The 55,162-nt window shown below is 69.0% G+C and carries 53 protein-coding genes and 1 pseudogene (2 of these 54 only partly in view); 33 read left to right on the top strand and 21 right to left on the bottom strand.

The features are described 5' to 3' along the window. From JI739_RS11035 to JI739_RS11015, 5 genes are all read left to right on the top strand, one after another. Positions 1 to 190, top strand: partial view of a GntR family transcriptional regulator gene (locus JI739_RS11035; protein ID WP_354003709.1) — the end only. The gene continues 575 nt to the left of window position 1, outside the view; only the last 190 of its 765 coding nucleotides appear in the window; its start codon lies off the left edge, out of view; its stop codon occupies positions 188 to 190. Next, a complete protein-coding gene (locus tag JI739_RS11030) occupies positions 187 to 1,155 on the top strand; it encodes a Bug family tripartite tricarboxylate transporter substrate binding protein (RefSeq protein WP_201683946.1) in 969 nt (322 codons plus the stop codon). Before JI739_RS11035 ends, JI739_RS11030 begins: the two co-directional genes overlap by 4 nt. A 117-nt stretch (positions 1,156 to 1,272) precedes the next feature. Beyond that, a complete protein-coding gene (locus JI739_RS11025) occupies positions 1,273 to 2,382 on the top strand; it encodes an enolase C-terminal domain-like protein (RefSeq protein WP_201683945.1) in 1,110 nt (369 codons plus the stop codon). Positions 2,383 to 2,392: 10 nt separating this feature from the next. Then, positions 2,393 to 3,502, top strand: coding sequence for an enolase C-terminal domain-like protein (locus JI739_RS11020; RefSeq protein ID WP_201683944.1), 1,110 nt, complete (start codon positions 2,393 to 2,395; stop codon positions 3,500 to 3,502). A gap of 34 nt (positions 3,503 to 3,536) precedes the next feature. After that, the gene (locus tag JI739_RS11015; RefSeq protein ID WP_201683943.1) at positions 3,537 to 4,520 is read left to right on the top strand and encodes a Bug family tripartite tricarboxylate transporter substrate binding protein; all 984 of its coding nucleotides are present in this window, start codon (positions 3,537 to 3,539) and stop codon (positions 4,518 to 4,520) included. A gap of 74 nt (positions 4,521 to 4,594) precedes the next feature. On the opposite strand, the gene JI739_RS11010 is transcribed toward JI739_RS11015, so the two are convergent. The 4 genes from JI739_RS11010 to JI739_RS10995 form a co-directional block, all read right to left on the bottom strand. Continuing rightward, positions 4,595 to 5,611 carry a pirin family protein gene (locus tag JI739_RS11010; RefSeq protein WP_201683942.1) on the bottom strand — a complete coding sequence of 339 codons (1,017 nt, stop codon included), beginning with the start codon at positions 5,609 to 5,611 and terminating at the stop codon, positions 4,595 to 4,597. A 118-nt stretch (positions 5,612 to 5,729) separates the two neighbouring features. Continuing rightward, the gene (locus tag JI739_RS11005) at positions 5,730 to 6,233 is read right to left on the bottom strand and encodes a MarR family winged helix-turn-helix transcriptional regulator (protein WP_201683941.1); all 504 of its coding nucleotides are present in this window, start codon (positions 6,231 to 6,233) and stop codon (positions 5,730 to 5,732) included. Continuing rightward, complete coding sequence (locus tag JI739_RS11000) at positions 6,230 to 7,420, bottom strand: Gfo/Idh/MocA family protein (protein WP_354003708.1); 1,191 nt, start codon at positions 7,418 to 7,420, stop codon at positions 6,230 to 6,232. Before JI739_RS11000 ends, JI739_RS11005 begins: the two co-directional genes overlap by 4 nt. Before the next feature lie 8 nt (positions 7,421 to 7,428). Then, on the bottom strand, positions 7,429 to 8,391 hold the full coding sequence (locus JI739_RS10995) for a PDR/VanB family oxidoreductase (RefSeq protein WP_201683940.1): 963 nt from the start codon (positions 8,389 to 8,391) through the stop codon (positions 7,429 to 7,431). Positions 8,392 to 8,561: 170 nt separating this feature from the next. Between JI739_RS10995 and JI739_RS10990 the strand changes: the two genes are divergently transcribed. From JI739_RS10990 to nadC, 3 genes are read left to right on the top strand one after another with little or no spacing between them, the layout of a single operon-like run. Beyond that, on the top strand, positions 8,562 to 9,533 hold the full coding sequence (locus JI739_RS10990; protein WP_201683939.1) for a Bug family tripartite tricarboxylate transporter substrate binding protein: 972 nt from the start codon (positions 8,562 to 8,564) through the stop codon (positions 9,531 to 9,533). Next, on the top strand, positions 9,534 to 10,289 hold the full coding sequence (locus JI739_RS10985; protein WP_201683938.1) for a sulfite exporter TauE/SafE family protein: 756 nt from the start codon (positions 9,534 to 9,536) through the stop codon (positions 10,287 to 10,289). Between the two features lie 27 nt (positions 10,290 to 10,316). Next, positions 10,317 to 11,198: a carboxylating nicotinate-nucleotide diphosphorylase gene (nadC, locus tag JI739_RS10980; protein WP_201683937.1), complete on the top strand. Its 882-nt coding sequence runs from the start codon at positions 10,317 to 10,319 to the stop codon at positions 11,196 to 11,198. A gap of 9 nt (positions 11,199 to 11,207) precedes the next feature. Here the strand turns inward: nadC and JI739_RS10975 are convergent, their stop codons facing one another. Both JI739_RS10975 and JI739_RS10970 read right to left on the bottom strand, forming a co-directional pair. Next, complete coding sequence (locus JI739_RS10975; RefSeq protein WP_201683936.1) at positions 11,208 to 11,666, bottom strand: c-type cytochrome; 459 nt, start codon at positions 11,664 to 11,666, stop codon at positions 11,208 to 11,210. Positions 11,667 to 11,669: 3 nt separating this feature from the next. Beyond that, positions 11,670 to 12,230 (bottom strand): DUF924 family protein, encoded by a 561-nt coding sequence (locus tag JI739_RS10970; RefSeq protein ID WP_201683935.1) that lies wholly within the window; start codon positions 12,228 to 12,230, stop codon positions 11,670 to 11,672. Positions 12,231 to 12,513: 283 nt separating this feature from the next. Between JI739_RS10970 and JI739_RS10965 the strand changes: the two genes are divergently transcribed. Both JI739_RS10965 and JI739_RS10960 read left to right on the top strand, forming a co-directional pair. Beyond that, positions 12,514 to 12,789 carry a GlsB/YeaQ/YmgE family stress response membrane protein gene (locus tag JI739_RS10965; protein ID WP_201683934.1) on the top strand — a complete coding sequence of 92 codons (276 nt, stop codon included), beginning with the start codon at positions 12,514 to 12,516 and terminating at the stop codon, positions 12,787 to 12,789. After that, entirely contained in the window at positions 12,786 to 13,133 is a 348-nt protein-coding gene (locus JI739_RS10960; protein WP_201683933.1) for a hypothetical protein, read from the top strand. Before JI739_RS10965 ends, JI739_RS10960 begins: the two co-directional genes overlap by 4 nt. On the opposite strand, the gene JI739_RS10955 is transcribed toward JI739_RS10960, so the two are convergent. Continuing rightward, positions 13,130 to 13,279, bottom strand: coding sequence for a hypothetical protein (locus JI739_RS10955; RefSeq protein WP_201683932.1), 150 nt, complete (start codon positions 13,277 to 13,279; stop codon positions 13,130 to 13,132). The genes JI739_RS10960 and JI739_RS10955 overlap by 4 nt on opposite strands. A gap of 207 nt (positions 13,280 to 13,486) precedes the next feature. Here JI739_RS10955 and JI739_RS10950 point away from each other — a divergent pair, with 207 nt between their 5' ends. The 4 genes and pseudogenes from JI739_RS10950 to JI739_RS10940 all read left to right on the top strand — a co-directional run bounded on the left by JI739_RS10950 (position 13,487) and on the right by JI739_RS10940 (position 18,706). Beyond that, on the top strand, positions 13,487 to 16,249 hold the full coding sequence (locus JI739_RS10950; RefSeq protein WP_201683931.1) for a DUF2339 domain-containing protein: 2,763 nt from the start codon (positions 13,487 to 13,489) through the stop codon (positions 16,247 to 16,249). Continuing rightward, the gene (locus JI739_RS10945; protein ID WP_201683930.1) at positions 16,246 to 17,598 is read left to right on the top strand and encodes a DUF3999 family protein; all 1,353 of its coding nucleotides are present in this window, start codon (positions 16,246 to 16,248) and stop codon (positions 17,596 to 17,598) included. The genes JI739_RS10950 and JI739_RS10945 overlap by 4 nt, the downstream gene beginning before the upstream one ends. A gap of 216 nt (positions 17,599 to 17,814) precedes the next feature. Further along, positions 17,815 to 17,964: pseudogene (locus tag JI739_RS24435) on the top strand (IS21 family transposase); the annotation flags it as partial. A 52-nt stretch (positions 17,965 to 18,016) separates the two neighbouring features. Continuing rightward, positions 18,017 to 18,706 (top strand): GntR family transcriptional regulator, encoded by a 690-nt coding sequence (locus JI739_RS10940; protein ID WP_201683929.1) that lies wholly within the window; start codon positions 18,017 to 18,019, stop codon positions 18,704 to 18,706. A gap of 35 nt (positions 18,707 to 18,741) precedes the next feature. Here JI739_RS10940 and JI739_RS10935 read toward each other — a convergent pair whose 3' ends face one another. From JI739_RS10935 to JI739_RS10895, 9 genes are all read right to left on the bottom strand, one after another. Further along, a complete protein-coding gene (locus tag JI739_RS10935) occupies positions 18,742 to 19,704 on the bottom strand; it encodes a Bug family tripartite tricarboxylate transporter substrate binding protein (protein ID WP_201683928.1) in 963 nt (320 codons plus the stop codon). A 22-nt stretch (positions 19,705 to 19,726) separates the two neighbouring features. Beyond that, positions 19,727 to 21,175, bottom strand: a complete 1,449-nt coding sequence (locus tag JI739_RS10930) for an NAD-dependent succinate-semialdehyde dehydrogenase (RefSeq protein WP_201683927.1) — start codon at positions 21,173 to 21,175, stop codon at positions 19,727 to 19,729. A 3-nt stretch (positions 21,176 to 21,178) separates the two neighbouring features. Continuing rightward, positions 21,179 to 22,942: a thiamine pyrophosphate-requiring protein gene (locus JI739_RS10925; protein ID WP_201683926.1), complete on the bottom strand. Its 1,764-nt coding sequence runs from the start codon at positions 22,940 to 22,942 to the stop codon at positions 21,179 to 21,181. A gap of 3 nt (positions 22,943 to 22,945) precedes the next feature. Beyond that, a complete protein-coding gene (locus JI739_RS10920) occupies positions 22,946 to 23,824 on the bottom strand; it encodes a 2-hydroxy-3-oxopropionate reductase (protein WP_201683925.1) in 879 nt (292 codons plus the stop codon). Further along, complete coding sequence (locus tag JI739_RS10915; RefSeq protein ID WP_201683924.1) at positions 23,821 to 24,957, bottom strand: M20 family metallopeptidase; 1,137 nt, start codon at positions 24,955 to 24,957, stop codon at positions 23,821 to 23,823. Before JI739_RS10915 ends, JI739_RS10920 begins: the two co-directional genes overlap by 4 nt. Positions 24,958 to 24,973: 16 nt before the next feature. Then, on the bottom strand, positions 24,974 to 25,900 hold the full coding sequence (locus JI739_RS24430) for a PDR/VanB family oxidoreductase (RefSeq protein WP_201683923.1): 927 nt from the start codon (positions 25,898 to 25,900) through the stop codon (positions 24,974 to 24,976). Between the two features lie 37 nt (positions 25,901 to 25,937). Then, a complete protein-coding gene (locus tag JI739_RS10905) occupies positions 25,938 to 26,942 on the bottom strand; it encodes a D-2-hydroxyacid dehydrogenase (protein ID WP_201683922.1) in 1,005 nt (334 codons plus the stop codon). 2 nt (positions 26,943 to 26,944) lie between these two features. Continuing rightward, a complete protein-coding gene (locus tag JI739_RS10900) occupies positions 26,945 to 28,138 on the bottom strand; it encodes an aromatic ring-hydroxylating oxygenase subunit alpha (RefSeq protein ID WP_201683921.1) in 1,194 nt (397 codons plus the stop codon). Positions 28,139 to 28,243: 105 nt separating this feature from the next. Beyond that, positions 28,244 to 29,212 (bottom strand): Bug family tripartite tricarboxylate transporter substrate binding protein, encoded by a 969-nt coding sequence (locus JI739_RS10895; RefSeq protein ID WP_236589485.1) that lies wholly within the window; start codon positions 29,210 to 29,212, stop codon positions 28,244 to 28,246. 220 nt (positions 29,213 to 29,432) lie between these two features. Between JI739_RS10895 and JI739_RS10890 the strand changes: the two genes are divergently transcribed. Then, the gene (locus JI739_RS10890; RefSeq protein WP_201683920.1) at positions 29,433 to 30,026 is read left to right on the top strand and encodes a DUF1989 domain-containing protein; all 594 of its coding nucleotides are present in this window, start codon (positions 29,433 to 29,435) and stop codon (positions 30,024 to 30,026) included. Positions 30,027 to 30,212: 186 nt separating this feature from the next. Here the strand turns inward: JI739_RS10890 and JI739_RS10885 are convergent, their stop codons facing one another. Further along, positions 30,213 to 31,136, bottom strand: a complete 924-nt coding sequence (locus JI739_RS10885; protein WP_236589484.1) for a LysR family transcriptional regulator — start codon at positions 31,134 to 31,136, stop codon at positions 30,213 to 30,215. A 54-nt stretch (positions 31,137 to 31,190) separates the two neighbouring features. Here JI739_RS10885 and JI739_RS10880 point away from each other — a divergent pair, with 54 nt between their 5' ends. From JI739_RS10880 to JI739_RS10850, 7 genes are all read left to right on the top strand, one after another. After that, entirely contained in the window at positions 31,191 to 33,347 is a 2,157-nt protein-coding gene (locus JI739_RS10880) for a thiamine pyrophosphate-dependent enzyme (RefSeq protein ID WP_201683919.1), read from the top strand. Between the two features lie 14 nt (positions 33,348 to 33,361). Continuing rightward, positions 33,362 to 34,954 (top strand): indolepyruvate oxidoreductase subunit beta family protein, encoded by a 1,593-nt coding sequence (locus tag JI739_RS10875; RefSeq protein WP_201683918.1) that lies wholly within the window; start codon positions 33,362 to 33,364, stop codon positions 34,952 to 34,954. 34 nt (positions 34,955 to 34,988) lie between these two features. Then, positions 34,989 to 35,972, top strand: a complete 984-nt coding sequence (locus JI739_RS10870; RefSeq protein WP_201683917.1) for a Bug family tripartite tricarboxylate transporter substrate binding protein — start codon at positions 34,989 to 34,991, stop codon at positions 35,970 to 35,972. A 5-nt stretch (positions 35,973 to 35,977) separates the two neighbouring features. After that, positions 35,978 to 36,400: an acyl-CoA thioesterase gene (locus tag JI739_RS10865; protein ID WP_201683916.1), complete on the top strand. Its 423-nt coding sequence runs from the start codon at positions 35,978 to 35,980 to the stop codon at positions 36,398 to 36,400. Between the two features lie 94 nt (positions 36,401 to 36,494). Next, entirely contained in the window at positions 36,495 to 37,694 is a 1,200-nt protein-coding gene (locus JI739_RS10860; RefSeq protein ID WP_201683915.1) for a hypothetical protein, read from the top strand. Continuing rightward, entirely contained in the window at positions 37,694 to 39,592 is a 1,899-nt protein-coding gene (locus JI739_RS10855) for a hypothetical protein (RefSeq protein WP_201683914.1), read from the top strand. The genes JI739_RS10860 and JI739_RS10855 overlap by 1 nt, the downstream gene beginning before the upstream one ends. A gap of 309 nt (positions 39,593 to 39,901) precedes the next feature. Beyond that, positions 39,902 to 41,707, top strand: a complete 1,806-nt coding sequence (locus tag JI739_RS10850; protein WP_201683913.1) for a hypothetical protein — start codon at positions 39,902 to 39,904, stop codon at positions 41,705 to 41,707. Between the two features lie 10 nt (positions 41,708 to 41,717). Here the strand turns inward: JI739_RS10850 and JI739_RS10845 are convergent, their stop codons facing one another. Together JI739_RS10845 and xdhC are read right to left on the bottom strand one after the other, a co-directional pair. Continuing rightward, positions 41,718 to 42,914, bottom strand: coding sequence for a urate hydroxylase PuuD (locus JI739_RS10845; protein WP_201683912.1), 1,197 nt, complete (start codon positions 42,912 to 42,914; stop codon positions 41,718 to 41,720). Positions 42,915 to 43,032: 118 nt separating this feature from the next. After that, the gene (gene xdhC, locus JI739_RS10840; protein WP_201684120.1) at positions 43,033 to 43,848 is read right to left on the bottom strand and encodes a xanthine dehydrogenase accessory protein XdhC; all 816 of its coding nucleotides are present in this window, start codon (positions 43,846 to 43,848) and stop codon (positions 43,033 to 43,035) included. A gap of 43 nt (positions 43,849 to 43,891) precedes the next feature. On the opposite strand from xdhC, the gene JI739_RS10835 reads away from it, so the two are divergent. The 3 genes from JI739_RS10835 (at position 43,892) to JI739_RS10825 (ending at position 45,909) form a co-directional block, all read left to right on the top strand. Next, positions 43,892 to 44,443 (top strand): hypothetical protein, encoded by a 552-nt coding sequence (locus JI739_RS10835; RefSeq protein WP_201683911.1) that lies wholly within the window; start codon positions 43,892 to 43,894, stop codon positions 44,441 to 44,443. A 546-nt stretch (positions 44,444 to 44,989) separates the two neighbouring features. Further along, positions 44,990 to 45,634, top strand: coding sequence for an IS110 family transposase (locus tag JI739_RS10830; RefSeq protein ID WP_201683910.1), 645 nt, complete (start codon positions 44,990 to 44,992; stop codon positions 45,632 to 45,634). Between the two features lie 20 nt (positions 45,635 to 45,654). Next, positions 45,655 to 45,909 (top strand): hypothetical protein, encoded by a 255-nt coding sequence (locus JI739_RS10825; protein ID WP_236589482.1) that lies wholly within the window; start codon positions 45,655 to 45,657, stop codon positions 45,907 to 45,909. A gap of 46 nt (positions 45,910 to 45,955) precedes the next feature. On the opposite strand, the gene uraH is transcribed toward JI739_RS10825, so the two are convergent. Further along, positions 45,956 to 46,309, bottom strand: a complete 354-nt coding sequence (gene uraH, locus JI739_RS10820; RefSeq protein ID WP_201683909.1) for a hydroxyisourate hydrolase — start codon at positions 46,307 to 46,309, stop codon at positions 45,956 to 45,958. A gap of 93 nt (positions 46,310 to 46,402) precedes the next feature. On the opposite strand from uraH, the gene puuE reads away from it, so the two are divergent. The 3 genes from puuE to JI739_RS10805 are packed head-to-tail and all read left to right on the top strand — an operon-like array spanning position 46,403 to position 50,345. After that, a complete protein-coding gene (gene puuE, locus JI739_RS10815; protein ID WP_201683908.1) occupies positions 46,403 to 47,338 on the top strand; it encodes an allantoinase PuuE in 936 nt (311 codons plus the stop codon). Positions 47,339 to 47,346: 8 nt separating this feature from the next. After that, a complete protein-coding gene (gene uraD / locus JI739_RS10810) occupies positions 47,347 to 49,113 on the top strand; it encodes a 2-oxo-4-hydroxy-4-carboxy-5-ureidoimidazoline decarboxylase (RefSeq protein ID WP_201683907.1) in 1,767 nt (588 codons plus the stop codon). A gap of 8 nt (positions 49,114 to 49,121) precedes the next feature. Further along, positions 49,122 to 50,345: a M20 family metallopeptidase gene (locus JI739_RS10805; RefSeq protein ID WP_201683906.1), complete on the top strand. Its 1,224-nt coding sequence runs from the start codon at positions 49,122 to 49,124 to the stop codon at positions 50,343 to 50,345. A 205-nt stretch (positions 50,346 to 50,550) separates the two neighbouring features. On the opposite strand, the gene JI739_RS10800 is transcribed toward JI739_RS10805, so the two are convergent. After that, the gene (locus tag JI739_RS10800) at positions 50,551 to 50,817 is read right to left on the bottom strand and encodes a GlsB/YeaQ/YmgE family stress response membrane protein (RefSeq protein WP_201683905.1); all 267 of its coding nucleotides are present in this window, start codon (positions 50,815 to 50,817) and stop codon (positions 50,551 to 50,553) included. 346 nt (positions 50,818 to 51,163) lie between these two features. On the opposite strand from JI739_RS10800, the gene JI739_RS10795 reads away from it, so the two are divergent. From JI739_RS10795 to JI739_RS10775, 5 genes are all read left to right on the top strand, one after another. Then, positions 51,164 to 52,204: an ABC transporter substrate-binding protein gene (locus tag JI739_RS10795; protein WP_201683904.1), complete on the top strand. Its 1,041-nt coding sequence runs from the start codon at positions 51,164 to 51,166 to the stop codon at positions 52,202 to 52,204. Further along, positions 52,201 to 53,058 (top strand): ABC transporter ATP-binding protein, encoded by an 858-nt coding sequence (locus JI739_RS10790; RefSeq protein WP_201683903.1) that lies wholly within the window; start codon positions 52,201 to 52,203, stop codon positions 53,056 to 53,058. Before JI739_RS10795 ends, JI739_RS10790 begins: the two co-directional genes overlap by 4 nt. Further along, the gene (locus JI739_RS10785; protein WP_201683902.1) at positions 53,055 to 53,831 is read left to right on the top strand and encodes an ABC transporter permease; all 777 of its coding nucleotides are present in this window, start codon (positions 53,055 to 53,057) and stop codon (positions 53,829 to 53,831) included. Before JI739_RS10790 ends, JI739_RS10785 begins: the two co-directional genes overlap by 4 nt. A 123-nt stretch (positions 53,832 to 53,954) precedes the next feature. Next, on the top strand, positions 53,955 to 54,785 hold the full coding sequence (locus tag JI739_RS10780; RefSeq protein ID WP_201683901.1) for an urease accessory protein UreD: 831 nt from the start codon (positions 53,955 to 53,957) through the stop codon (positions 54,783 to 54,785). Between the two features lie 135 nt (positions 54,786 to 54,920). Further along, positions 54,921 to 55,162, top strand: the 5' end (the start) of a protein-coding gene (locus JI739_RS10775; RefSeq protein ID WP_201683900.1) for a hypothetical protein. It continues 280 nt past the right edge of the window; the window shows 242 of its 522 coding nt (coding positions 1-242); it begins with the start codon at positions 54,921 to 54,923; the stop codon falls past the right edge of the window.

The raw sequence follows: 55,162 nt of genomic DNA, 5'->3' as shown, positions 1-55,162 counted from the left end.
CGAACACGCGCGCCTGCTCGACGCGCTGGTCGCCGGTGACGGCCCGGCCGCTCGCAAGGCCATGGCCAGCCACATCCGCCAGTCCCTGCAACGCGTGGCCCCCATCCTCGACACGCTCGACGAGGGCGCCACACCCAGCGGCCGGCTGCGGCTGGCCGATTCCTCCAACCCTCCACGGAGACACGCATGAGCCTGAACCGGCGCCAGATCCTTTCATCCCTCGCCGCCCTCGGCGCCGCCTCGGCCGCGCCCGGCCTGGTGGCGCAGGGCGCCTGGCCGTCCAAGCCGATCCGCATCATCCTGCCCTACACCGTGGGCGGCAGCGCCGACGCACTGGCGCGCGGCATCGCCGAGCACCTGCGCAGCGTGCTGGGCCAGCCGGTGATCGTGGAGAGCCGTCCCGGCGCGAACTCGGCACTGGGCGCCGAGCTGGTGGCCAAGTCGCCGGCAGACGGCTACACCCTGCTGTACCTGGGCTATCCCACCATTTCCACGAACCTGGTGGTCTACAAGGACGTGCGATACAAGCTGGAGGACTTCCAGCCCATCACCACCACCTTCCGCTCGCCGGTGTCGCTCACCGTCAAGCGCGACTTCCCGGCCAACAACCTCAAGGAGTTGATGGACCTGGCCCGCAAGCAGGGCAGCCTGAGCTACGGCACCTCGGGCAACGGCAGCTCGCCGCACCTGCTGATGGAAAAGATCAAGGCCGACACGGGCATCCGCTTCGAGCACATCCCCTACAAGGGCGAGAACCCGGCGGTGCTGGACGTGCTGGGCGGCCACCTGCCGCTGTTCGCCGGCAGCATCGCCACGCCCCAGCAGCATGTGCGATCGGGTGCGCTCAAGGTCATCGCCACCTCCAGCGCCGAGCGCCTGCCGTCCTTCCCCGACGTGCCCACCTTCCGCGAAGCCGGCTTCCCCGAGCACGTATTCACCTACTGGCACGGCTTCGCCGCGCCGGCCGGCACGCCGCGACCCATCATCGACCGGCTGCACGCCGCCATCGTCGCGGCCATGTCCACCCAGCCGGTGCGCAACGTGCTCGGCCCCGACCAGATCGCCACCGCGATGTCGCCCGAGGCCTTCACGGAGCAAATCCGCAAGGACATCGCGCTGTGGACCCCGGTGATCCGCGCCAGCCGGATCGAATAAGGCCCACCCCGAAGCGCCTTCGGCGGCTCCCCTCAAGGGGCGCCACCAGCGGCCCGGCGGAGCCGGTTCCGCGGTGGCCCTGGGTGGCGGGGCCTGCCCTCATGCGGAATCAATGACATGAAGATCACCGACATCAGCCTCACGCTGTTCCATTTCGAGGGCCTGCCGCCCACCGCCTACGCCGCCCATCTGGCCAACACCTCGGGCCGCAGCGAACTGGGCCTGGTGCGCATCGCCACCGACGACGGGCTGGAGGGCCACTCCTTCCTGGGCTCGGCCATGCGGCCCGCAGGGCTGGAAGCCAAGGCGCTGGTCGAAGGGCTGAAACCTCTGCTGATGGGGCAGGACCCGCTGGACCGCGAGCGCCTGCACCAGCTCATGGCGCGCTGGTCGCGCACCTTCAACCTCAAGCCGCTGGGCGCGATGGACGTGGCGCTGTGGGACCTGGCGGGCAAGGCCGCAGGACTGCCGATCCACCGCCTGCTGGGAAGCTACCGGCACGCCATCCCGGTGTACGCCAGTTCGCAGAAGCTGGCTTCGCCGCAGGCCTATGCCGAGCAGGCGCTCGAGTTCAAGGCCCAGGGCTACCAGGCCTACAAAATCCACCCGGTGGGCGACGCCGCCGCCGACGTGGCGATCTGCGAGCGCGTGCGAGAGGCCGTGGGTGATGCCTACCCGCTGATGCTGGACGCGTCTTTCGCCTACCGCTTCGACGAGGCGGTGCGCGTGGGCCGCGCCATCGAGCGCATGGGCTTCCGCTGGTACGAGGACCCGCTCACCGAGAACGACATCTACAACTGCGCCAAGTTGCGCCAGAAACTCGACGTGCCCCTGATGGCGACCGAGCTGCCTTCGGGCGGCCTGGACACCTACCCGATCTGGATCACCGAGCGCGCCACCGACTACCTGCGCGGCGACGTGCCCATGAAGGGCGGCATCACCACCATGGTGAAAACCGCGCACCTGGCCGAGGCCTTCAACCTGCAGTACGAAGTGCACCACGGCGGCAACTCGATGAACAACCTGGCCGGCCTGCACGTGGCCATGGCGATCCGCAACTGCGAGTTCTTCGAGATGATCCTGCCGATGGCCTCGCATCGCTACGCCCTGTTGAACGATCCGGTGGTCGACGCGCAGGGCTTCATGCATGCACCCACCGCGCCGGGCCTGGGCGCCGAGATCGACTTCGACCTGATCCGCCGAAACACCATCACCGAACTGCGGTGAGCGCTCCATCATGAAAATCACCGACGTCACCGTCACCGTCTTCACCTGGGACGGGCTGGTCCCGCTGCGCTACTCGGCCCATGTGCGCTCCAGCGGCGATTCGTGCCAGCTCGCCCTGCTGCAGGTCCACACCGACGAGGGCCCCGTCGGACGCTCGTTCATCGGCTCGCCGGTCGCGCCGGCCGAGTTCGACGTGCAGCGCCTGGTCGACATCCTCAAGCCCATCGTCATGGGCCAGAACCCGCTGGAGCGCGAGCGCCTGTTCCGCCGCATGTGGGGCCGCGTGCGCGCGGCATCGGTGCGCACGGTGGGCGCCATGGACGTGGCGCTGTGGGACATCGCCGGCCAGGCCGCCAACCTGCCGATCCACGCGCTGATCGGCACCTTCCGCGACGGCCTGCCGGCCTATGCCAGCTCGCCGGCGCGCGACGACATCGACTCGTACTGCGAAGAGGCCCTGCACTGGAAGTCTCGCGGCGTGGGTGCCTACAAGATCCACGCGCCGCACCCGTGGAAGCAGGACATCGCCACCTGCCAGGCGGTGCGCCGCGCCGTCGGCGACGACCACGTGCTGATGCTGGACGCGAGCTGGAGCTACGACTATCCCACCGCGGTGCGCGTCGGGCGCGCGCTGGAGGAGCTGAAGTTCCATTGGCTGGAGGATCCACTGGGCGAGTGGTCCATTCCCAACTACGTCAAGCTGCGACAGAAGCTGGACATCCCCCTCATGGCCACCGAGCTGCCCTTTGCCGGCTTCGACACCTATGCGCCGTGGCTGATGGCGCAGGCCACCGACTTCCTGCGCGGGGACGTGGCCTTCAAGGGCGGCATCACCACCATGCTCAAGACCGCGCACCTGGCCGAGGCCTTCGGCATGAACTACGAGATCCACCACGGCAGCAACTCGCTGAACAACGTGGCCAACCTGCACGTGGCCGCGGCCATCCACAACTGCGAGTATTTCGAAGTGCTGCTGCCGGACGCCAACAACAAGTACGCCGTGATCGACGACATCGAGATCGACGGCCAGGGGCTGGTGCACCCGCCCAAAGGACCCGGCCTGGGTGTGCAGGTGGACATGGACCTGGTGCGCCGCAAGCAGGTCGCCGTGCTGCGCTAGGACCTCTTTTTTTTCAACACGACAGGAGACAAGCATGAACCGCAGAGAACACCTCGCCTGGGCATTGGGCGCCGCGCTGTTGCCGGCCGCAGGCATGGCCCAGGACGCCTACCCGACCAAGCCGGTGCAGATCATCGTGCCCTTCCCGCCCGGTGGCGCGGTGGACATCGTGGGCCGCAAGATCGCCGAGAAGTGGAAGACCGAGCTGGGCCAGCCGGTGGTGGTGGTGAACCGGCCCGGCGCCAACGGCGTGGTGGCGTGGCAGTCGCTCATGGCGCTGCCGCCGGATGGCCACCACATCTTCGCCGCCGCCGGCCAGGGCCTGGGCTTCGTGCACAAGATGAACTCGAAGATCACCTCCACCTTCCTGGAGGACTTCGTGCCGGTGGGTTCGTACGGCAACTACCCGCTGGTGATCCTGGTGAACAAGGACCTGCCGGTGAACAACCTCAAGGAACTCGCCGCCTACGCCACCAAGAACCCGAAGCGCCTGAGCTACGGCACCACGGGCGTGGGCTCCGGGGGGCACTTTTTGTTCGAGCTGTACAAGTCCACCGCCAAGGTGGCCGACGCGGCGATGCCGCCCAGCCACTACGCGGGCATCGCGCCCGAGCTCACCGCGCTGGTGGGCAACCACATCCAGGTGGCGATCATGCCGCTGACCTCGCTGGCCGCGCAGCAGATCGACACCGGCGCCATCCGCGCGCTGGCGGTGACGGCCGATAACCGCTCGCCTTTCCGCAAGGAGATCCCCACGGTGGTCGAGCAGGGCTTTCCGGAGCTGGTGGCGAAGGACTACATCTCGTACTGGGTGCCGGCCAAGACGCCCGCGGCGGCCGTGCGCCGATTGGCCGACGCCACCCGCAAGGCCACGCAGGACCCGGAGATTTCCAAGCTCCTGACCGAGATGTTCTTCGAGGTCGAATTCCTCGACGGCGCCGCGACGCGCAAACAGTTCGAGGTGCGGGCGGCGCAATTCGAGCCGCTGATCAAGAAGCTGGACATCAAGCTGCAGTAGGCGGGACTTGTGCAACCGGCACCACCCGTCGAGGATCCCGGCCCCGGCGGGTCGATGCTGCCCGGTTCGCCCGACTACCCCGCCCTCTCCACCCGCCCGTCCGGATACCGCGCGAACCGCCGCGGGTCCGTTCCGTGCACCGGAGCCGCACTCTCGAAGGGCCAGCCACCGAACTGCGTGCGCCTGTAGTCCTGCATGGCCTGCATCACGCCGGCCTGGTCGTTCATCACGAAGGGGCCGTACTGGGCCACCGGTTCGTTGATCGGGCGGCCCTGCAGCAGGAGGAACTCGCACCCCGATGCACCGGCCTGCAGCGGCACGGGCGCGTCCGCGCGCAGGTGGATGCCCACGGTGGGCTGCACGCGCTGGCCCGCGACGTCGGCCTCGGCGCCGTTGAAGACATACAGCACCCGGCTCAACCCATCCGATGCGGCGGCAGGCAAGGTCCAGCGCGCGCCGGCCTCCAGCCGGAGGGTCCAGATGGCCAGGTCCGATCCCGGTTGCGCCGCCCAGGAATCGGGCGGCGGCGGCGGTGGCCGCAGCTCACCCAAGGCCCCGGCCACCAGCACCAGCTCGGTGGCCCGGCCCTGCTCGTCGTGGAACACGGCGCGTGGCAGGCGGTCGGCCCAGAGCATGGTGAAGTTGGGGTCTGCCATCTTGTGGCTGCGTGGCAGGTTGAGCCAGATCTGGAACAACTCGACCGGGTTGTCACGATCGGCATGCAGCAGCGGGAACATCTCCGAATGCACCAGGCCGCTGCCGGCCGTGACCCACTGCACGTCACCCTCGCCGAAGCGGGCGATCGCCCCCAGCGAGTCGCTGTGGTCGATCAGGCCCCGGCGCACCAGCGTCACCGTCTCGAAGCCGCGATGCGGATGCGCCGGAAAGCCCGGCACGTGATCACCGTGGTACATGCTCCAGCCATCCCTGCCGCTGAAGTCCTGCCCGACGTCGCGGCCGGCCAGCGAAGCGGCCGGACCGAAGGCGCCGTCGGATCGGGGGTAGTGGTCGTGGTGGTGGACGCAGAACAGGAACGGGTCGGCCGTTTCCCAGCGCGGGCCCTGCGGACGGATCTGGAGGATGGGGCTCATGGGCCGGACGATATCCGATCGTGGGCGGCCGGGCCGCACGGGATCGAAGCACGGCTGGAGCGCCCAACCAGCGCAAGAACATCTTCCCCGGCCACGCCGTCCCCGCGCGGACGCGGCCCTACGCCAGCTCCTGATCCGGCTCCACTTCCTCATCCGCCGCCAGGTTCTCGATGATCGCCAGCAGCGCCTTGCGCAGCGTGGCCACCGTCTTGTCCGACAGCCCGCGGATGCTGATGTGGTTCACCTCTTCGGCCAGCGGCACCAGCTTCCTCTCCAGTGCGCGCCCCGCCGGCGTGAGGAACACGTGCATGTTCTTGCGGTTGCCCGCGAGCTGCCGGCGCTCGATCAGGCCCATCTGCTCCATGGCCTTGACGGCGCTGAAGGTGGTGGGCTCCATCACGCCGGCCGCATCGCTCAATTCCTTTTGCGTGAGCCCATCGCGGATCCAGAGGATGCGCAGGAAGGTCCAGTGGCCGAAAGACACCCCGTGCTGCGCCAGCCGGTGCTGCAGCGCCCGCATCTGCGCCCGCGCCACGTCGCGGACCAGGTGGGCCAGGCGGTCGTCGGGCACCGATTCGCGCCAGTGCTGCAGCAGTTGCTGGGTGTCTTTGCCGTGGGTCATGGGAAGGGCAGCTCGGTCTGGAGGCCGAGGATGATATCGCCGCCCCCGCGGGCCGATTCGAGGATGGCCAGGCAGACTTCCAGGGTGGCGCGCGACCAGGCGCCGTCGTGCAGCGGGACACGGCCTTCGCGCGTGCAGGCCCACAGCTCGTCCACCACTTCGCTGCGCGGCACCGGCGGCACCGGTGGCGCATCGAAGCGCAGGCCCTCGCGGTCGTGGATTTCCACGCCGCGCGGGGTCAGGCGCAGGTCACCGCCGTCGCAGGACACCAGCACCGGCCCGAAATGCTGGAACGCATCGGGCGCGGCGCCATCGTCGGGCACGTAGGCCGAGCCGCCGAAGTTGCGCTCGGCCTTGAGCCGCGCCTCCTCGGCTTCATCGGTGGCGGCGGCGAGCTTGCGGCGCGTCTGCTGGTGCGTGCCGGGCGCCTTCGGCTTGCCCATCTCGCCGACGCCATCCATCTGCGCGTCGCTGTCGTAGTAGCCGTAGCCGTTGTAGGTGAGGCTGGCGAAGGCGCCCGAGCGGAAGGTGAGCAAGGCGCTGTAGGCGCCTTCGGTGGGCCGGGCCGGGTCCCAGCGGCCGGTGCGCGCGCACACCGAGTGCACCAGGCCGCCGCCGAGCAGCCGCACCACTTCCACCTGGTGCGCCGCCTGGCTGAAGACCACGCCGCCGCCCTGCGCGGTGTCGAGCTCCTCGGGCCGGCGTGGCCGGTACAGGAAGTCGGTGAAGTTCAGCGCGTGGATGGCGCGCACCGCGCCGAAGCGGCCGCTGTCGATCAGCCGGCGCGCGTGCAGCACGGGGGTGTTGAAGCTGTGGCTGTGGCCCACCACCAGGTGCGTGCCGGCGGCGCGGCAGGCGTCGATCATGTGGGTGCAGTCGGGGATCGCCAGCGCCATCGGCTTCTCCACGATCACATGCTTGCCGTGCCGCGCCGCGAGCTGCACGTGCTCCACGTGCATCTGGTGCGGCGTGGCCACGTAGACCCACTCCACCGCAGGATCGGCGCACACCGCCTCGGCGGTCTCGCAGGCGCGGCCTCCGAACTCGCGGCCGAAGGCCTGCGTGGCCGATTCGCGCGGGTCGAAGGCAGCCACCAGCCGCACGCGCGGATCGCGCCGGAAGGTGGGCAGCATCAGCGTGAAGGCGCGCCCGAGGCCGAGCACGCCCAGTCGCAGCGGATCGGACACGGCGGCGCTCACAGGTCCAGCACCAAGGTGTCGGAGCAGGCGCGCGAGACGCAGACCATGATCTGGTCGCCGCGCTCTTCCTCCATCAGCACCAGGTCGCGGTGGTCGGCCTGGCCTTCCAGCAGCCGCGTCTTGCAGGTGCCGCAGGTGCCGCTCTCGCAGGAGCTGGCCACCTTCACGCCGGCCTGGCGCACGGCATCGAGGATGGTCTGGGTCGCGCCCACCTGCACGGTGATGCCGCTGCGGCGCAACTGCACGTCGAAGGGTTTGTCGTCGGCGTGTGGCTTGGTGTCGCCGCCGAAGCTCTCGAAGTGCACCGCGGTGGTGGGCCAGTGCCCGGTCATGTCGCGCACCGCGTCCATGAGGCCGTTGGGTCCGCAGCAGTACACGTGCGCGCCGCTGGCGACCTTCTCGAAGATCTTCCACAGGTCGTACGAACGGGCCGGGTCGCCGTGGTCGTGGTGGATCACCACCTTGCCGGCGAATTCGCCGCCCTTGAGCTCGTCGAGGAAAGCCGTGCCCTCGGGGTCGCGCGTGAAGTAGTAGAGCTTGAAGGGGCGCAGGCCCTCGGCCTGCAGCGTGCGCATCATGGCCATGATGGGCGTGATGCCGATGCCGCCGGCCACCAGCACGAAGCTCTTGGCCTTGTCGTTGAGCTCGAACAGGTTGGTGGGCGTGCCCACCATCAGCTCGTCGCCGACCTGCACCCCATCCACCAGCGACATCGAGCCGCCACGGCCCTGCTCGTCGCGCTTGACGGCGATCTGGTAGCGGTCGGTCTCGGCCGGGTCATTGCACAGCGAATACTGGCGCATGGCCCCGCCCGGCACCCGCACCGCCAGGTGCGAGCCCGCGGTGAACGGCGGCAAGGGCGCGCCCTGCGCGTCGCGCAGCTCGAACAGGTGGATGTCCCGGGCGATGGTTTCCTTGCGCGTGACGCTCAAGGGACGAAGGGATTCGGCTTCGGTCATGGAACACACTCCGCATACCCGCTGAAGGGGTTAGCTCGCTTGACACACATCAAGCGGGTTGAAAGAATTGATATTATCTTAGATCGCTAAGAAAACAACCACCCGTCGCCGGGTTGATGCGCTGGCCCGGCAGGCCGGCACGCCGGCGATGCAACCCTGGAGATCATCCGATGAAACGCCGCACCCTGGCCGCACTGGGCCTTGCCCTGGTTGTCGCCGCCCCCCACGCCCTGCTGGCCCAGGAAGCCTTCCCCAGCAAGCCCATCAAGTTCATCGTGCCTTATGCCCCGGGCGGGCTGCCGGACACGGTGGCGCGCATCGTGGCGCAGAAGCTCACCGAGCGCATGGGCCAGTCGGTGGTGGTGGACAACAAGCCCGGCGGCAACGGCATCGTGTCCTACCAGGCGCTGATGAACGGCCCCAACGACAGCCACCAGTTCATCGTCAGTGATGGCTCCATGCTGTCGATCACGCCGCAGATCAACAAGGCCGCCACCTACTCGGTGGGCAAGGAGCTGGTGCCGGTGTCGCTGGTCGCGCGCTCGCCGCTGTTCCTGGTGGCGCATCCCAAGACCGGCGTGAAGAACCTCAACGAGTTCCTCGCCAAGGTGCGCGCCAATCCCGGCACCTACACCTATGGCTCCTCGGGCATCGGCAGCACGCACCACCTCACGATGGAGGCGATGAAGCACGAGCTCAAGCTCGACGTGCGCCACGTGCCCTTCCGCGGCTCGGGCCAGTCGGTGCCGGCGCTGCTGGGCGGGCAGGTGGACTTCCTGTTCGCCGCCCTGCCCTCCATGGCCGGCTTCGTGAAGAACAACCAGGTCACGCTCATCGGCACCAATGCGCCCAAGCGCTCGCCGCAGGCGCCCGACGTGGCCGCCATTGCCGAGGTGATCCCCGGGTTCGACTTTTCGGTCACCGTCGGCGTGCTCGGCCGCGCCGGCACCTCGCCCGAGGCCATCAAGCGACTGAGCGAAGAGATCGCGCAGGCGGTGAAGGCGCCCGAGGTGGTGGAGAAGCTGCAGACCGCGGGCATCGAGCCGGTGGGCGCGGGCCCGGACGCCTACCGCCGTGAGATCGAGCGGGAGAACAAGGCGATGGCGACGGCGGGCAAGGCCGCCGAGCTGAAGGCCGAGTAAGTGCCCTTCGAGCACACGGCCCTGCTGGCCGCGGCCGGCCTGCTGGCCACCTGTGCGGCCATCGTGGTCTTCGGCAGCGTGGTCAAGGGTGCGCTGGGCGTGGGGCTGCCGCTGGTGGCGGTACCCATGCTGTCGCTGCTGATGCCGGCGCCGCGCGCCATGGGCGTGCTGATGGTGCCGGTGCTGCTGTCCAACCTGTGGCAGGCCTGGCAGTGCGGCCAGCTGGCGCATGCCAGGCGCTTCGTCGGACTCATCGTCGCGCAACTGGTGGCCACGGTGCTCACCGTGCGGTTCAGCCAGGGCTTGTCGGTCCAGACCTTCAACACGCTGGTGGCGCTGGCGGTGCTCAGTGCGGTGGTGCTGATGGCGCTGCGCCCGACGGGCGAGATCCCGCCTCGGCATGAGCGCTGGGCGGGTCCGCTGGTGGGTGCGCTGGCCGGCATCATGGGCGGCATCTCCACCCTCACCGGCCCGGTGATCATTGCCTACCTGATGGCGCTGCGCCTCAAGCGTGACGAGTTCGTGGGCAGCATCAGCGTCGTCTACCTGTGCGGCTCGGTGCCCATGTACGCATCCATGCTGTGGTGGGAGCGCTTCGGCTGGTTCGAAGTGGGCTGGTCGGTGGTGGCGCTGGTGCCCATGTTCATCGGCCTGCACGCCGGCGGGCTCCTGCGGCGGCGCATCAGCGAGGAAGGCTTCCGGCGCCTGCTGTTCGCCTTCCTGAGTCTGCTGGCGGTGGCACTGCTGTTCAAATAGCGGGTTGGCTATTTCACGCGACCGACCATGACGACGACTTCCCCTGCCGCTCCTGCCGCTCCTGCCGCCGAACAGATCGAGGCCGACGTGCGCCGCGCCCTGGACGAGGACGTGGGCAGCGGCGACCTCACGGCCTCGCTCGTGCCGGCCGACAAGATGGTCACCGGCACCATCACCTGCCGCGAGGACGCGGTGCTCTGTGGCCAGCCGTGGGTGATGGAAGTGCTGCGCCAGGTGGCGCCCTCGGCCAGGGCGCGCTGGCACCTGCAGGACGGCCAGCGCTGCACGCCCGGCGGCAAGATCGTCGAGATCGACGGCGCCGCGCGCGAGCTGCTCACCGCCGAGCGGGTGTGCCTGAACTACCTGCAGACGCTCAGCGCCGTCGCCACCCGCACCGCGCGTTACGTGCAGGAGGTGCGCGGCACCCGCGCCGCCATCATCGACACCCGCAAGACCATTCCGGGCCTGCGCGTGGCGCAGAAGTACGCGGTGCGCTGCGGTGGCGGCCAGAACCACCGCATGGGCCTGTTCGACGCGGTGCTGATCAAGGAAAACCACATCGCCGCGGCCGGTGGCCTGACGGCCGCCTTCCGCGCGGCCCAGGCGTTGACGCAGCCGGTGAGCTTCATCCAGGTCGAGGTGGAGACGCTGGCGCAGCTGCAGGAGGCACTCGACGCCGGCGTGAACATGGTGCTGCTGGACAACATGTCCATCGACACCATCCGCGAGGCGGTGCGCATCGCCAACGGCCGCTGCAGCCTCGAAATCTCCGGCGGTGTCACCCTGGACACCCTGCGCGAGATGGCCGAAACCGGCGTCGACCGCATCTCGGTGGGCGCGCTGATCAAGGACATCAAGGCGGTGGACTTCTCCATGCGCTTTGCCGACAAGCCCCTCGAGCGGGCCTGACGCCAAGCCCTAGCGCCGCTCGCGCGCCGCGCGGTCCACTTCTTCCTGCTGGCGCCGGATCGGCGCCGGCCACTGCGCCTTGATCCACGACAGCACGGCCACGATCTCGGCGTCGCTCAGCACCCCCTCGTACGCCGGCATGGCGCTGTCGTAGTCCTTCAGCCGCGCCGCGCGGGCCACGCCGTACTTGGTGATGTCGAACAGCACGGCGTCGGGGTGGTGCCAGGTGTGCCCGCCGGCATCGTGCGGCGGCGCGGGCAGGCGGCCGGCGGCGTCGCGCTCGCGCCAGTTGGGCTGGCACTCGAGGCGGGCGCCGTGGCAGGCGGCGCAATGCTGGCGGTACACCCGCTCGCCCAGGGCCAGCACCTGCGCATCGTCGGTGCGCAGGCGAATGCCGCCGTCGTCGTCGGCGCGGTCGCAGGCGGCCAGCGTCAGGCCGAGCGTGAGCACCGCGAAGGCGTGGCGCATGCGTCAGCCGCCCCCGAAGCCGCCCTCGGCCAGGAAGGCCTGCTCCTGCGCCGTGCTCTCGCGGCCGAGCACGTCGTTGCGATGCGGAAAGCGCCCGAAGCGCGCCACGATGTCGCGGTGGTGCTCGGCCCACTTCAGGCTGTCGGCGTCCAGCTCGCGCGCGAGCGCCACCGCCTGGTCCTGGTCGGCCAGCGACTCCGAGTGCGTGAACGGCAGGTGGAAGAAGCGGCGCAGCGCCGGCTCGACCTGCTCCCGGTGACCGGCGGCCAGCGCCCGCCGGGCCAGCTCACGCGCGGCGGCGTCGGTGGCGAAGGTGCGCGCCGAGCCCCGGAAGGCATTGCGCGGGAACTGGTCCAGCAGGATCAGCAACGCCAGCGAGCCTTCGGCGTTGCGCTCCCAATCGGCCAGCTCGCCTCGGGCGGCCTGTTCGTGGGCGTGGAGAAAGCGATCGCGAAAGCGCGCGTCGAAGTCGTCGTCGCGGCGAAACCAGCGTTCCGGGCCGGCGTCGCGCCAGAAGGCGACCACGTCGGCGGCACGGATCGGGGATGGGTCTGGCAGGGTCATGTCGGGCCTCCGGGCTGGGGCGATGAGTGTAGGCATGACGCGCCCAGCCGACCTCGCCCGGCCACTGCCTCTTTATTGCGCAGCCTGAGCCGCAGCCCCGGTGGGACGGGGGTTTCGAGGGTTTTCCCTGAATCTATCCACAGCCTGGCCCACAGGCCCGGTGGGTAACTCGGGCCGCGCCGCCCTTGTCGGACGGTCGGACGCAGGCTCGACCTACAGCGCCCCACGGTCGCGCCAACCTAGCATGGGCTTCACCTGATCGGCATTCGGAAAAGGGGACTCCATGGATTCCATACTCACGCACATCCTGGGCTCGGCGGTGATCGGCCTGGTGGTCGGCCTGATCGCTCGGGCCATCATCTCGGGCGAGGACCGCGCGGGCATGACGCTGTCCATCGTGCTGGGAATCGCGGGTGGGGTGGCCGGGCGCCTGATCGCCACCAGCTTCGGACTGACCGGCCCTTATTCGGCTGCCGGCTGGGTGGCCGCGGTGCTCGGCGCGGTGCTGCTGCTGCTGCTGGTGGGCGTGTTGCGGGGCAGCCGGACGCGGCGCCGATGATCGTGCACAGCCGCATGCTCGTATGGGCCTGCGGCATGACCGTGACGCCGCGGTTGATCATCATCCACCCCCGGTTCCGGGGACATCCCGGCCTGCTGGCGCATGAAAAAGTGCATGCCGAGCAGATGCGCCGGGACGGGTTGCTGCGCTTCTGGTGGCGCTATGCCAGCAGCCGCCGGCACCGGCTGGCGTACGAAGTCGAGGCTTACCGCGTGTCCATGGCGCACGGCTGCACCCTGGCCAGCGCGGCGCGGACCCTGGCCACCGGCTACTGGCTGGGCATCGACGAACAGCAGGCGCGCCACGCGCTGCTGGACCTGCCGCATTCGCGGCGGAGCGCTTAGGCCCACAGGCGGTGCGCCCGCTCTTCCAGTTCCTGGCGTCGCAGCAGGAGCTTGGGCACGTCGGGATGAAGCGGATCGATCTCCCGCAGCGCCCAGCGGTAGAACGCGCAGGCGACGGTGAGGTGGAGCAGGTTGAGGATCTTCATGGATGCATCGTGCGCGCGCCTGAGCTTCGGTGCACGTGCGGCTGCCTCATGCGTGCGTCATCCATTTGAAACGCGACGTGTCAGACGGTGTCGATGGTCGACAAATTGATAGCAAGGCAGCCCCGACGCATGAGCCGGGGCCGGTTGGTGGTCGCTCGCTAGTCGGCCGCTTCCTATACTCCGCCCCCACACACGAGGGGGACTTCCATGCTCATCTGGGGCGCTGCCTGGGGCGCGTTGCTCGGCCTGGTCTGGCCGGGGCCCGACCCCTTGTTCCGCCTGCTGCTCGGAGCCGTGCTCGGCCTGGCGGCGGGCGCCACCTTGCGCAATGCCGTGCGGCGGGAGATGGGACTGGGCCCCGCGGGCAAGGCGGTGCCGGCGGCAGCCGAGCAGCCGGTCTCCCGTGACACCGCGCCGATCGCCGCGCCGCCCCCTTCGTCGCCACGCGTGCAGCCACCCGGTGCGGCGCGCCGACCGCTGCCGGTCGAGGCCTCCGCGCCCCCACGTTGGACCGTGCCATGGCCGGATGCCGCCCGCCGCCTCGGGCGCTGGGTGGTGGGCGGCAATGCCATCGTGCGCATCGGCGTGCTGGTGCTGTTCGTCGGCCTCGCGTTCCTCGCCCGCTATGCCATCGACCACGCGCTGCTGCCGCCTTCGGTCCGGCTGGGCGCGGTGGCCTTGGCGGGCCTGGGCCTGCTGGCAGCCGGCTGGCGGTTGCGGCACCGCGAGGGCCGGGGCGCCTACGCGCTGACCCTGCAGGGCGGCGGCTCGGCGGCGCTGTACCTCGCGGTGTTCGCCGCCCTGCGGCTTTACCAGCTGCTGCCGCCCGGCATCGCATTCGCGGCCCTGGCGCTGGTGTGCGCGCTGGCCGTGGGCCTGGCGCTGGCCCAGGACACCCAGGCGCTGGCCGTCACCGCCTTTGCCGGCGGCTTCGCCGCGCCACTGCTGGTGAGCACGGGCCAGGGCAGCCATGTGATGCTGTTCGCCTACTTCCTCGTCCTCGGCCTGGCGATTGCCGCCATCGCGAACTGGCGCCCCTGGCGGGTGCTGAACTGGGTGGGATTCATGGCCACCTTCGCCATCGCCACCGCATGGGGCGTGCTGCAGTACAGCCCTGCCCGGCTCGCCAGCGTGCAGCCCTTCCTGCTGGCGTTCTTCGCGGTCTACCTCGCCATCACCCTGCTGCACGCGCTTCGCCACGGCCTGGGGCCGCGCCGTGCCGTGGACGCCACCCTGGTCTTCGCGCTGCCCCTCATCGGCTTCGGCCTGCAGGCGGCGCTGGTGCGGGAGATCGAATTCGGCGCGGCGTTCTCCGCCCTGGCGCTGGCCGCCACCTACCTCGTCCTGGGCCTGTGGCTGGCGCGCAGGTACCCGCAGCCGGGGCATCCCGGCCGATGGCTGGCCGAGTGCTTCGCCGCACTGGGGCTGGGCTTCGCCACCCTGGCCGTGCCCCTGGCGCTGGACGGACGCTGGACCTCCGCCGTGTGGGCCGTGGAAGGCGCGGGCGTCTATTGGCTGGGCCGTCGGCAGGAGCGGCGGCTGGCGCGCGCGGCCGGGCTGCTGCTGCAGCTGTTCGCGGCGCTGGCCTACCTGGGCGCGAACGACGGCGCGCACCGGGCGCTGCTGCCGCTGGCCAATCCCGTCTTCATCGGTGCCCTCATGCTGGCCGGCTCGGCTTGGGGTATCGGCTGGTGGGCGCGCCAGCTGCCGGCCGCACCCGCCGCGCGCCCGCTCGCGCAGCGCTTCGACCGGCTGGAGCGACAACTGCCGGCGTGGCTGTTCTGGATCGGCTTTCTCTGGCTGCAGTACGGGCTGCATCGCGAGATCGGCCGGGCACCGCTGGACGCGATGGGGCGCGCCGACCCGGTGTTCAGCCCCGCCTTGCAACTGCACCTGAAGCTGCTGGCCTGGGTGGTCGCGGCCTTCGTCGCCGAACGCGCGGCGCGCCCCGGCCTCGCCCGGGCCTGGCCGGTGGCGGCCACGCCGGCCTGGACGGTGCTGCCCGTGCTGCTGCTGGGCGCCATCGCCGCCTTCGACCACCCGCTGTCGCTGCTGCAAGGCGGCTGGCTGCTGTGGCCGCCGCTGCTGCTCTTGCACGCCCGGCTGCTGCGGCGGCTCGACGCCGGCGAACCGGCCGGCTGGTGGCCCTGGGTGCATGCCGGCGGCGTCTGGCTGCTGGCGCTGCTGGTGGCCCGCATGCTGGTGCATGGCGTCGACCAGGCCGGCCTGTGGCGCACGGGCTGGGCATCGGTGGTGTGGCTGGTCGCCGGTATCGCGCTGCTGCTGCCCCTCTGCCGGCGGCGCGGCGACGACGCGCCTTCGGATCGCTGGCCCCTGGACCGCTTCGCCCTCGCCTACCGCTGGATCGCCGCGGCGCCCCTGGCCGCGCTGCTGCTGGCCGGTTCGCTGGCGGTAGCCGTGGGGTCCAGCGGCGACGCGCGGCCATTGCCCTACCTGCCGCTGCTGAACCCGACCGACCTGGCGCTGGCCCTGGCCCTGGCCACCGTCACGACCTGGCTGCTGGGCCTGCGGGGCTCCGCCCTGCCGGTGCCGCCGACCGCCCGCGATGCGCGCTGGCTGTGGGCGCCGGCCGCCGCCGGCTTCATCGCGCTCAACACCGCCTGGCTGCGGATCGCGCACCACTGGGGCGGCGTGCCCTGGCGGGCCGAAGCGCTGTGGTCTTCGTTCGGGGTGCAGGCCGGCTATTCGATCCTGTGGACGCTGCTGGCGCTGGGGCTGATGGTCACCGGCTTCAGGCGCGGCTGGCGAGCCTTGTGGATGGGCGGCGGCGCGCTGCTCGCGGCCACCGTGCTCAAGCTGTTCCTGGTGGACCTGGCCAATCGCGGCGGCGGCGAACGCATCGTCGTGTTCCTGGCCGTGGGCCTGCTGATGCTGGTGCTGGGGTATGTCGCGCCCATCCCGCCCCCGCCGCGGAGCGTGCCGGCCGGCGGACGGGAGGTGACGCCATGACGCGCGGCCTGCGCATGGGGGCGGCGCTGCTCCTGGCCTTGCCGGCCATCGCAGCAGCGCCGCTGGCCCCGGCCGACTTCAGCTGGAGCGCCCCACTGGAGCTGCCAGCCGATGCCCGCTGGGGCCGCGTGGCGCTGCCCGGCGAGGCGCTGGTTCGCCTGCGCAGCCCCGCCCAGGGCGACCTGCGGGTGTTCGACGCCGACGGCCGGCCGGCCGCATTCGCCCGGGTGCCGGGCAGCGCGGCATCCGGCCCGCCCGAACTCACGCCCAGCTATCCCGCCTGGCCACTGGTGCAGGCGGCGTCGGCGCCACCGGGCGGCGTTCAGGTGCGGGTGGAGGGCGGCGCCGGTCCGCAGGCGGTGTGGGTGCAGGTGGACGGCAGCCCGCCGACGCCCGGGCAGGTGCGCCTGCCGGCGGCGCTGTTCGACACCCGGGGCGAGAAGCGCCCCATCGACGCCCTGGTGCTGCAGGCCGAGTTGCCGCCGAACACCCCGGTGCGGCTGCAGGCTTCGACCAGCCCAGACCTGGCGCAGTGGACCCCGATACCGCTGCGCGGCAGCCTCTATCGCTTCGACCACGGCGGGCCGGCCAACGACACGCTGCGGCTGGAGCGGCCGGTATCGCTGGCCGATCGCTACCTGCGCCTGGAGTGGGACGCGCAGATCGCGGTGACGCTCGCCGCCTTGCAGGCGCGGCGGGCCTCGACCACCGCCGCGCCGCGGCCCGTGGCCGAACTGGGCGAGCCGCGGGTGGTGGATGGCGGCCTGGAGTGGCGGATCGACACCACCGCGCCCATCGCCGCCCTGGTGCCCGAGCCCACCCGAGCCGACGCCGTGCTGCCCCTGCGCGTGCTCGGCCGCGCCGATCCGGCCCAGCCCTGGCGCCAACTCGCGCAGGCATTGGCCTTTCGCCACGGCGAAGGCGCGCAGGCACACCGCAGCGCACCGGTGCCGGTGGCGCTGCGCGGCATGCGCTGGCTGCGCCTGGAGCCGCTGCCCGGCCATGCGTGGGATCCGACCCTGCTGCGACTGCGGGTGGAGTTGGAGCCGCTGGAGCTGGCGTTCAACGCCAGCGGGCCACGCCCACTACGAGTGGCCGCTGGCCGCCCGGACACCTCGTCGGCGCAGGTGGATGCGGGGCTGCTGTCCGCGGCCACCGAGTTGCCGATGGCGCAGTGGCCACAGGCGCAATTGGGCCCGGCCCATCTGCAGGCGCCACGAACGGCGACCTGGGATCGGCTGGTACCGGCCGGGGTGTCGCCGCAGATGATGCTGTGGACGCTGCTGGTGGCGGGTGCATTGCTGCTGGGGGTGCTGGCTTGGCGGCTGGTGCGGATGCTCAAGCCTTGAGGTGGCAGCGGCCGCCCCTTCGACAGGATCGGGCCGAACGGACCGTTGCTGTCGGGGCAGAGCCCCGACACGCGGACCGACCAGCTCCGTTCGGGCACTCGCTGCGTTGTCCGGCGAAGGCACATTGGCCGCGGGCGCAGCAAGGGCCACCGTGTGGCTGGTCACCGAGATCAAACTTGGGCGTGACGCGCGCCCAGTGCCTGCAGGAACACCGAGCAGGCCAGGCCGCGATGGATTCCGGCGACGGTGTTGCGGCGGCAAATCGCGGAGCGCGGCTGCGACGGCGGCATCGGCCGACCCAAGGGCTGGCTGGCGCCGCCGAAGCAGGGCACGTCGGATCCGCTGGTGGGCTTCGGGACGGCGCCAATCCCGTGGGGCTCCCGTGTAAACTGGCCATTCAGACACCTGCCTCACGACGATGACCTTGGACACCGCAGCCGCTGCGGCACGCGCGTACGAAGCCATAAAGACGCGCATCATCGAATGCACGTATCCACCGGGTGCAAAGATCTCAGAAGCACGGCTGGTCGATGAGCTGGGGGTGGGCCGCTCGCCTATCCGCTCGGCGCTCGCGCGCTTGCGCAGCGAAGGCTGGATCAACGTGACACCCCAAAGCGGCAGCTACGTGAAGTCGCTCACGGAGGGGGAGATACGGGAAATCTTCGATTTCCGCCTGCTGCTCGAAACCCATGTGGCCCGTCTGGCCGCGCAGAACATATCCGAGGAGCAGCTGCGGCGCTTGCGCGTCGGCCTGCGCCGTGCGCGCGCCCTGGACGACGGCACCCACGATGAAGACACCTTCGATGAGCTCGACACGTTCGACTCGATGGTTCACTCGACGGTCTATGAAGCCGCCGGCAATTCCCTGATCGGCAGCGTGTTGCGCAACCTCCTTGAAAAGGCGCAGTGGCTCAAGAAGAGCACACCTTCGACACCAGCGCGCATGAAGACCTGGTTCACCGAACTTGAGCGCATCATCGCTGCGCTGGAAGCGCACGATGCCGACTTGGCGGCGCAGCGATTACGCGAGCATATCGGCCACGCGGCAGACTTTGAGATGAAGTTCGCGGCCAGCGCCGCGTCGCGCAAGACAGCGAAGGCGGACTGAAGGCCGCCTTCTGTCGCTGCGTGCGCAGTCGCGGCTCACTCCAGCCGCACGTTCGTCTCTTTCACGGCCTTCGTCCACTTCACATTCTCCTCGCGCAGGAAGGCGGCGAACTCGGTCCCCGCGGGACCGCCGGGGATCACGCCGATCTTCGCGAGCTTTTCGCGGGCCTCGTTGTCGGCGAGCGCCTTCACGACCGTCTCACTCAGCTTGTTCAGGACGTCGGGCGGCGTGCCGGTGGGCGCGACCAAGCCGTACCACGTCGTGACCTCCAGCTCGGGCAGGCCGGCTTCCTTCAGTGTGGGGATGTCGGGCGCGACGGGGCTGCGTGCCGCGGTGGCAATGCCCAACGCCCGTAGCTTGCCCGAGCGTACGTGCGGCAGCGCCGCAAGGATTTCCGCTGGCATGAGCGCAACCCGTCCGCTCACCACGTCCAGGATGCCCGGCGCCGTACCCTTGTAGGGCACGTGCACGAGGTCCGTGCCAGTCTTCTGCTTGAACATCTCGCCCGCCACATGGTGCGGCGTGCCGGCGCCGGCCGAGGCGTACGCGAGTTTTCCCGGGCGGGCCTTGGCGTACTCGATGAACTGCTTCAGATCCTTGGGTGGCAACTCCGCGCTGCTGACGATGACGAAGGGCACGCGTCCGACGAGCGCAACGGGCGCGAAAGCCTTCATCGGGTCGTAGGGCAGCGTCTGCAGCAGCGGGTTGATCATGAAGCCGCTGGCCGAGCCCATGAGTAGCGTGTACCCATCCGGTGCTGCGCGCGCAGCTGCTTCCGTACCAACCACCGAGCCTGCGCCCACGCGGTTCTCCACCAGCACATTCTGGCCGAGCGGTCCGGAGATGCGCTCGGCGATGATGCGCGCGATGGCGTCCACCGCGCCGCCAGGTGCGAAGGGCACGATGATGCGCACCGGCCTGTCCGGATACTGCGCTTGCGCGGTGGCGCACAGCAAGAAGGAGGCGGCAGCGGCCCCAATCCAACGACGAATCGACATCAGCTACTCCTTCGGCGGCGCTTCATACCGCACGTATCACTGCCTTGGTCTGGAAATGCTCGAGCAGCCCTTCGCTGCCCATCTCGCGGCCGAAGCCGCTTTGCTTCACGCCGCCGTAAGGCAGTTCCGGTGGCGTGATGGCAAAGGTATTGAGGCTGAAGCATCCAGCCTCGATGCGCTCCTGGATGCGGCGTGCGCTCTTCAGCGATTGGGTGAACGCGTAGGCGGCCAGGCCATAGTCGGACCCGTTCGCCCGGCCGATGGCTTCGTCAAGATCGGAGAAGGGCTGCATCAGCGCGAGCGGGCCGAAAGGCTCTTCGCGCAGAACCCGCGCCTCGTTGCCGGCGAGCGCGATCACCGTGGGCGCCCAGAAAGTGCCGTCTTGCAGGCTGGCCGCGAGTTCGGACGGCGCATCGCCCCCGCACAGGATCTCGCCGCCGCCGGCCACGGCGTCCTCGGTGTATTCGCGCATTGCGCGCACGCGCCGCTCGTGGATGAGCGGACCCATGTGCACCCCTTCTTCCAGTCCATCGCCCACGACCAGGTTGCGAGCAAGCTGCGAGAAGCGCTCGCAGAACTCGCCGAAAACCTTCTCGTGCACGTAAAAACGCGTGGGGCAGTTGCACACCTGCCCCGCATTGCGGAACTTGGCCGCCACGCCCAGCTGCAGCGCCCGCTCAAGGTCGGCGTCCTCGCAGAGGATCACGGGCGCATGGCCGCCGAGTTCCAGCGTGATGCGCTTGAGCGCCGCACCCGCCAGGCCTGAGAGATGCCGCCCAACGGGCGTCGATCCGGTGAAGGACAGCTTCCGAATCTCGGGACGCTCGATCAGCCGCTGCGAGATCCGTGCAGGAACCCCGAACAGGAGGTTGATGACCCCTGCCGGCACGCCACAGGATTCGCAGATCTTTGCGATCGCCACCAGGATACCTGGTGCCTCCTCGGCAGGTTTCAGCACAATCGTGCAGCCCGCCGCAAGGGCGGCCGCAATCTTGCGCCCACCCAGGATCGCTGGAAAATTCCAGGGCGAGAAGGCGGCGACGGGACCTATGGGCTCGTGGACGACGAGTTGCTCGGCATCCGCGAATCGCGAAGGCACGACGCGGCCGTACACGCGGCGGCCTTCCTCGCCCATCCATTCGAAGCTGTCGGCCGTGGCGGCGATCTCGGCGGCGGCTTCCCGCAGCGGCTTTCCCTGTTCCAGGGTCAGGATGGCTGAGAGTTCGGCCGTGCGTTCGCGCAGGATTGTCGCAATGCGGGCGAGGACGCGACCCCGATCGAGCGCCGTGATGCCGCGCCACACCGGGAAGGCCTTCTGCGCTGCCTCGGCCGCGCGGTCGATGTCCTGCACCGTGGCCACGGGCAACTCGCCGATCGGCGCACCCGTCGCGGGGTTGCGCACCACGATTGCGTCACGCTCCAAACCGGAGATCCATTCGCCGTCGATCAACAGGCCCAGCTCCGGGTACATGTCTCAGCCCCGGCCGATGACGTGGACCAGCACTTGGCGCTTCTCGCCCTCTGCCACGGCGACGGCCCGGCGCAGGGCCTCTTCCAGCCTCGACCTTTCAGTGACGCGCAAGCCCACGCCGCCCGATGCTTCGGCATAGCGTGTGAAGTCCGGCATCGGGTCCAGCGAGCAAAGGGGCGCCATCCCACTGGACTCTTCATGGCTCTTCGCGAAGCGCATGGAATGCGAGTCCGGGTAGATGCCCACCGCGGACCTGTGTACCGCCTCCCATCCACCGTTATCGAACACGACGGCGATCACCGGCAGGCCGTGCATGGCGCTCGCGTGATGGCACACGGCCGGGTTGGCGAAGAGATACGCGCCGTCGCCCATCACCGCAAATACCGTGCGGTCTGGTGCTGCCTGCTTGGCGCCCAGCGCCGCGGGATAGCCCCAGCCCAGGCCCGAGACGTCCGGATGCAGGAAGTAGCAGCCCGGCTCCTCGAAGGTGAAGCACTCACGGAGCGCCGAGTATTCATTGACCACGATGGCGTCGCGCGGGCGAACGGCATCCAACGCCGTGGAGAGGAAGGCTTTGGTGATGGGCCCACCCTGCGCCTGGTCTGCTCCGATGCGCTCGCCGACGGTGCTGGCAATGATCGCCGCGCGCGCCGACAGCCTCTGGCGGCGCGCCCCAGCGGATGCCTCGGCGCCGCACTCCCGGAGAGCGACGTCCAGGGCCTCGATGAGTGCGTGAACGGTGGTGGTAATGCTCAGATCGCAGCGATGGCCGCGCACCGGGTAGCGCGCGAATGCCGGGTCGGTGCCGGCCTGCGCGATGAAAGTGCCGGGAACGGGCGAGGCCTTGCCGGGAATCCAGGGGACGTCGGATTCCAGGAAGAGCAGGGCATCCGCCCATTCGAAGATGGCGCCGCGGTCGTAGCCCACGTGCAGGGGGTGCGAGGAAGGTACGTTCACGTAGCGCGGCCTCGCCTCGCCCACGGCGATGCCATAGCGATTGCACAGCGCGGACAGCGCGTCGACGGTACGCATGTCGGCGCCGCTGGCGGTGCACATGATCACCGGCTCCTTCGCGCGCGTGAGCGCCTGCGCCAGCGACATCACGGCGCGTGGATCGGGCGCAGGCGGCGCGGGGATGGCCGGCGCGGCGCGCGGCGACAGGTCCGGCGCCGGTTCGGCCAGCACTTCGCGCGGCAGGGTCAGGTACACCGGTCCGCGCGGCTCGCTCATCGCGATCGTGAGCGCGCGATCCACCAGGTCTTCGACCTGGATGGCGTTTCGCAACTCGTAGTCCCACTTGACCATCTCACGCACCAGACCCGCCTGGTCGAACATCTCCTGCCCCCAATGGATCTCGCTGTCGCGCGCGCCCAGCCGGCCATGCTCGTAGAGCGGCGTTCGGCCCGCCGTGAACAGCACGGGCGCCTGGCCTCGGGCGGCATTCATGACCCCGCACACCGCATTGCCCGTTCCCACGCTGACGTGCAGCATCACGGCCTGCGGCCGGCCGCTGACCATGTAGTAGCCGTGGGCCATGCCCAAGGCCAGGTTCTCGTGCGTGCACACGATGGGGTTCGGGTACCGGTCAGTGCGACCACCGGCGCGCGCGTACGCCTCGACGATCGGCGCGGTATCCGTGCCGGCGCCCACGTAGAAGTTCTCGATGCCGCGGTCCTTGAGCAGCGCGAGGAAGGCCTCGGCCACCGATTCGATGGCGGGTTCCGGCGGGACCTCGGGCGAGGGCAGGCGGGTCGTGCGCGCGTCCATGCCTCAGGCCAGCTTGTGCGAGGCGAGCATCTCCAGGACCTGCACCACGCCCGAGTGGTCCCAGGAGCCGCCGCCGACCGCGCGGGCCGCGTTGAACAGCTGTTGCGTCGCGGCCGTGTTCGGCAGGCTCAGGCCCAGCGACGTCGCGCCCTGGAGGGCGAGGCCGAGGTCCTTGTGGTGCAAGTCGATGCGAAAGCCCGGCTCGAAGGTGCGTTTGACCATCCGATCGCCGTGCACTTCCAGCACGCGCGAGGCGGCGAATCCGCCCATGAGCGCTTCACGCACCCTGGCGGGATCGGCGCCCGCCTTGGAGGCAAAGAGCAGTGCCTCGGCCACCGCCTCGATGGTGAGGCCCACGATGATCTGGTTGGCGACCTTGGTCGTCTGCCCGTCACCGTTGCCGCCCACCAGCGTGATGTTCTTGCCCATCTTCTCGAGGAGCGGCTTCGCACGCTGGAAAGCCTCGGCTCCGCCGCCCACCATGATGGTCAGCGACGCGGTCTTCGCGCCGACTTCGCCCCCGGACACGGGCGCATCGAGGAAGTCGCACTGCAGCGCATCGACGCGCTTGGCGATCTCCTTGGTGGCGATAGGCGAGATCGAGCTCATGTCGATCACCAGCTTGCCGGGCACGAGGCCGGCGGCGATGCCGTCCTCGGAGAACAGGGCGTTCTCCACGTCCTGCGTGTCGGGCACCATGAGGATGACCACTTCCGATTGCCGGGCCAACTCCGCCAGTGATGTCACGACGGTTGCAGCCGCGGCGCGGACGTCTTCGGGCACGGACCGCTTTCCGTAGACGACAAGCGAATGGCCCGCGGCGGCAAGGTTGAGCGCCATTGGACGTCCCATGATGCCCAGGCCAACGAATCCAACTTTCATTGCGTGTTCTCCTGATCTTGTTCGGCCCACTCGGCAATCATTCGCCGGTAGATCCGCGTTGCCTGTTGGATTCGCTCCACGGCGCACCACTCGTCCGTCTGGTGCGCCTGCCCGGGTTCACCGGGGCCGAGGATGAGGGTAGGCGCACCGCCCAAGGCGGGCACCAGGACGGATGCGTCGCTGAAGTACGTCGCGGTCCTGAGCTGGAAGGGCTCGCCGGTCTCCTGCGACGCGATCGCGATGGTGCGTTCCACCCAGGGCTGTTGCGGCGAAGTCCACACGCCCGGCAGGTCGATGGCCGTCTCGACCTCCATCTCTTCCTGCATGTGGACGGTGATCGCCTGGCGCAGATCCGCATGATCCATCCCGGGGATGGTGCGCAGATCGATCTCGATCACCGCGCGGTCCGGCACGGAGTTGATGTTCAGACCGCCGTGGAACGTTCCCACGTTCAGCGTGGGCGCCCCCAGCGTCGGATGCGGGTCGACGTCGAAATGGAAGCACGACAGGCGCGTCGTCGCACGCGCGGCCTTGTACACGGCGTTGTCGCCGGCCTCGGGCATGGAGCCGTGCGCGGTCACTCCCCTGGCGATGCCGCGCAGCCACAGCGCGCCCTTGTGGCCCACATAGGGCATGTTCGCTGTCGGTTCGGCCACGACCAGCGCCCCTGCCTTGAACTGCAGTCCAGCCGCGATGATGGCCTCTGCGCCATCGCAGCCAGTCTCTTCCCCAGCGGTGATGATCAATGCCACCTGCATGCCGTCGACCATGCGGTGGGCCTCGGCCACGGCCGCGCATACGATGGCCGCGATGCCGCCCTTCATGTCGCTGGAGCCGCGACCGTAGATCTTCCCGTCCACGATCTCGCCCGCGAAAGGAGCATGCGACCACTCGCGCGTACCCAACGGCACCACATCGATGTGGCCGGTGAACACCAGCGGCCCGCGCTTGCCGGGGCGGCCCTTCGTTGCGATCAGGTTCGCGCGGTCCTGGCCCAGCGGCACGAGGCGGGTGTCGAAGCCGGCTTGCTGCAGCAGGTCGGCCAGGGCCAGCGCACATTCGCGCTCGCGCCCCGGCGGATTCACGGTGTCAAAGGCGATCAGCCGGCGCGTGAGGTCGATTGGATCCGTCATGTCGTCTCGAGGCATGTCAAAGATCCAGCACCAAGCGCTTCGAATTCGCTCGGGAAACGCAGATCATCATGGTGCGGTTGCCGGCGCGTTCCTCGGGCGACAGCAGCATGTCGCGATGCTGCGGCTCGCCATCCAGCACAGCGGTTTCGCAGGTGCCGCACACGCCTTCCTCGCACGCGCACTCGACGTAGATTCCGTTCTCGCGCACCACCTGCAGGATGGAGCGCTCGGCCGGGACGAGCAGGATGATGCTGCTTCGTGCGAGTTCGACCTCTACCGGCTGGTTTGCTGGATGGTCGGTCACCGGCGCGGCAAACCATTCGAAGTGCACGGTGCCAGGCGCCCAGTGTCGGCTCGCCGTCTCCACGGCCTTCATCAGGCCCGCCGGGCCGCAGCAGTAGAGGTGTGTGCCCTCAGGCTCCTCATGCAGCAAGGTCGTCACGTCCAGCGTCGGGACTTCGCTGAAGTGCGGCGTCACACTGCCGCCCCGCAGGGACTGGAGCTCGTTGTAGAAGGCCGCGTGGTCCGGCGTGCGCGCGCAGTAGTGGAGGTCCCACCTTTCGTCCCGCGCGCTCAGCGCCTGCGCCATTGCGTAAAGCGGCGTGATGCCAATGCCGCCCGCGATGAAGAGGTGCCGCTTGGCGCCTGCCGCCAGCGGGAAGTGGTTGCGCGGACCCACGATGCCCAGCGCACTGCCGACTTCCGCGAAGTCGTGAAGGCTTGCCGATCCGCCGCGTCCTGCCATCTCGCGCTTGACGGCGATGTGCCAGGCGCTGCGATCGGCCGGGTTGCCGTGCAGCGAGTACTGCCGCACCATCCCGTTGGGCACCTGCACGTCGATGTGGGCTCCGGCCGTGAAGGCCGGCAATAGCCGGCCGTCCGCTGGCACCAGCTCGTAGCTATTGACGTCCGTGGCAACCTGCCGGATGCCGCGGATGCGCACCAGGCGTGACTCTTCGCTTCCTTTGTCCACGCGCGCCTCAGTAGTTGCGTCCGAGGTCCACCCGGTTGGTAAGGGGCTTGCCGTCGAAGAAGCTGCGGATGTTGTCGAAGAACAGGTCCAGGGTGCGTGGCACGTAGTTGTCGATGTCGTCGGACAGCACGTGCGGCGTGATGATCAGGTTGGGCGTGTCCCAGTAGGGCCAGTCCTCCGGAGGCGGCTCCGGATACGTCACGTCGATCACTGCGCCGCTCAAGTGGCCGCTGCGCAGTGCCGCATCGAGCGCCGCCGGGTCCACCAGGCCGCCGCGGGACATGTTGATGAAGCCTGCGCCCTGTTTCATGAGAGCGAACTCCCTGGCGCCCATGATGAACTTCGTCTCGGGCGTCAGCGCGGTGTTCACCAGCACGATGTCCGCGCGCGGCAGCAGGCTGTGCAGCGCCTCGGGTCTGTGGATTTCATCGACATGGGGCTGCGGCTGGCCGCTGCGGCGTGTGCCGATGACGGTCATGCCGAACTGCTTCGCGTATTCCGCTGCCCCGGCGCCGATGGCGCCCACGCCCACGATCAGCAGCGTCTTGCCCTCCAACGTGGATGTGAAGATGCGGTTCCACTTGCGCTGGCGCTGGCTGGTCGCCAGCTGTGGCAGTCGGCCGTTGACCATCAGCATGGCCATCAGCGCCGACTGTGCCGCCTTGGGCACGTGCGCGCCGCTGTTGGTCAGCACCGTCACACCCTGTGGCACCCAGTCCAGCGGCAGCAGGTAGTCCACGCCGGCGCCCAGCACCTGCAGCAGCTTCAGGTTCGGTGCGTCGGCGGCCAGGGTCTTGTGCGGGAAGCGATAGGTGATCATCGCGTCGGCCGTCCTGGCAGCCTGCGCATAGATGTCCTGGTCCCGGCCCCATGTGGTGCGGATGCGCTCCGCGACGTCGGGATGCCGGGTGAGCGCCCTGTCGTACTGGTCGGGCCGCACGATGAACACCGGCATCAACGTGCTGGCGTTCTCGATGTGGATGTGCAGGGGCTGGCCTTTCGTGTATGCCATGCTCAAGCCACCTCCGCCGCCGCCGTTGCGCCGTCGCGATCGCGGCGCCTGGCCTGCTCATCGGGGCCGAGCACCCTGTCGAGCACCCGCTGAGCGATGCGGTGCACCACGTATTCCTCCAGCGACAGTCTTCCCGGACGGTAGGCGCCGGAGGCCATCGCCTTCTGGATGTTCGGATTGATGCCGATGTCTTCGCGCACCACCTGTGAGTACTTCTCGTAGTAGTCCGGTCCGACGATGGTGTTGAAGTCGGGCAACTCCACCGTTGCTCGTGGAAAGGTCCAGTTCTCGTACAGGCGCAACTTGTTCGGCCCCAGCGGCAGGTATTGGCGGAACTTCATGTACGAGGAGGTCAGGATCACCTGCAGGCTGGGCTGGATCCAGATGTGATACAGCGTCGACTCCTTTGCCGGGTCCAGGCCCGGGATGGGCGGTAGTCCCGAGTACGCGACGATGCTTCGCTTGCTCGACATCGCTTCCCATGGGCCCTGCGTCCGTTCGAACAGCCAGTTCTGGGGGCTCTGGGGGTTGTAGTGCTGCCGGTGGATGGTCGCGACATGGTAGTTTTCGAACGCGTTCTCCAGCCAGACCTTCCAATTGCAGTCGACCTCGTAGGTGTCGCGGTTGGTCCAGGTCATGCTCTCGAGGTCGTAGCCTTCGAGGAACTCCGGCAGGTCGCCCAGCCACTGCGTCAGCGGCTCGGCCTTGTCGTTGAAGGTGACGAAGATGAAGCCGCCCCACACCTCGCTGCGGATCTGCGAGAGCGTGTGGTCTTCCTTTTCGAAGCCCTCGACGCCGGCCATCGGCGGCGGGTTGCCAGGGGTGGCCAGCAGCTTGCCGCTCAGGCTGTAGGTCCAGCTGTGATAGGGACACACGAAGGCGCGACACCTGCCCGCGCCCTCCGTGATGATCGCCCCGCGGTGGCGGCACAGGGCCGACTGCACGCGCACCTGTCTTGTCTCGTCACGCACGACGATGAGCGGCTGGCCAATCAGCTCAAGGGAGAAGTAGTCCCCGACGCGAGGGATCTGCTCGGCGCGACCGACGCACAGCCAGTCCTTGCGGAACATCGTGTCCAGCTCACGCTGATACCACTCGGGCGAGGTGTAGCACCAGCCTGGAAGGGGCGAGGCCTGGTGCAGGGGAAGCCGTTGAGCGGTGTAGTGCTCGGGCGAAAAGATGTTCGTGGGAGTCATGGGAAGCGTTGAGTGGCTACACCGCTAGTTAACCAGTTGTCGTCCGTGAGGTCAAGGAAATTGCCCGCGACGCCCACGGCGGGTCTCCGGCCGGCACTCAGCGGACTACTCGATCTTGATGTTTGCCGTCTTGATGACGTTGGACCACTTGGTGCTTTCCTTGCCCATGAAGTCGCCGAAATCCTTCGAGGAAATGCCCTCGGGGGTGGCACCCAGCTGAGCCAGTTTCTCCTTCATCTCGGCCGAGCCCATGGCCTGGCTGATCGCGACGGCGAGCTTGTCGATCACCGGCTGCGGTACGCCGGCGGGCGCGACCACGCCATACCAGCCCGTCACCTCGAAGCCGGGCAGTCCCGCTTCCGCGATCGTCGGGATGTCGGGCGCCTGCGGCGCGCGCTTCTTGGCCGCGACGCCCAGCGCCCGCACCTTGCCGCTGGCGATGTGGGGCAGGGCCGGCGGCAGGTCCACCGACATGATTTCCACTTGGCCGCTGATCACGTCGACGAGCGCCGGCCCGGTGCCCTTGTACGGCACGTCCGTCATCGAGACGCCCCCCATGTGGGCGAGCAGCGCACCCGACAAATGGTGCGGCGTGCCGGTGCCCGCCGTCGCGTAGTTGACCTTTCCGGCCTGCTTGGCGTAGGCCAGGAATTCCTTGAGGTTCTTCGCCGGCACCTTGGGATTGACCACGATCACGTGCGGCACGGAAGCCACGAGCGTGACCGGCGCGAAGTTGCTCAGCTGGTAGGGCAGTTTCTGCAGGTTCGGATTGATCACCATCGAACTGGTCGACGCCATCAGCAGCGTGTAGCCGTCGGCCGGCGCCTTGGCCACGAAGTCGCTGCCCAGCGCCGATCCCGCGCCCGGCTTGTTCTCGACGATCACGCTCTGCCCCAGGGGGCTGGCGATCTGCTGCGCGATCAGGCGCGCCAGGATATCGACAGTGCCTCCAGGTGCGAAAGGCACCACCAAGCGGATGGGCTGGGTGGGATAGGCCTGTTGCGCACCAACTTGGACGGCCATGAGCGAACAAGCGGCGAAGGCAAAGCAGCTGGCAATCTTCCGGACGGACATGGAGTTCTCCTGGGGTTGAAAGAGGATAGTAGGCATCTAGTCGGCTAGCCTAGTGGTTTCACCTAGCAGGACCTGTGCCCGCCCCCCGGGTGCCTGGCCCGGGCGCCGTAGGTTTGCTCCTTCAGGGACCCGCTTGCCCCTGCGAACGAGGCGCGGCAGCCTTGCGCATGCTCCGGGGAGCCGCTATGCTCAACTAGTCAACCAGTTTCGAGAGCGTACCGTGAACCTTGTCGTCCTCCCCGCCCGCAGCGGCACCCGCGTGTCCTTGAACAAAGGCCAGGCGCTACGCATCGTCAACACGCACGGCGGCCAGGTGGTCGATCTGTGGGCCTACCTGCTGGACGGCTCGCAGCACATGTCCATGCCCCATTCCGTCGTGACCCTCGGTCGCATCAAGCCACGGGTGGGCGACACGCTCTACACGCAGCTGCGCGAACCCATTCTCAAGCTGGAAGACGATCAGTCTCCCGGCACGCACTGCATGCTTTTCGCCGCGTGCGACCGCGCCCGCTACAAGCTTCTGGGGGCCCAGGGCCATCACCACAACTGCGCAGACAACATGCGCGAGGCCCTGGGGCCCACCGGCATCGATCCCGGCTACGTGCCCACGCCGCTGAACCTCTTCATGAACACGCACTTCCACGATCACCAGGACATGGAAGTAGTCGAGCCGCAGGCCAAGGTAGGCGACTTCGTCACCTTCCGTGCCCTGCAGGACTGCATCGCGGTCATGTCCGCGTGTCCGCAGGACATGGTGCCGGTCAACGCCCACGGCTGTACGCCGCAGCCGGTGGGTTATTGCGTGCTCGACTGAAACGCTTTCGTTCTCCGGCGGCAGAACGCGGCTCCAGCGATGGGAGCGCCCTCGGCTACCCAGGCGGCTCCAGGACCACGGTGCCCCGGGAGATCACCGGGGCCCCGTTCACCGGACCGACCACTGCGTTCGGGCCCGCCGACCAGCTCAGGGAGAAAGGGTTGAGCGGCTCCGCCCAGGCCCCGCCTAGCGCGTGCGGAACAACTCCGCCACCAGCTCGCGCAACCACCGATGCCCCGGATCGCCCTCGAAGCGGCGGCTCCAGTGCAGCGACACCGTGAAGTCGCGCAGCGGAAAGGCAGGCTCGAGGAAGGCCACCTCGGCGCCAAAGCCCTCGGCGATCTCGCGCGGCACCAGCGCCGCCAGGTCCGTCGCCCGCACGATGGAAGGCAGCACCAGGAAGTGCTCGGTCACCAGCTGCAACCGTTCTTCCAACTGGAGCAGTTGCAGGATGCGCCGGGTGTCGGCGTGGGTGCGCACGGCCACGAAATCCAGCTCGGCCAGCGCCGCCAGCAGCGCCCGCCCGGTGCGCCGGCGCGCCAGGAACGGGTGCCCGCGGCGCAGCAGCAGCACATAGCGGTCGTCCAGCAGGCGCAGGCGCTGGGTGTCCTTCACCGTGGGCAGGAAGCCGAACGCGAAGTCGATGCGCCCGCTGTCCAGCGCTGCCGACAGCTCCTCGGGGGGCCAGGGCCGGGCCTCGACCCGCACGCCCGGCGCGCGCTGGCGCAGCGCCGCCATGAGCGGTGGCAGGAAGCGGCCCTCGCCGATGTCGCTCATGTGGAGGTGGAAGGTTCGCCGCGACCGGGCCGGATCGAACGCGTCGGCGTCGGCCAGCGCGGCTTCGAGCGTGGCCAGCGCCTGCCGCACCGGGTCGGCCAGCCGGTCGGCCCGCGGCGTCGGCCGCACCCCGCCCGGCGCACGCACGAAGAGCGGGTCGTGCAACAGCCCGCGCAGCCGCGTCAGTCCCTGGCTGGCTGCCGGCTGGGTCAGGTCCAGCTGCTCGGCGGCGCGGCTCACGCTGCGGCTGAGGTACACCGCGTCGAACAGGCGCAGCAGGTTGAGATCGATCTCGTTGATATGCACCGAACTTATCTCGCTTAGTCGCTTCATTTTATTGATTGATACCGCCAGCCAGCCGACACTCCGGCGATTCAGGAGATTGCGGTGGAAGTTTCATTCAGCAAGGAAATCGAGTCCCTGCGCCTGGGCGAGGGCGAGACCTTCCATGGCGAGGGCATCCTGGCCATCACGAAGGCGCTGCTGCAGTCGGGCGTGGCCTACGTGGGCGGCTACCAGGGCGCGCCGGTGTCGCACCTGCTGGACGTGATGGTGCAGGCCAAGCCCTACATGGACGAGCTGGGCGTGCACGTGGAGGCCTGCGCCAACGAAGCGTCGGCCGCCGCCATGCTGGGCGCGTCCATCCACTACCCGCTGCGCGGCGCGGTGACCTGGAAATCGATCGTCGGCACCAACGTGGCCTCGGACGCGCTGTCCAACCTGGCCTCGCCGGGCGTGACCGGCGGCGCGTTGATCGTGGTGGGCGAGGACTACGGCGAGGGCGCCTCGGTGATCCAGGAGCGCACCCATGCCTTCGCGCTCAAGTCCACCATGTGCCTGCTCGATCCGCGCCCTGACCTGCCGGTGATGGTGAACATGGTCGAGCACGGCTTTCGCCTGTCGGAGGCGTCCAGCATGCCGGCCATCCTGGAGCTACGCATCCGCGCCTGCCACGTGCGCGGCAGCTTCGAGGCCAAGGCCAACCAGGCGCCGGCCATCTCCACGCGCGAGCTGATGGCCGACCCGGCCAAGTTCGACTACATGCGGCTGGCGCACCCGCCGGTCACCTTCCCGCACGAAAAACTCAAGCACGAAAAGCGCATTCCCGCCGCGCGCCGCTACATCCTCGAGAACGGTTTGAACGAGCTGATGACAGGCGGCAAGCACGACGACCTCGGCATCATCGTGCAGGGGGGCCTGTACAACGCGCTGGTGCGCAGCCTGCAGCAACTGGGCCTGGCCGATGCCTTCGGCGAGAGCGACATCCCGCTGCTGGTGCTCAACGTCACCTACCCGCTGGTGCCCGAGCAGGTGGCCGACTTCTGCGTCGGCAAGCGCGGCGTGCTGGTGGTCGAGGAAGGCCAGCCCGAGTACATCGAGCAGGAGATCGCCACCGGCTTGCGCCGCCGCGACATCCAGACGCGCCTGCACGGCAAGGACCTGCTGCCCCAGGGCGGCGAGTACAGCGTGGAGGTGCTGTCCACCGGCCTCACATCATTCGCCGCGGCCTACCTGCCGGGCCCGGCCACCGAGACGGCGCGCCGCTGGCTGGATGGCAACCGCGAACGCCGCGCCGCCGTCGCCGCGCAGCTCGACAAGCCGCTGCCGGCGCGCCCGCCGGGCTTTTGCGTGGGCTGCCCCGAGCGGCCGGTGTTCTCGGCGCTCAAGCTGGCGCAGCAGGAGCTGGGGCCGGTGCACGTGGCGGCCGACATCGGCTGCCATGCGCTGGGCACCTTCGAGCCCTTCCACACCGGCCACTCCATCCTGGGCTACGGCATGAGCCTGGCCAGCCGGGCGGGCGTGTCGCCCATGATGCAAAGGCGCACGCTGGCCATCATGGGTGATGGCGGCTTCTGGCACAACGGGCTGCTCACGGGCGTGCAGTCGGCCCTGTTCAACGGCGACGACGCCGTGCTGCTGATCTTCAAGAACGGCTACTCCTCGGCCACCGGCACGCAGGAGCTGATCTCCACCCCGCAGGACGCCGCCAAGGCCCACGCCACCGACAAGGGCCAGAGCCTGGTGCACACCAATCGCACCATCGAATCGACCCTGCAGGGGCTGGGCGTGAAGTGGATGCGCACCGTGCACACCTACGAGGTGGACAAGGTGCGCGAGACGTTGAAGGAAGCCTTCACCTCCCCCTTCGACGGCCTGAAAGTGATCGTGGCCGAGGGCGAATGCCAGCTCGAGCGGCAACGCCGCATCAAGCCCTGGATCGCCGGCCTGCTCAAGAAAGGCGAGCGCGTGGTGCGCGTGAAATACGGCGTGGACGAAGACGTGTGCAACGGCGACCATGCCTGCATTCGCCTGTCGGGCTGCCCCACCCTCACGCTCAAGGACAACCCCGACCCGCTCAAGGTGGACCCGGTGGCCACCGTCATCGACGGCTGCGTGGGCTGCGGCCTGTGCGGCGCCAATGCGCACGCCGCCACCCTGTGCCCCAGCTTCTACCGGGCCGAGGTGATCCAGAACCCCAAATGGCACGAGCGACTGTGGGCCAGCCTGCGCGGCGGCCTGGTGCGCGCGCTCCAAACGGCCTGACGAAGAGAGACGACATGAACAACGACAAGGCCATCACCCTCCTGGTCTGCGCCCTGGGCGGCGAAGGCGGCGGCGTGCTCACCGAGTGGCTGGTGGAGACCGCGCGGCACGCCGGCTATCCGGCGCAGGCCACCTCCATCCCCGGCGTGGCGCAGCGCACCGGCGCCACCACCTATTACGTGGAGGTGTTCCCGCAACCGATCGCCAGCCTGGGCGGACGGCGCCCGGTCTTCAGCCTCAACCCCGTGCCCGGCGCGCTCGATGCGCTGGTCTCGTCCGAGCTGCTGGAGACCGCGCGCCAGATCGGCAACGGCATGAGCACGCCCGATCGCACCCGCGTGATCACCTCCACCAGCCGCTCGCTCACCACCATCGAGCGCATGCAGATGGGCGATGGCCGCGTCGAATCGCCCGACCTGCTGGCCGTGGTCAAGGCCTTCAGCCGCGAGCACCACGTCTTCGACATGTCGGCCGTCGCCAAGGAATGCGGCACGGTGGTGAGCGCCGTGATGCTGGGCGCCATCGCCGCCAGCGGCCTCTTTCCGTTCAAGCGAGAGGACTACGAGGCGGCCGTGAAAGCCGGCGGCGCGGCCACCGCGGCGGCCAGCCTGCGCGGCTTCGCCAAGGCCTTCGAGATCGTGGGCCGGGCGCAGGAGCAGGCGGCGTATCTGCAGGCCGTGATCGCACCGCCGCCAGCCGAACAGACAACGCCTTCGGTACCGCCGCAGGTGCTGCAGCGCTTCCCGCAGCCCGTGCACGAGATGCTGTCCCTCGGCTACGCGAGATTGGTCGACTACCAGGACGCGGCGTATGCCGAGCGCTACCTGCAGCGCCTGGCCCAGGTGCTGCAGGCCGAGCAGGCCGCCGACCCCAACGGCGCCCACGGCTTCGCCACCACCACCGAGATGGCCCGCTGGCTGGCGCTGTGGATGGCCTTCGACGACATCGTGCGCGTGGCCGACCTCAAGAGCCGCGCCAGCCGCTGGCAGCGCGTGCGGGGCGAGGTCAAGGCCGGCGACGACGACCTGCTGCAGCTCTGGGACCACTTCAAGCCCGGCGTGCCCGAGTTCGCCGCGCTGCTGCCGCCCGCCCTGGCGCAGCGGCTGGTGGCCTGGGACCGCCGCCGCGCCGCCGCCGGCCGCGCGCCCTGGGCCCTGCCGCTCAAGGTGGGCACGCACTCGGTCTTCGGCATGCTGTCGCTGCGCGTGCTCGCTTCGTGCAAGGCGCTGCGCGTGCGCGGCAGCCGCTTCGCGGTGGAGCAGGCCATGATCGACCGCTGGCTGCAGGGCGTGGTGGATGGCAGCCGCCGCGACTGGGCACTGGGCCACGAGATCGCCCTCTGCGGGCGGCTGATCAAGGGCTACGGCGCGACCAACGAGCGCGGCAAGGAAAACCTGCTGCACGTGCTGGACCACCTGGCCCACGGCGAATCGCCCGAGGCCAGCGCCCGCGCCATCGCCGAGGCCCGCCAGGCCGCCCTGGCCGACGAGGCCGGCACCGCCCTCGATGCGACACTGGCACGCCACGGCGCGCCACCGCGGCCGGTGAAGGAGCAGCCGATCCGCTTCGTGCGCAAGCCCCGGCCAGCCGCGCCGCACACGTTCTGAACAACCCACTTCGTTCACCCAAGGAGACCGTCCCATGAAGACCACCCGCCGCACCTTGATCGCCCTCGCCCTGGCCTCGGCCGGCCTCACGCCGCTGGCCGCCCTGGCCCAGGGCGCCGGCAGCTGGCCCACCAAGCCGGTCCGCGTCATCGTGAACTTCCCGGCCGGCGGCGCCGCCGACACCCTGGCCCGCGCCATCGGCCAGCCGCTGTCGGAGGCGCTGGGCCAGCCGGTGGTGATCGAGAACCGGGGCGGGGCCAACGGCAACATCGGCGGCGAGGCCGTGGCCCGCGCGCCGGCCGACGGCTACACCCTGCTCATGAGCTCGGGCGGCATGGTCTCCATCAACCCGCACCTGTATGCACGCATGGCCTTCGACCCGGCCAAGGACCTGGTGCCGGTGGCCTCGGCCGCGCGCATCGCGGTGTACCTCATGACCAAGCCGCAGCTGCCGGTGAACAACGTGCAGGAGTTCCTGCGCTACGCCAAGGCCAACCCCGGCAAGCTCACCTTCGGCTCGCCCGGCAACGGCAGCTCGCCGCACCTGGCCGCCGAGATGATGAAGAGCCAGGCCGGCCTGTTCGCCGTGCACGTGCCCTACCGCGGCGCCGCGCCCGCCCTGCAGGACCTGCTGGCCGGCCAGATCGACTTCCACTTCGACCCGGGCGTGGGCCTGCAGCACGCCAAGACCGGCCGCCTGAAGCTGCTGGCCGTGGGCAGCCCCAAGCGCTCGCCGCTGTACCCCGACGTGCCCACCCTGGCCGAGGCCGGCCTGAAGGGCTTCGACGCCGACAGCGTGTTCGGTTTCTACGCGCCGGCCGGCACCCCGCCCGAGGTCATCACCCGTCTGAACACCGAGATCAACAAGGTGCTGGGCACCAAGGCCATCCAGGACCGCATCGTCGCCCTGGGCGGCGAGGCCCTGCCCCTGACCCCGGCGCAGTTCGCGGCCAAGGCGAGCGAAGACTCCAAGCGCTTCGGCGCCATCATCCGCGAGCGCAAGATCGCGGCCGAATGAGGTTCATGAGCAAGACCATTCCCTACAGCGTGCGGGTGGAGTTCGGCGACTGCGACCCGGCCGGCATCGTCTGGTTTCCGAACTTCTTCCGCTGGATCGACGCGGCCTCGCGCAACTTCTTCGTCGAATGCGGCCTGCCGCCCTGGCACGAGGCCGAGCGCACCCTGGGCATCATCGGCACCCCGGTGGTGGACACCCACGCCCGCTTTCGCAAGACCGCCAGCTACGGCGACACCCTGCAGGTGGCGGTGAGCATCGCCGAGTGGCGCGGCAAGAGCTTCGTGCAGCGCTACCGGGTGACGCGGGGTGAGGACGCCATCATGGAATGCGACGAGGTGCGAATCTTCGCGGGCCGGCGGGAAGACGGGAGCATCTTTGCGCGGGAGATTCCGGCGGAGATCCGGGCGGCTTGCGGCGGCAAGCCATGAATTTTTGGAACGCGAGCGGTAGCTCCTGTTACTTCTGACGACCTGCGGGGTCGTGCGAGGCGCTCGTGCGCCGCCCGGCGGGGAGGAGTACTTGATGCCGCCGGGATACCTGAAGTCCACCACCAGTTCATTGGCCAAGACGCGGACGGCGCCGCCCATCGATACGGCGGCGACGCAGCGCAAGCTCGCTGACGCGGCCCGTCTTCGCAGCGAACAGGGCAGTGGCAGAGCCACGCGTGCTGCTGAGTACAACAGCAAGGTCAAAGAGCAGTCGGAGAAAACCCTCAGGGCGCGGGACGCCCAGGCGCTTCCACCCTCGCAGGGCCATGCGAAATCGTCTCCACACCGGCAGCCGGTGCGGCAATCAACCTCGGCGCGCTCCCCAGACTCAAAGAGGGCCGCAGGCTCTCCTCAGCCCAAGCCGGCCCGGCACCGGCCCGAGCAGCCGGCCACCGTCTCACTGTCATCGTCGGCGGAGCCGCAGCCGATTGCCCGCCCCACCTCCCAGGCCTCCGCTGCCGGCGCCTCGTCCGCGGCGGCGGCGCCGCAGCAGAAAGCGTCGGACGTCGCCCATGGCGCTGGCGAGGCGCGCATGCGGCCTGAGCGCAAGAACGTTCGTCAGACCGTTACGGTCCATGCAGTGTCGCGGCCCCTCAAGGCGTTCGAACGGGCAGCTGCCGTGGAGCGAGCTGCCGCGCTCAGCGTCGAGCGGCTCGACGTTCCCAGCCCGGACTCGCATGCCGCTGCCGTGCATCCGCTCCCCGCGACGGAGACTGAGCGTCCGAGCCACCCGGTACGGGAGAGCCAGCACGCCGAACGATCTTCATCAGCCGCGACGCCCTCCTCCAGCAGGCTCAAGACACCTGACGAGCCATGGTCTGAAGAGGCCCACCGTACAACCCTCAAAGAGCTGGCTCGAACTGGGCGATGGAGCGAGGCGCTGAGCTGCCTCGTGGTCGGGCTCCCACCCCAGCATCAGGACGATGAATTCTTCTCCCGCGCCCTGACGGTCTGCTTCGCCGTGGCCCAAGACAAGATCCAGGCTTTCGCCGCCGCAGTGCTGGATCACGCGACGCTCACCCAAGACCAGAAGCAGGAGTTGCTCACCGCGCTGGGTCATGCGTTAGACGGCCCCGAGATGAAAGAGGAGTCGCGCCGGCAGGTGAAGGGCGCCATCGACAAGACTGCAGCGGCCGTACGACCGGCGTATTTCTCGGCATTCGAAAAGGCGCGGCAGTGGTACCGCTGGGAGCCTGAAAAGGCAGCCGCGCCCCCCGAAAGGAAGTACAGCTGATGGACCGTCTCGCCTCATGGTTCAAAAGCGGCCCCAGGCCCTCTGAGGGCGCGGTTGCCAGCAACAGCCACCAACCTGCCGGTAACAAGAGCATGTCGGCCTGGTTTCGCGGCGTCACCCACGCGCCCAACCAGGCAGCGCCCGGCAAATCCGGGCTGCCACCCGACAACGGGTCCACGCCGCCGAATTCGACCTCGTTGAAAGACCGGTTGACCGGCGCGGCGGCCAAGCCCGCGGTGGCTACGCAGCACTTCACCGACACCTTCGCCCGCTACCAGGCGAGCTACCAGCAGGATCCGGCAGCGGCGGTCCACGCCGCCTTCGACGACCCGCTTGAAGACCAGCCGATTGCCTGGGCCGCGTTTGCCGACCGCATTCGCACCCAAGGGGGCGCTGACCCCGAAGGCGAGATCGCGCGGCTGCGCAGCGCCGTCATGCAGAACTACTCGGGCGACGAAAGATTCACCGACTTGTGCCAGCTCGGAAATCTCCTGACGTCCATGCTGGACCATCAGGATGGAACGTCCTTGGCTTATCGGATGGTGAGCGACCAGCGCAACATTCACCTCGACTCGATCGTCGCGCTACAGGCGCACATCAAAGGAACGACTGGCCCCGAAGGGCTCCATGGCGGTCGCTTGGGGGACTGGGCGCTGCCCGCAAAACCCAGTGTTTTCGACCCGATCGGCATTCCGGATGCCGCCAAGACCCATGAGTTCCGGGCGCAGATCAAGGCGCAGGCCAGGGCCCCGGCAGACATCCTCGCCACCCACAAGAGCGCTGCCACTCAAGGCCTTGCCCTGGCCGCCCAAGCCTACAAGCTCAAGGCCGCCGACAGACCGGCCAGCGAATTGCAGGCGCTGAAGCAGCATGCCTTCGAATCGTACAAGAGCCGGTACGAGATTTCAGAGCCGAAGGACCTGGCGCGCCTGGAGCACGGCCTGGACGAACTGATGTCTTCGCAGCACCCGCCCCGGGGTTTTGCGCGGCTTGCGGGCCCGTCGCTCAACACCTATTCCATTGCCGCATTCGAGCGGGACATGCGACCGATCTTCCAAGCGCAGTCCGACGCGGAGTTGTCTCTTCGCTCACAGCTTCGCGAGGCGGTACCCGATTCCGGCGTCCCCTCTCAGGAGGAGTTCAAGAGCCTGATCGGTCGCCTCGACACCCAGGACCCGGACACCTACTACTCCCGCGCCTTGACGCTGTGCGCGGCACTGGGTGCGAGCAGCCACCCCGACCAGAAGGCGGACGATGGAACCGCCTTGGGCATGAGTGAGGACCGGCTCAACGGACTCATGGAGGCCATTTCTGCCCACATGAGTGGTCCTGAAAATGCTTCGAAGAAAGCGGCCTTGCTCTCGGCCGTGAGCATGACCTTGGACGACAGCGTAGGGGCGGCAACCCAGGATCGGCTTCGCAGCGAACTCACCCGTGCAGAAAGCGCCGCGCCCACCACTGACCCGCGCGCCACTCCGCCGCAGGCGCCGTCGGCTGCGCCTGACACGAGGAGGGCTGGCACCAAGGGCAGCCCTGCGGAGGATCGCAAGGTCATTGAGCACTGGCGCGACATCCAACTGCCCTCGCATGCCGGCGGGCCATTCGCCGCCAACGTGCTGCGGCAGCTGCGGCAGGAGAGTCCACGCACGGCGGCACTTGCCCTGTGGACGCTGAGCCAGCGATTCAGCTCTGAAGGCGCTGCCGGCATGGACTCGCCCCGACGGCTGTTCCGCGATGCGCTGGTGGAGGCGCTCGCAGGGACGCCAGCGGCAAACGCCGGAATCAGCAAGCTTGTCGACTCGAGTGCCGCCAAGGCCCCGGACATGACGGTGATCGACGAGACCGCGACGTTCCTTTCAGGGCTGGGCTGGGGCGCGACGCCTTCGGTCGGCTCTTGACCGGTTCGAGTACCCAGGAAAAATCTCATGCACACGCCTCCGACCAGCCGCCGTCCATCCGTTGGTCAAGAAGATCTACGCGATCACAAGCACGCCAACCGTCCAAGCCAATCAAGCGCCGGCGGGCCTGGCCAAACGATGGTGGGCCCGCACCACGTGGCGCCTTCGCACAGGCGCACCCACACCACCGAAGTCCCCCGTTCGGCCCGCCCCGCTCTGAGTGATCGCTCGGCCCGTGTCGTTCAGCAACCCCCGTCGTCACCCGACGCGCCTTCGCGCCGCGAAAAGGACGGTCCTGTTGACCGCCCCGTGAGGGAAGGCGTCGCCGCGTTGTGGAAGAAGACGGCTTCGCAGCCCGCAAAGAGCCCAGAGACCAGGGCTGGCGAGCTTGCTCGCGGTGTCTGGCAGCTCGCGCAGGGGATCAAAGGGACACCCACGGAAAAGGCCAAGTTGCGTGAGATCCTGATCAGCGAGCTGATCCCGGGCTACGCGCAGGTCAGCTCCGCGCACGATCCAAGCGGAATGCTTGCGCTGACACGGAAGTTCGTGGAAGTCGCAGCCGAAAGCCAAGGTGAAGACGGTGCCGCCATCCAGGCATTCACCCAAGCGCTGATGCCTGTGTTTTCCGGCCCGCCCGCCGCGGGCAAGCCGCGGGGCAGCGGACATCCGGCCGCCCGCGGCGCCGTCCCCAGCCAGGATGTCGCGCCCCGCGGCAAATCCATCGCCTCCTTCTTCCGGCTCGGATCGAGCAAACTGCCCGCAGACTTGCAGGGCGTGGCCCATGACGAGAGCAAGCCGCGCGCGGCGCTGCGGCAAGCAATCAGCAACAAGGACGGTCTCAAGGTTGCCCTGGACGGCTTGGCCGGCAAGACGGGTGACCACTTCTACTCGCTCGCGCTCTTTGCCTGCGCGGAAATCACCGGCGGAGGGCTCAAGTCCGATCGCCTGGAGGAATTCGCAAACGCCCTGGCGAAATCCAGGATCAGCGAAATCCAGAAGGAACATCTGGTGTCCGCCATGGCCCATGTCCTGGCCGCGCAGGTGGATGGGGACCCGACCACGTCGATCTCGGGGCTCGGTAAAAAACTCACGAGCGCCGGGCTCGGCCATCTCGAGCACGCGGCCACGTCCGCGACGAAGCTGCCTCTGAGCAAACAGGTTCAACGGCAAGCTGAATACGACATCACCGCCGCCCGCTGGCGCCAGGAACTTCTTTTCCCGAACAAGAAGACCATCGCCCAGGCGGTGGCCAAGGTCCTGGCGCAGGCACCGGCCGCCGAACATCCGATCGCATGGGCTGCCTTCGCGCAGTGCATCCGCGACCACGCGGGGGAGGACTCGGCGCCGCTGATAAGCAGGCTCTTCAATGCCGTCATGGACAAGTACGAGGCCACGTACGGTGGGGATGCCATCGCTTTCGGATCTGTGGGCAAGTTGGTCAACGGGCTGCTTTCGCTCTCCGAGGCTGACGTGGTCGACCGTTGTGCGCGCGCAGGCGAATCGCTTACCCAGCTGCTTGGCTCACCCGCGCAGGATCGCATCGCGAGTGAAGTCGCGGCTCTGAGGCGGGATACGGCCGACGTGGGAGACTTCACCGCTGAAGTCGCTGGCGCGTTGACCAGGCTGGCGAAACCGATCGCCTATGACGACATCAGCGCGCAGGTGTTGAAGGCCCGCCACGAACGAGTCGGGTCTCCCGAGGGATGGGCGATCCAGCTGGCGGCCCTCACGAAGCAAGTGGCCAGCGACGGGCCAAGCGTCGACAAGATCAGAAGCATGGTGCTGGGCACGCCGACCAACGATCGCGCACGGCTCTTCGCTGCTTTCGACATCCTGGCCGAGGGCGGCAACCCGACTCACTTCGTTCGCGAACTGCTGCGCGATGCAGCCGCGCAAGGCAGCGATCAACATGGTTTTTCGCGGCTGCACACGGCCGGCGACAAGTTGGCCTGGCTCACCACGATCTTGTCTGAGATGGCCGACAAGAAGGCGCTGAGTGGGCGAAGCCGCGGTGCGCTCAGCGCGTACCTGGGTACGCTGAATCTGGACCCAGCAATGCTCCGGCAATGTCGAGCGACGATCGCCACGTACCCGGCTGCGCCGAACAGCCGGTGATCCAGTCAAATCACTCCCCCTTCGCCCCCGCAGCGAACCATGCCCCCACCAGCGCCCGCTCCTGCTCGGTCATGCCGGTGGAGTTGTTCATCGGCATGAGCCGGGTGACCACCACCTGCTGGTAGACCGACTGCGCGTGCTGGCGCAAACCCTCGGGCGAGTCCAGGCGCACGTTCTTCATCTGCAGTTGCGCGCCGTGGCACATCACGCAGCGCTGCTCCATCACCTGGCGCACGGCGGCGAATGAAGCCGCGGGGGCTGCGGCGGCGGGCGGCACGGCGGCCGGCACCATCCACCAGACGGTGGCGGCGATCACCGCCACGCCGGCCAGCGCGTAGGGCAAGGGGTTGCCATTGCGCCCCAGCTTCCAACCGTGGCGCAATACGAAGAACTGCCGGATGGCGGCGCCCGCGCCCATCATCAGCACCAGCACCACCCAGCTGTGCTCATGGCCCCAGGTGAAGGGGTAGTGGTTGGAGATCATGGTGAACAGCACCGGCAACGTGAAATACGTGTTGTGCACGCTGCGCTGCTTGCCGCGCCTGCCGTGGATGGGGTCCACCGGCTTGCCTTCGCGCATGGCGGCCACCATCTTGCGCTGGCCCGGAATGATCCAGAAGAACACGTTGGCGCTCATGGCGGTGGCCATCATGGCGCCCACCAGCAGGAAGGCGGCGCGGCCAGCGAACCACTGGCAGGCCAGCCACGAGGCCGCCACCACCAGGATGGACACGAGCACGCCCACGATGGTGTCGCCCTTGTCGCGGTCGCCGAACCAGCGGCAGATGAGGTCGTACAGCAGCCAGAAGGCGACCAGGAAACCAGTGGCCACGGCCACCGCCGTGCCGGGCGACCAGTCCATGCGCGCGGGGTCGATCAGGTAGGCCCGGGCATTGAAGAAGTACAGCACCGTGAGCAGGGCGAAGCCTGAGAGCCAGGTGCTGTAGCTCTCCCAGTAGAACCAGTGCAGGTGCTTGGGCAGTTGGGGCGGCGCCACCGTGAACTTGACCGGGTGGTAGAAGCCGCCGCCATGAACGGCCCACAGCTCGCCGCCCACGCCCTGGCGTTTGAGGTCTTCGTCCTCCGGGGGCGTGAGGCTGGAGTCGAGAAAAACGAAGTAGAACGAGGAACCGACCCAGGCGATGGCGGTCAGCACGTGCACCCACCGAAGCAGCAGGTTGGCCCAGTCGAGCAGATAAGTTTCCATGGCTTCTCAGCGACTGCTCACCACCGCGGGCGCTCTGAGCAGGAGACAGGCCGCGAACCCCGGGGGCACCGCTGCGGCCGATGAAGTGAAGGACCCGCCGAGTGTAGGCAAGCGCGGTTCATGCAGTTGAACGAAGCATCAGCAGTTGCGCCGCCACGCTGGCCGCGATCACCTCGGGCTCTTTGCCAGCGATGCCGGGCAGGCCGATGGGGCAGGTCACGGCCGCCAGCTCCTCGGGGCTGAAGCCGCGATCCTGCAACCGGTGGCGGAAGGTCGCCCACTTGGTGCGGCTACCGATCAGGCCGATGAAGGGCAGGTCGGCCCGCTCGCGCCGGCGGCGCAGGCAGGCGGCCACGATGTCCAAATCTTCGGCGTGGCTGAAGCTCATGATGAGCACCTGCGAGCCGGGCGTGAGGTCGGCCACCGCGGCCTGCACCGGGTCGGAGTGCTCGCAGTGCACGCGCGCAGGCAGCTGCTGGGGAAAGATCTCGTCGCGGCTGTCGATCCAGGTGACTGAGTAGGGCAGCGGCGCCAGCGCCTGCACCAGGGCGCGGCCCACGTGGCCCCCGCCGAACAGGGCCACCGGCAGCAAGGGCGGCGCCAGGCGGGCGGCCAGGTCCGGCGCGTCGGCGGCCTGCAGGTCTTCGAACTGCAGCACCACCACACCGCCGCAGCACTGACCCAGGCCGGGGCCGAGCGGCACGCGCAGGCCATCCGGCTCGCCGGTTGCGCGCCCCAGCCGCTCGCGGGCGCGGGCGATGGCCTGGTGTTCGAGCTGGCCGCCGCCGATGGTGCCGAACACCGCGTCGGCGAACACCACCATGCCCGTGCCGGCTTCACGCGGCACCGAGCCCTGGGTGGAGGCCACGCGCACGAGCACGGCACGTTGGTCGCGCAGTCGCAACGGAATAAGGGCGGATTCGAGGTCGTTCATGGGCACGAGGACCGTATCCTCGCAGGCTTAGCGAGGAGAGATGATGAAGCGCCCCGGCCCCCTTGGACGATTGAAGAGCCTGGCTGCCGGAGGCCTGGCCGGCCTGCTGGCGGCCTGCGCACCCAACCCGGTGTCGCGCGGCACCGTGGCCGGCACGCCGCCCGGGCCGGTGCCGCCGCCGCCGGGCGTGAGCGGCCAGCCGCCCCGGCCCGACGAACCCACCGTGGCCCCGGCCAGGCCCTCGACCCCCGGCACCTCGCTGGCACGCACGGCACGCGAGTACCGGCGCGACGGCGCCGGCCACCTGTACAAGCTGTACGCCAACCGCATCTATGCGGGCCGCTTGCCACCCATGCTGTATGCCGTGGGCGTGCTCGAGGTCGAGCTGGACGCGCGGGGCGAGCCCCGGCGCCTGCACTGGTTGCGGGCGCCCAAGCATGCACCGGAGGTGGTGGGGGAGATCGAGAAGCTGGTCCGCGCGGCCGCGCCCTACCCTGTGCCGCTGCGGCTGGGGAAGGTGACGTACACGGATACCTGGCTGTGGGATCGGAGTGGGCGTTTCCAGTTGGACACGCTGACCGAAGGGCAGGACTGATTCCCTAAGGGACAGGCTCCGCCTCGGGCTGAGCTGCTTCCGTTCGGGCTGAGCTGCTTCCGTTCGGGCTGAGCTGCTTCCGTTCGGGCTGAGCCGCTTCCGTTCGGGCTGAGCTGCTTCCGTTCGGGCTGAGCCTGTCGAAGCCTGCACCGCGCGACGGGCCCTTCGACAAGCCTGTCCTGAGCTTGTCGAAGGGCCCTCAACAAACCGCCTCTCGAACACCAGCACCCGTTCGGGCTGAGCGCGTCGAAGCCCTTGCGCGAACCCTTCGACAGGCTTGTATGGTTCGTAGCTCGACAACAAACCATCAAGAAAGGAGCAAGGTGCCGGAGTGGAGGGACATCGACAGGCATCGGCGAACAAAGCCCGTTCGACCGACACATTGAGTGAAAGCCCCACTCTGGCACCGAGCGTCGATTAGGAACCTAGCGCCGTTCCAAAGGAACGAGCGCCGATTTTTGCAAGCTGACGCCGCTGCAAGAGCCCCACTCCGGCCCCGGCATTTTGACAATGAATGAGGATCCGCAGAAAGCCCAGTTCTTCGGGGTGGACGTCGCCTCGGCGCACCTGGACATTTCATTGCACGGCAGCCAGCAGGTGCACCGCATCGACAACCAGGCCAAGGCCATCACGAAGTGGCTGAGGTCGGTACCGGCAGGCAGCTTCCTCGGCTTGGAGTCGACCGGGGCGTACCACCGGGAGCTGGCCCGTCTGGCCCATGCGCATGGAGTGGCCGTGTTCCTGCTCAACCCCCGGGACATCAAGCGCTACGCCCAGGGCCTTGGCCAGCGAGGAAAGACCGATCGGCTGGACGCGCGGGTGATCGCGCGCTTCGTACAGCGTGAGCACGACCAGCTGCGCACATGGCGCCCTTTGACGCAGCCGCAGGAGAGCCTGGATGCACTGCTGCGTGAGCGCACGCTGGTCCAAAAGCAACGAACCGCGCTGAAGCAGTCCCTGGTGCACCGACCCGCGCTCGCAGAGCTGATGGCCGATCTGCTGCAGGCCATGAAAGCCACACTCGACAAGCTGGAGCACTTGATCGTCAAAGCTACGCGCGAACTGCCAGATGGCGAAGCTGCCATGCGCTCAGTGACCTCGATCCCCGGCATCGGCGTGCTTACCGGGGCGCCCTGCTACGGCTGTTCACCCGCGCCGAGAACGCCTCGGCAGATGCGATCGTCGCCTTAACCGGCCTGGACCCCAGGCCCATGGACTCAGGCCAGCGCACAGGCATTCGCCGCCTGTCCAAACGCGGAGATACAGAGACCCGGCGCCTCTTGTACAACGCGGGCATGGCCGGGGCCAAGACCGACACCTGGCGGTGCATCTACGAGCGTGAGCGCGCCAAGGGTCTGTCGGCTACAGCCGCCCTGATGGCCTTGGCACGCCGCCTGGTTCGCATCGCCTACAGCCTCTTCAAGAGTGGCGGACAGTTCGACCGCAATCGCGTGATGATGGCTTGACCGAAACCATAGAACCTCGGGGCGAACGGAGGGGACGCCTGCCGAGCTACGAGCCTCGATAGGTCGAATAACTCCACGGACTGCACAGCAGCGGCACGTGGTAGTGCTGCGACGGCTCGGCAATCCCGAAGTCCAGCGTCACCCGATCCAGGAACGGCGGCTGCGGCAGTTGCACCCCGCGCGCCGCGAAATACGCGGCCACGTCGAACACCAGCCGCCAGCGCCCGACCCGGATCGAGGCGGCGTCCAGCAGCGGCCCATCGGGGTTGCGGCCATCCGCATTGAGCGTCACCTGCCGCACCAGCTGCGGCGGCTCGGCATCCAGATTCCACAACTCCACGCGCATGCCGGAAGCCGGCGTGCCGTGCATGGTGTCCAGGACGTGGGTGGTTAAAGGCATAGGTTCTGGAGATAGCAGGGACCGGCCCAAGGGTACCAAGCCGGCACCGCACGTCGGCACGTTCGGCGAACCCCAGCCCCTAAACTTGCCGCCATGCCCTACGACAGCACGGCCCCCTACCCCCGCGACCTGGTCGGCTATGGCCGCCATCCGCCTCGTGCGCAGTGGCCCGGCAATGCCCGTATCGCGCTGCAGTTCGTGCTCAATTACGAAGAAGGTGGTGAGAACGCGGTGCTTCATGGCGACGCCGGCTCCGAGCAGTTCCTGTCCGAGATGTTCAACCCGGCCAGCTACCCCGATCGGCACCTGAGCATGGAGAGCCTCTACGAGTACGGATCGCGCGTGGGCGTGTGGCGCATCCTGCGCGAGTTCGAGCGGCGCGGCTTGCCGCTCACGGTGTTCGGGGTCGGCATGGCGCTGGAGCGGCACCCCGAGCTCACCGCCGCTTTCGTCGAGGGGGGCCACGAGATCGCCTGCCACGGCTGGCGCTGGATCCACTACCAGCAGATGGACGAGGCCACCGAGCGCGAGCACCTGCAGCGCGGCATGGCCGTCATCGAGCGGCTCACCGGCCAGCGCCCGCTGGGCTGGTACACCGGGCGCGACAGCCCGAACACCCGCCGCCTGGTGGTGGACCACGGCGGCTTCGAATACGACAGCGATTACTACGGCGACGACCTGCCCTTCTGGATGCGGGTGCGCCGCACCGACGGCCAGGTGGTGCCGCACCTGGTGGTGCCGTACACGCTGGACTGCAACGACATGCGCTTCGCCCTGCCCCAGGGCTTCTCGCATGCCGACCCGTTCTTCCAGTACCTGCGCGACAGCTTCGACGCGCTCTATGCCGAGGGCGACGAGACGCCCCGCATGATGAGCGTGGGCATGCACTGCCGCCTGCTCGGCAGGCCGGGCCGCATCGTGGCGCTGCAACGCTTCCTGGACCACGTGCAGCGGCACGAGCGGGTCTGGGTGTGCCGCCGCATCGACATCGCACGGCACTGGAAGCAAGTGCATCCCTATCCAGCTTGAAGCAACGCATGGCCCTCACCCTCGCCCAGCTGAACTCCGCCCCAGAGCCCGAGGCCGTGCGCCTGCTCGAAGGCATCTACGAACACTCGCCCTGGGTGGCGCAGGCGGCGCTCGCCCAGCGGCCCTTCGCTTCGCTGGCCGCGCTCAAGCACGCGATGGCGCGGGCCGTGGCCGAGGCCGGCGAGGAACGCCAGCTCGCGCTGCTGCGCGCCCACCCCGAGCTGGCGGGCAAGGCCATGGTGAGCCAGACCCTCACCGCCGAATCCACCGGCGAGCAGAGCCGGGCCGGGCTGACCCACTGCACGCCGCAGGAGTTCGAGCGCCTGCAGCAGCTCAACGCCGCCTACGACGCGCGCTTCGGGTTCCCGTTCATCCTGGCCGTGCGGGGCCCGCGCGGCTCGGGCCTCACGCGCACGCAGATCATCGAAGCCTTCGAGCGGCGGCTGCACAACCCGCCCGCCTACGAGCGCGCCGAGTGCCTGCGCAACGTGCACCGCATCGCCGAGATCCGGCTCAACGACCGCTTCGGCGTCGAGCCGGCACGGGGCCGGCAGGTGTGGGACTGGCTCGACCAGCTCGCCGCCTTCAGCGACCCCGGCTTCGCCGAGCGCGGCCAGCTCACCGTGACCTACCTGACCGAGGCGCACCGCCAGGCCGCCGCCTTCATCGAGCGCGAGATGCGCGCCTGCGGCTTCGACGAGGTGACGCACGATGCCGTGGGCAACGTGGTGGGCGTCTACCACGGCAGCGACCCGCATGCCCCGCGCCTGCTCACCGGCTCGCATTACGACACGGTGCGCAACGGCGGCCGGTACGACGGGCGACTGGGCATCTTCGTGCCCATGGCCTGCGTGCGCGAGCTGGCAGGCCAGGGCCGGCGGCTGGCGCACGGCCTCGAGGTGGTGGCCTTCGCCGAAGAGGAAGGGCAGCGCTACAAGGCCACCTTCCTGGGGTCGGGTGCGCTGGTGGGGCAGTTCGACCCCGCCTGGCTCGACCAGACCGACGCGCAGGGCATCACCATGCGCCAGGCCATGCAGTCCGCCGGCCTGCCCGCCACGCTGGACGCCATCCACGCGCTGCGGCGCGAGCCGGCGCGTTACCTGGCCTTCGTCGAGGTGCACATCGAGCAGGGTCCGGTGCTCAACGAGCTGGACCTGCCGCTGGGCGTGGTCACCTCGATCAACGGCAGCGTGCGCCTGGCTTGCGCGGTGCAGGGCATGGCCAGCCACGCCGGCACCACGCCCATGGACCGGCGGCAGGACGCGGCCTGTGCCGTGGCCGAACTGGCCCTCTTCGTCGAGCGGCGCGCGGCGCGCGACGGCGATTCGGTGGGCACCGTGGGCATGCTGCAGGTGCCCGCCGGCTCGGTCAACGTGGTGCCCGGCCGCTGCGAGTTCTCGCTGGACCTGCGCGCACCGAGCGATGCCCAGCGCGACGCCCTGCTGGCCGACGTGCTGGCCGAGCTCGACGTGATCTGCCAGCGGCGCGGCACGCGGGCCCGGCATGAGCTGACGCTGCGCGCCTCGGCCGCGCCCAGCCACCCCGACTGGCAGCGGCGCTGGGAAGACGCCGTGCGCGGCGTGGGAGCGCCGGTGTTCCGCCTGCCCAGCGGCGCCGGCCACGACGCGATGAAGCTGCACGAGGCAATGCCGCAGGCCATGCTGTTCGTGCGCGGCGAGAACGCGGGCATCAGCCACAACCCGCTGGAGAGCACCACCTGCGACGACATCGACCTGGCAGTGCGGGCCTTCGCCCACCTGCTCGACCACCTCTGACGAATTCCATGACCGACGACCAACGCCTCGATGCCTGGATAGACGCGCACTTCGACGAGGAGGTGCGCTTCCTGCAGGAACTGGTGCGCGTGCCCACCGACACGCCCCCGGGCAACAACGCGCCCCATGCCGAACGAACGGCCGAACTGCTGGCCGGCTTCGGTCTGGATGCCGAAAAGCACCCCGTGCCGCAGGAAGAGGTGCAAGCCGCGGGCCTGCAGTCCATCACCAACCTGATCGTGCGCCGCCGCTATGGCGCGGGCCCCACCATCGCCTTGAACGCGCACGGTGACGTGGTGCCGCCTGGCGAAGGCTGGACGCACGACCCCTACGGCGCCGAGATCGTGGACGGCAAGCTCTACGGCCGCGCCGCCGCCGTGAGCAAGAGCGACTTCGCCACCTTCACCTTCGCGGTGCGCGCGCTCGAATCACTGGGCCTGCCGCTGCACGGCGGCGTGGAACTGCACTTCACCTACGACGAGGAATTCGGCGGCGAACTCGGCCCGGGCTGGCTGCTGCGCCACGGCCTCACGCGGCCCGACCTGATGATCGCCGCCGGCTTCAGCTACGAGGTGGTCACCGCCCACAACGGCTGCCTGCAGATGGAGGTGACGGTGCACGGCCGCATGGCCCACGCCGCCGTGCCCGACACCGGCATCGACGCATTGCAGGCGGCGGTGCGCATCCTGCAGGCCCTGTACGAGTGCAACACCCGCTACCGCCAGGTCTGCTCGCAGGTGCCCGGCATCAAGCACCCTTACCTCAACGTGGGCCGCATCGAAGGCGGCACCAACACCAACGTGGTTCCCGGCAAGGTGGTGCTCAAGCTCGATCGACGCATGATCCCCGAGGAAGACCCCGTGGCTGTCGAAGCCGAGATCCGCGGCGTGATCGAGACCGCCGCGCAACACGCACCCGGCGTGACCGTCGACATCAAGCGCCTGCTGCTGGCCCGCGCGCTGCAGCCGCTGGAAGGCAACCGCCCCCTGGTCGAGTCGCTGCAGCGCCACGCCCGGGCCGTCTTCGGCGAGCCCATCCCCGCCATGGGCACCCCGCTCTACACCGACGTGCGCCTCTACGGCGAAGCGGGCATTCCCGGCGTCATCTACGGCGCCGGCCCCCGCACCGTGCTCGAGTCGCACGCCAAGCGCGCCGACGAGCGCCTCGATCTCGACGACCTGCGTCGCGCCACGAAGGTGGTTGCCCGCACGCTGCACGAGTTGCTGGGCTAGGGGCTAGGGCCTAGGGGCAGGACCAGGGAACAGACACGCGCGTCGACAACAAGAGACGACGCCAAACGACAACTGGCCTCCCGAAGGAGGCCAGTCACCAGCCACCGCGAAGCGGTAGGCCTGTCCAGTGCCACCCAGGAACCGGCTTTGCCGGGCCTGCGGTGGCGCCCCCCTTGGGGGGACGCGCCGAAGGCGCTTCGGGGGGTTACCGGACTCGCCCGCGACGGAACAGGTTGACGATCGCCAGGAGGATGACCGCGCCAACCAGCGAAACCAGGATCGAGCCGATGCTGATGCCCTGGTTGATGGTGCCCACGCCCACCAGCGGCGAGATGAGCCAGCCACCCAACAGGGCGCCGACGATGCCGACGACCACGTTCAAGAGGATGCCCTGGCTGGCGTCCGTCCTCATGATGAGGCTGGCAAGCCATCCGACGATCCCACCGATGATCAACCAGATCAGAAAGTTCATAACCAACTCCTTAAGGCGCACGCGGCGCGGTTTGTTGAAAGCGGGCCCGCGCCCAAGGGCCCGGTCCCACCTACCACCTGAAGCGATGGCCGGTGTGATCAATATGGTTTTCTGGCCGAGGAAGCAGCGTAGTCGGCCAGAAGGGGTCACCGTGCGCGGGGACCTCATGGCGCCGTCAGATACGCCCTACCTCTGCCACGGCCCGGTGCGCCCCGGGGTGGGGATTCCTCCATGGAACGCACCACGGCGGGGCACGGACAATCCGGTCAGCCTGGCCCGCGGGTCGGCACCGTTCTTGCTCGAGCTGCTCAACGATTGAACCTGTAGAACCTCCGAAGGAAACCGCATGACCACCAAGAGGACCTTCCTCAAGACCGCCGCCGCGCTCACCCTGGCGGCCGGCTTCGCCAGCGCGCAGGCGCAGGCCCTGACTCCCGTGAAGTTCCAGCTCGACTGGCGTTTCGAAGGACCGGCCGCCCTGTTCCTGCTGCCGGTTGCCAAGGGCTACTTCAAGCAGGCCGGGCTGGACGTGACGGTGGACGCCGGCAACGGCTCGGGCGGCGCCGTGACTCGGGTGGCTTCAGGCACCTACGACATGGGCTTCGCCGACCTGGCCGCGCTGATGGAGTTCCACGCCAACAACCCCGACGCGCCCAACAAGCCGGTGGCCGTGATGGTGGTCTACAACAACACGCCGGCCTCGGTGATGGCGCTCAAGAAGTCGGGCATCACCAAGCCGGCCGACCTGGCCGGCAAGAAGCTCGGGGCGCCCGTGTTCGACGCCGGCCGGCGCGCCTTCCCGATCTTCCAGAAGGCCAACAACGTGGGCACGGTCAACTGGACCGCCATGGACCCGCCGCTGCGCGAAACCATGCTGGCGCGCGGCGACGTCGACGCCATCACCGGCTTCACCTTCACCTCGCTGCTCAACCTCGAAGCGCGCGGCGTCAAGGCCGACGACGTGGTGGTGCTGCCCTACCCCACCTACGGGGTCAAGCTGTACGGCAACGTGATCATCGCCAGCCCGCGCTTCCTCAAGGAAAAGCCGGAGGCGGTGCGCGCCTTCCTGACGGCCTTCACCAAGGGCGCCAAGGAGGTCATGGCCAACCCCGAGGCCGCCATCGAGTACGTCAAGCAGCGCGACGGCATCATCAACTCGGCCCTGGAGACACGCCGGCTCAAGCTGGCCATCGACAGCGTGATCGCCAGCCCCGACGCCCGCGCCGAAGGCTTCGGCCAGCTCAACCCGGCGCGCCTGTCGCTGATGGCCTCGCAGGTGTCCGACGCCTTCGGCACCAAGACGCGGGTCGACCCGCAGGCCGTGTGGAACGGCTCCTTCCTGCCGGCCAAGGCCGAGCTGAACGTGCTGCCGCCGGCCAAGCGATGAGGCCTGAGGCGACCGCCACGGGGGGGCAGCCCCCCTTTTTTGTGGACTTCGAGGACGTCTGGCTCGCCTACAACGACGAGCTGCTGGCGCAGGACCATTTCGCGGTGGAGGCCATCGACCTGAAGGTGCGGCGCGGCGAGTTCATTGCCATCGTCGGCCCCTCGGGCTGCGGCAAGTCCACCTTCATGAAGCTGGCCACGGGGCTGCGCATGCCCTCGCGCGGGCGCATCCGCATCGACGGCCAGCCCGTCACCGGGCCGGTGAAGATCTCGGGCATGGCCTTCCAGGCGCCCTCGCTGCTGCCCTGGCGCACGACGGTGGACAACGTGCTGCTGCCGCTGGAGATCGTGGAGCCCTACCGCAGCCAGTTCAAGCAGCGCCGCGGCGAGTTCGAGCAGCGGGCCCGGGCGCTGCTGCAGAAGGTGGGCCTGGGTGGCTACGAGGACCAGTTTCCCTGGCAGCTTTCGGGCGGCATGCAGCAGCGCGCCAGCATCTGCCGCGCCCTCATCCACGAACCCCAGATGCTGCTGCTGGACGAACCCTTCGGCGCGCTCGATGCCTTCACCCGCGAAGAGCTGTGGTGCATCCTGCGCGACCTTTGGACCGAGCAGCGCTTCAACGTCATCCTGGTCACGCACGACCTGCGTGAATCCGTCTTCCTGGCCGACACGGTCTACGTCATGAGCAAGAGCCCCGGCCGCTTCGTCGTGCGGCGCGAGATCGACCTGCCCCAGCCGCGCGAGCTGGAGATCACCTACACCAAGGAATTCACCGACGTGGTGCACGAGTTGCGTGGCCACATCGGCGCCATCCGGCGCGGCACTGCGGCGCCCGCCGTGGAGGCGAAACCATGACCGCGGCCAGCCGCCGCCGCCAGCTCGAGCGCTGGTCGCCCTGGGTGCTGCTGGTCCTGACCATCGCCATCTGGCAGGCCATCTGCATGGCCTTCAACGTGTCCGAGTTCATCTTCCCCAGCCCGGCGCGCATCTGGACCCAGCTGGTGGAGTTTCGCGGGGTGATCGCGGCGCACGCCTGGCGCACCTACTGGGTGACCATGGCCGGCTTCGGCCTGGCCATCGTGGTGGGCCTGCTGCTCGGGTTCCTGATCGGCAGCTCGCGCCTGGCCTATGCCGCGGTCTACCCGCTGATGACGGCCTTCAACGCACTGCCCAAGGCGGCCTTCGTGCCCATCCTGGTGGTGTGGTTCGGCATCGGCATCGGCCCGGCCATCCTCACGGCCTTCCTGATCTCGTTCTTTCCCATCATGGTGAACATCGCCACCGGCCTGGCCACGCTCGAACCCGAGCTGGAGGACGTGCTGCGCGTGCTGGGCGCCAAGCGCTGGGACGTGCTGGTGAAGGTGGGCCTGCCGCGCTCCATGCCCTACTTTTTCGGCTCGCTCAAGGTGGCGATCACGCTGGCCTTCGTGGGCACCACGGTGTCGGAGATGACCGCCGCCAACGAGGGCATCGGCTACCTGCTGATCTCGGCGGGCTCGGCGATGCAGATGGGCCTGGCCTTCGCGGGGCTGGTGGTGGTGGGTGCGATGGCCATGGCGATGTACGAGTTGTTCAGCTACGTGGAGAAGCACACCACCGGTTGGGCCCATCGGGGCTCCCAGGCTTGACCCCCCCGAAGCGCCTGCGGCGCCTCCCACCCGAGGAGGGGGGCGCCACCAGCGGCCCGGCCCAGCCGGTTCCGCGGTGGTCCTGGTGCCCGGACACTTCGCGCGGACGGGTTGGCCCCTGAAATGACCTGGACCGGCCGCTTGCGGCTGCACTACCGGACGCAGGCCGGCCGCACCCTCGCGCGCTTCGAGCACGAAGGGCCGCTGCGCATCCTGCAAAGCCTCCACCCGGAGGGCGAGGCCATCTGCCACAACGTGCTGGTGCATCCGCCCAGTGGCCTGGTCGGTGGTGACGCGCTCGACATCGCCGTCCACGTCGATGCCAGCGCCCACGGCCTGGTCACCACGCCGGGAGCGGCCCGCTTCTACCGCAGCGACGGACCCCTCGCGGTGCAGCGCACGCAGCTGCATCTGGCGGAGGGCGCCCGCTTCGAGTGGCTGCCGCAGGAGACGCTGTGCTACAGCGGCTGCCACGCCGAGAACCGGCTGGTGATGCAGCTCGAGCCAGGGGCCGAGGTGATGGGCTGGGACCTCACCGCGCTGGGGCTGCCGGCGGCCGGCAAGCCGTTCGAGTCCGGCAGCGTGCTGCAGCACCTGGAGCTCGAGGACGGCTGGCTGGAGCGCGGGCGCATCGACGCAGGTGACAGGCGGCTGATGGATGGCCCGCTGGGCCTGGCGGGTCACCGCTGCATGGGCACGCTCTTTTTCGCCAGCGGCACCGAGCTGGGCCGAGACCGCCGCGAGCGGGCGCTGGCCTGCGCCCGCGAGGTGATCGATGCCGACGAATGGCGGGCCTGCGCGGGGGCCACCGCGCCCGACGCGCGGGTGCTGGTGGTGCGGGTGCTGGCACCGCTGGTCGAGCCGGCGATGGCAGTGCTCAAGGACGTGCGTCGGGCCTGGCGACGCGAACTGTGGGATCTGGCGGCGCCCAGCCTGCGCACTTGGGCGCTGTAGCCCGGCGGCGGGCGGCGCGAGCGTCCGTCCTACGGTGGGATCGTCCTTTGGATGGGCATCAATGGCATGGGTCTCCGGCTCGTCGGAGGGCGCGTGCGTTTCACACTGGTGGGACTCGAAACAGAAGGGTCTCCCATGAAGAAGCCCGCGCAACGCACCCGCAAGATCCAGCCCGGTCGCCGCGGTCTGGCCGCCTTCAGCGCCACCGCGCTGATCGCCATGGCAGCCGGAGCCCAGGTCCTGGGCAGTGACCACCTGGGCTTCTCCGAACAACTGCAGGCCTGCCGCTCCGGCGCGACCTGGCAGGCGCGCGAAGCCTGCATGGACGAGGCGCGTGCCGCCCAGGCCGCACGACAGCGCGGCACGCTCGCCAACGA

Origin of the sequence: Ramlibacter aurantiacus (assembly GCF_016722895.1) — a bacterium.
Classification (GTDB): domain Bacteria; phylum Pseudomonadota; class Gammaproteobacteria; order Burkholderiales; family Burkholderiaceae_C; genus Ramlibacter; species Ramlibacter aurantiacus.
This window is presented reverse-complemented; position numbering and strand designations above follow the sequence as displayed.

What these genes read in the sequence shown, in the direction of transcription:
- JI739_RS11030 (WP_201683946.1), top strand. Translation starts at nt 187, where the DNA reads ATGAGCCTGAACCGGCGCCAGATCCTTTCATCCCTCGCCGCCCTCGGC.
- JI739_RS11025 (WP_201683945.1), top strand. Translation starts at nt 1,273, where the DNA reads ATGAAGATCACCGACATCAGCCTCACGCTGTTCCATTTCGAGGGCCTG.
- JI739_RS11020 (WP_201683944.1), top strand. Translation starts at nt 2,393, where the DNA reads ATGAAAATCACCGACGTCACCGTCACCGTCTTCACCTGGGACGGGCTG.
- JI739_RS11015 (WP_201683943.1), top strand. Translation starts at nt 3,537, where the DNA reads ATGAACCGCAGAGAACACCTCGCCTGGGCATTGGGCGCCGCGCTGTTG.
- JI739_RS11010 (WP_201683942.1), bottom strand. Translation starts at nt 5,611, where the DNA reads ATGAGCCCCATCCTCCAGATCCGTCCGCAGGGCCCGCGCTGGGAAACG.
- JI739_RS11005 (WP_201683941.1), bottom strand. Translation starts at nt 6,233, where the DNA reads ATGACCCACGGCAAAGACACCCAGCAACTGCTGCAGCACTGGCGCGAA.
- JI739_RS10995 (WP_201683940.1), bottom strand. Translation starts at nt 8,391, where the DNA reads ATGACCGAAGCCGAATCCCTTCGTCCCTTGAGCGTCACGCGCAAGGAA.
- JI739_RS10990 (WP_201683939.1), top strand. Translation starts at nt 8,562, where the DNA reads ATGAAACGCCGCACCCTGGCCGCACTGGGCCTTGCCCTGGTTGTCGCC.
- nadC (WP_201683937.1), top strand. Translation starts at nt 10,317, where the DNA reads ATGACGACGACTTCCCCTGCCGCTCCTGCCGCTCCTGCCGCCGAACAG.
- JI739_RS10975 (WP_201683936.1), bottom strand. Translation starts at nt 11,666, where the DNA reads ATGCGCCACGCCTTCGCGGTGCTCACGCTCGGCCTGACGCTGGCCGCC.
- JI739_RS10970 (WP_201683935.1), bottom strand. Translation starts at nt 12,230, where the DNA reads ATGACCCTGCCAGACCCATCCCCGATCCGTGCCGCCGACGTGGTCGCC.
- JI739_RS10965 (WP_201683934.1), top strand. Translation starts at nt 12,514, where the DNA reads ATGGATTCCATACTCACGCACATCCTGGGCTCGGCGGTGATCGGCCTG.
- JI739_RS10960 (WP_201683933.1), top strand. Translation starts at nt 12,786, where the DNA reads ATGATCGTGCACAGCCGCATGCTCGTATGGGCCTGCGGCATGACCGTG.
- JI739_RS10955 (WP_201683932.1), bottom strand. Translation starts at nt 13,279, where the DNA reads ATGAAGATCCTCAACCTGCTCCACCTCACCGTCGCCTGCGCGTTCTAC.
- JI739_RS10950 (WP_201683931.1), top strand. Translation starts at nt 13,487, where the DNA reads ATGCTCATCTGGGGCGCTGCCTGGGGCGCGTTGCTCGGCCTGGTCTGG.
- JI739_RS10945 (WP_201683930.1), top strand. Translation starts at nt 16,246, where the DNA reads ATGACGCGCGGCCTGCGCATGGGGGCGGCGCTGCTCCTGGCCTTGCCG.
- JI739_RS10940 (WP_201683929.1), top strand. Translation starts at nt 18,017, where the DNA reads ATGACCTTGGACACCGCAGCCGCTGCGGCACGCGCGTACGAAGCCATA.
- JI739_RS10935 (WP_201683928.1), bottom strand. Translation starts at nt 19,704, where the DNA reads ATGTCGATTCGTCGTTGGATTGGGGCCGCTGCCGCCTCCTTCTTGCTG.
- JI739_RS10930 (WP_201683927.1), bottom strand. Translation starts at nt 21,175, where the DNA reads ATGTACCCGGAGCTGGGCCTGTTGATCGACGGCGAATGGATCTCCGGT.
- JI739_RS10925 (WP_201683926.1), bottom strand. Translation starts at nt 22,942, where the DNA reads ATGGACGCGCGCACGACCCGCCTGCCCTCGCCCGAGGTCCCGCCGGAA.
- JI739_RS10920 (WP_201683925.1), bottom strand. Translation starts at nt 23,824, where the DNA reads ATGAAAGTTGGATTCGTTGGCCTGGGCATCATGGGACGTCCAATGGCG.
- JI739_RS10915 (WP_201683924.1), bottom strand. Translation starts at nt 24,957, where the DNA reads ATGACGGATCCAATCGACCTCACGCGCCGGCTGATCGCCTTTGACACC.
- JI739_RS10905 (WP_201683922.1), bottom strand. Translation starts at nt 26,942, where the DNA reads ATGGCATACACGAAAGGCCAGCCCCTGCACATCCACATCGAGAACGCC.
- JI739_RS10900 (WP_201683921.1), bottom strand. Translation starts at nt 28,138, where the DNA reads ATGACTCCCACGAACATCTTTTCGCCCGAGCACTACACCGCTCAACGG.
- JI739_RS10895 (WP_236589485.1), bottom strand. Translation starts at nt 29,212, where the DNA reads ATGTCCGTCCGGAAGATTGCCAGCTGCTTTGCCTTCGCCGCTTGTTCG.
- JI739_RS10885 (WP_236589484.1), bottom strand. Translation starts at nt 31,136, where the DNA reads ATGAAGCGACTAAGCGAGATAAGTTCGGTGCATATCAACGAGATCGAT.
- JI739_RS10875 (WP_201683918.1), top strand. Translation starts at nt 33,362, where the DNA reads ATGAACAACGACAAGGCCATCACCCTCCTGGTCTGCGCCCTGGGCGGC.
- JI739_RS10870 (WP_201683917.1), top strand. Translation starts at nt 34,989, where the DNA reads ATGAAGACCACCCGCCGCACCTTGATCGCCCTCGCCCTGGCCTCGGCC.
- JI739_RS10865 (WP_201683916.1), top strand. Translation starts at nt 35,978, where the DNA reads ATGAGCAAGACCATTCCCTACAGCGTGCGGGTGGAGTTCGGCGACTGC.
- JI739_RS10860 (WP_201683915.1), top strand. Translation starts at nt 36,495, where the DNA reads ATGCCGCCGGGATACCTGAAGTCCACCACCAGTTCATTGGCCAAGACG.
- JI739_RS10855 (WP_201683914.1), top strand. Translation starts at nt 37,694, where the DNA reads ATGGACCGTCTCGCCTCATGGTTCAAAAGCGGCCCCAGGCCCTCTGAG.
- JI739_RS10845 (WP_201683912.1), bottom strand. Translation starts at nt 42,914, where the DNA reads ATGGAAACTTATCTGCTCGACTGGGCCAACCTGCTGCTTCGGTGGGTG.
- xdhC (WP_201684120.1), bottom strand. Translation starts at nt 43,848, where the DNA reads ATGAACGACCTCGAATCCGCCCTTATTCCGTTGCGACTGCGCGACCAA.
- JI739_RS10835 (WP_201683911.1), top strand. Translation starts at nt 43,892, where the DNA reads ATGAAGCGCCCCGGCCCCCTTGGACGATTGAAGAGCCTGGCTGCCGGA.
- JI739_RS10825 (WP_236589482.1), top strand. Translation starts at nt 45,655, where the DNA reads ATGGACTCAGGCCAGCGCACAGGCATTCGCCGCCTGTCCAAACGCGGA.
- uraH (WP_201683909.1), bottom strand. Translation starts at nt 46,309, where the DNA reads ATGCCTTTAACCACCCACGTCCTGGACACCATGCACGGCACGCCGGCT.
- puuE (WP_201683908.1), top strand. Translation starts at nt 46,403, where the DNA reads ATGCCCTACGACAGCACGGCCCCCTACCCCCGCGACCTGGTCGGCTAT.
- uraD (WP_201683907.1), top strand. Translation starts at nt 47,347, where the DNA reads ATGGCCCTCACCCTCGCCCAGCTGAACTCCGCCCCAGAGCCCGAGGCC.
- JI739_RS10805 (WP_201683906.1), top strand. Translation starts at nt 49,122, where the DNA reads ATGACCGACGACCAACGCCTCGATGCCTGGATAGACGCGCACTTCGAC.
- JI739_RS10800 (WP_201683905.1), bottom strand. Translation starts at nt 50,817, where the DNA reads ATGAACTTTCTGATCTGGTTGATCATCGGTGGGATCGTCGGATGGCTT.
- JI739_RS10795 (WP_201683904.1), top strand. Translation starts at nt 51,164, where the DNA reads ATGACCACCAAGAGGACCTTCCTCAAGACCGCCGCCGCGCTCACCCTG.
- JI739_RS10790 (WP_201683903.1), top strand. Translation starts at nt 52,201, where the DNA reads ATGAGGCCTGAGGCGACCGCCACGGGGGGGCAGCCCCCCTTTTTTGTG.
- JI739_RS10785 (WP_201683902.1), top strand. Translation starts at nt 53,055, where the DNA reads ATGACCGCGGCCAGCCGCCGCCGCCAGCTCGAGCGCTGGTCGCCCTGG.
- JI739_RS10780 (WP_201683901.1), top strand. Translation starts at nt 53,955, where the DNA reads ATGACCTGGACCGGCCGCTTGCGGCTGCACTACCGGACGCAGGCCGGC.